General features: G+C 69.1%; 61 protein-coding genes (1 of these 61 only partly in view). 23 read left to right on the top strand and 38 right to left on the bottom strand.

The window, feature by feature from the left end; genetic code table 11:
- On the bottom strand, positions 1-624 hold the 5' portion of the coding sequence (locus BLT59_RS19170) for an alpha/beta fold hydrolase (protein WP_091783853.1). Its footprint begins 258 nt before the window's first position; the window shows 624 of its 882 coding nt (coding positions 1-624); it begins with the start codon at positions 622-624; the stop codon falls past the left edge of the window.
- A gap of 126 nt (positions 625-750) precedes the next feature.
- On the opposite strand from BLT59_RS19170, the gene BLT59_RS19165 reads away from it, so the two are divergent.
- Both BLT59_RS19165 and BLT59_RS19160 read left to right on the top strand, forming a co-directional pair.
- On the top strand, positions 751-1,143 hold the full coding sequence (locus BLT59_RS19165) for a YidB family protein (protein ID WP_091783850.1): 393 nt from the start codon (positions 751-753) through the stop codon (positions 1,141-1,143).
- Positions 1,144-1,573: 430 nt separating this feature from the next.
- Positions 1,574-1,915, top strand: a complete 342-nt coding sequence (locus BLT59_RS19160) for a YidB family protein (RefSeq protein WP_091783844.1) — start codon at positions 1,574-1,576, stop codon at positions 1,913-1,915.
- Positions 1,916-2,039: 124 nt separating this feature from the next.
- Here the strand turns inward: BLT59_RS19160 and BLT59_RS19155 are convergent, their stop codons facing one another.
- Complete coding sequence (locus tag BLT59_RS19155) at positions 2,040-3,509, bottom strand: peptidoglycan DD-metalloendopeptidase family protein (protein WP_091783841.1); 1,470 nt, start codon at positions 3,507-3,509, stop codon at positions 2,040-2,042.
- 191 nt (positions 3,510-3,700) lie between these two features.
- Here BLT59_RS19155 and BLT59_RS19150 point away from each other — a divergent pair, with 191 nt between their 5' ends.
- Positions 3,701-4,240, top strand: coding sequence for a GNAT family N-acetyltransferase (locus tag BLT59_RS19150; RefSeq protein WP_091783838.1), 540 nt, complete (start codon positions 3,701-3,703; stop codon positions 4,238-4,240).
- 45 nt (positions 4,241-4,285) lie between these two features.
- Here BLT59_RS19150 and BLT59_RS19145 read toward each other — a convergent pair whose 3' ends face one another.
- The 6 genes from BLT59_RS19145 to BLT59_RS19120 all read right to left on the bottom strand — a co-directional run bounded on the left by BLT59_RS19145 (position 4,286) and on the right by BLT59_RS19120 (position 9,711).
- Positions 4,286-4,555, bottom strand: a complete 270-nt coding sequence (locus BLT59_RS19145; RefSeq protein WP_091783835.1) for a hypothetical protein — start codon at positions 4,553-4,555, stop codon at positions 4,286-4,288.
- A 276-nt stretch (positions 4,556-4,831) separates the two neighbouring features.
- Positions 4,832-6,109, bottom strand: a complete 1,278-nt coding sequence (locus BLT59_RS19140; protein ID WP_091783832.1) for a porin — start codon at positions 6,107-6,109, stop codon at positions 4,832-4,834.
- Positions 6,110-6,332: 223 nt separating this feature from the next.
- Positions 6,333-7,181, bottom strand: coding sequence for a 23S rRNA (adenine(2030)-N(6))-methyltransferase RlmJ (gene rlmJ / locus BLT59_RS19135; protein WP_091783829.1), 849 nt, complete (start codon positions 7,179-7,181; stop codon positions 6,333-6,335).
- A 66-nt stretch (positions 7,182-7,247) separates the two neighbouring features.
- A complete protein-coding gene (locus tag BLT59_RS19130) occupies positions 7,248-7,922 on the bottom strand; it encodes a ribonuclease T2 family protein (RefSeq protein ID WP_091783826.1) in 675 nt (224 codons plus the stop codon).
- Positions 7,923-7,924: 2 nt separating this feature from the next.
- Positions 7,925-8,386 (bottom strand): hypothetical protein, encoded by a 462-nt coding sequence (locus tag BLT59_RS19125; protein ID WP_091783824.1) that lies wholly within the window; start codon positions 8,384-8,386, stop codon positions 7,925-7,927.
- 335 nt (positions 8,387-8,721) lie between these two features.
- The gene (locus BLT59_RS19120; protein ID WP_091783821.1) at positions 8,722-9,711 is read right to left on the bottom strand and encodes an extensin-like domain-containing protein; all 990 of its coding nucleotides are present in this window, start codon (positions 9,709-9,711) and stop codon (positions 8,722-8,724) included.
- A gap of 111 nt (positions 9,712-9,822) precedes the next feature.
- Between BLT59_RS19120 and BLT59_RS19115 the strand changes: the two genes are divergently transcribed.
- Positions 9,823-11,055, top strand: coding sequence for an amidase (locus BLT59_RS19115; RefSeq protein ID WP_091783818.1), 1,233 nt, complete (start codon positions 9,823-9,825; stop codon positions 11,053-11,055).
- 97 nt (positions 11,056-11,152) lie between these two features.
- On the opposite strand, the gene BLT59_RS19110 is transcribed toward BLT59_RS19115, so the two are convergent.
- Positions 11,153-12,298, bottom strand: coding sequence for an AI-2E family transporter (locus tag BLT59_RS19110; protein ID WP_175544062.1), 1,146 nt, complete (start codon positions 12,296-12,298; stop codon positions 11,153-11,155).
- A gap of 154 nt (positions 12,299-12,452) precedes the next feature.
- Between BLT59_RS19110 and BLT59_RS31365 the strand changes: the two genes are divergently transcribed.
- Positions 12,453-12,599 carry a hypothetical protein gene (locus tag BLT59_RS31365; RefSeq protein ID WP_175544061.1) on the top strand — a complete coding sequence of 49 codons (147 nt, stop codon included), beginning with the start codon at positions 12,453-12,455 and terminating at the stop codon, positions 12,597-12,599.
- An 18-nt stretch (positions 12,600-12,617) separates the two neighbouring features.
- On the opposite strand, the gene BLT59_RS19105 is transcribed toward BLT59_RS31365, so the two are convergent.
- On the bottom strand, positions 12,618-13,085 hold the full coding sequence (locus tag BLT59_RS19105; protein ID WP_091783811.1) for a molybdenum cofactor biosynthesis protein MoaE: 468 nt from the start codon (positions 13,083-13,085) through the stop codon (positions 12,618-12,620).
- A 167-nt stretch (positions 13,086-13,252) separates the two neighbouring features.
- On the opposite strand from BLT59_RS19105, the gene BLT59_RS19100 reads away from it, so the two are divergent.
- Positions 13,253-14,272, top strand: coding sequence for a gamma carbonic anhydrase family protein (locus tag BLT59_RS19100; protein ID WP_091784130.1), 1,020 nt, complete (start codon positions 13,253-13,255; stop codon positions 14,270-14,272).
- Between the two features lie 10 nt (positions 14,273-14,282).
- Here the strand turns inward: BLT59_RS19100 and BLT59_RS19095 are convergent, their stop codons facing one another.
- The 10 genes from BLT59_RS19095 to BLT59_RS19050 all read right to left on the bottom strand — a co-directional run bounded on the left by BLT59_RS19095 (position 14,283) and on the right by BLT59_RS19050 (position 23,592).
- Positions 14,283-15,011 (bottom strand): amino acid ABC transporter ATP-binding protein, encoded by a 729-nt coding sequence (locus BLT59_RS19095; RefSeq protein WP_091784127.1) that lies wholly within the window; start codon positions 15,009-15,011, stop codon positions 14,283-14,285.
- Positions 15,012-15,163: 152 nt separating this feature from the next.
- Positions 15,164-15,856, bottom strand: a complete 693-nt coding sequence (locus tag BLT59_RS19090; RefSeq protein ID WP_091783808.1) for an amino acid ABC transporter permease — start codon at positions 15,854-15,856, stop codon at positions 15,164-15,166.
- Positions 15,857-15,910: 54 nt separating this feature from the next.
- Complete coding sequence (locus tag BLT59_RS19085) at positions 15,911-16,633, bottom strand: amino acid ABC transporter permease (RefSeq protein WP_059409257.1); 723 nt, start codon at positions 16,631-16,633, stop codon at positions 15,911-15,913.
- Between the two features lie 89 nt (positions 16,634-16,722).
- A complete protein-coding gene (locus BLT59_RS19080; protein ID WP_091783805.1) occupies positions 16,723-17,646 on the bottom strand; it encodes an amino acid ABC transporter substrate-binding protein in 924 nt (307 codons plus the stop codon).
- A 391-nt stretch (positions 17,647-18,037) separates the two neighbouring features.
- On the bottom strand, positions 18,038-19,159 hold the full coding sequence (locus tag BLT59_RS19075) for a branched-chain amino acid ABC transporter substrate-binding protein (protein ID WP_091783802.1): 1,122 nt from the start codon (positions 19,157-19,159) through the stop codon (positions 18,038-18,040).
- A gap of 49 nt (positions 19,160-19,208) precedes the next feature.
- Positions 19,209-19,577, bottom strand: a complete 369-nt coding sequence (locus BLT59_RS19070) for a DUF6867 family protein (protein ID WP_091784124.1) — start codon at positions 19,575-19,577, stop codon at positions 19,209-19,211.
- A gap of 19 nt (positions 19,578-19,596) precedes the next feature.
- Complete coding sequence (locus BLT59_RS19065; protein WP_091783799.1) at positions 19,597-20,394, bottom strand: ABC transporter ATP-binding protein; 798 nt, start codon at positions 20,392-20,394, stop codon at positions 19,597-19,599.
- Entirely contained in the window at positions 20,391-21,281 is an 891-nt protein-coding gene (locus BLT59_RS19060; protein WP_091783796.1) for an ABC transporter ATP-binding protein, read from the bottom strand. Before BLT59_RS19060 ends, BLT59_RS19065 begins: the two co-directional genes overlap by 4 nt.
- Complete coding sequence (livM, locus tag BLT59_RS19055) at positions 21,281-22,675, bottom strand: high-affinity branched-chain amino acid ABC transporter permease LivM (RefSeq protein WP_091783794.1); 1,395 nt, start codon at positions 22,673-22,675, stop codon at positions 21,281-21,283. Before livM ends, BLT59_RS19060 begins: the two co-directional genes overlap by 1 nt.
- Positions 22,675-23,592 carry a branched-chain amino acid ABC transporter permease gene (locus tag BLT59_RS19050; RefSeq protein WP_012319217.1) on the bottom strand — a complete coding sequence of 306 codons (918 nt, stop codon included), beginning with the start codon at positions 23,590-23,592 and terminating at the stop codon, positions 22,675-22,677. Before BLT59_RS19050 ends, livM begins: the two co-directional genes overlap by 1 nt.
- Positions 23,593-23,835: 243 nt before the next feature.
- Between BLT59_RS19050 and BLT59_RS19045 the strand changes: the two genes are divergently transcribed.
- The 5 genes from BLT59_RS19045 (at position 23,836) to BLT59_RS19025 (ending at position 28,597) form a co-directional block, all read left to right on the top strand.
- Positions 23,836-25,116: a dicarboxylate/amino acid:cation symporter gene (locus tag BLT59_RS19045; protein ID WP_091783786.1), complete on the top strand. Its 1,281-nt coding sequence runs from the start codon at positions 23,836-23,838 to the stop codon at positions 25,114-25,116.
- Positions 25,117-25,144: 28 nt separating this feature from the next.
- Positions 25,145-26,053 carry an amino acid ABC transporter substrate-binding protein gene (locus BLT59_RS19040; RefSeq protein WP_091783782.1) on the top strand — a complete coding sequence of 303 codons (909 nt, stop codon included), beginning with the start codon at positions 25,145-25,147 and terminating at the stop codon, positions 26,051-26,053.
- A gap of 107 nt (positions 26,054-26,160) precedes the next feature.
- A complete protein-coding gene (locus BLT59_RS19035) occupies positions 26,161-26,835 on the top strand; it encodes a DUF1007 family protein (RefSeq protein WP_091783779.1) in 675 nt (224 codons plus the stop codon).
- Positions 26,826-27,818 (top strand): nickel/cobalt transporter, encoded by a 993-nt coding sequence (locus tag BLT59_RS19030; RefSeq protein ID WP_091783776.1) that lies wholly within the window; start codon positions 26,826-26,828, stop codon positions 27,816-27,818. The genes BLT59_RS19035 and BLT59_RS19030 overlap by 10 nt, the downstream gene beginning before the upstream one ends.
- Positions 27,819-27,880: 62 nt before the next feature.
- The gene (locus BLT59_RS19025) at positions 27,881-28,597 is read left to right on the top strand and encodes a hypothetical protein (RefSeq protein ID WP_091783772.1); all 717 of its coding nucleotides are present in this window, start codon (positions 27,881-27,883) and stop codon (positions 28,595-28,597) included.
- Here the strand turns inward: BLT59_RS19025 and BLT59_RS19020 are convergent, their stop codons facing one another.
- On the bottom strand, positions 28,598-29,185 hold the full coding sequence (locus BLT59_RS19020; RefSeq protein ID WP_091783769.1) for a histidine phosphatase family protein: 588 nt from the start codon (positions 29,183-29,185) through the stop codon (positions 28,598-28,600).
- Between the two features lie 44 nt (positions 29,186-29,229).
- Positions 29,230-29,625 (bottom strand): VOC family protein, encoded by a 396-nt coding sequence (locus BLT59_RS19015; RefSeq protein WP_091783766.1) that lies wholly within the window; start codon positions 29,623-29,625, stop codon positions 29,230-29,232.
- 412 nt (positions 29,626-30,037) lie between these two features.
- Between BLT59_RS19015 and BLT59_RS19010 the strand changes: the two genes are divergently transcribed.
- Positions 30,038-31,729, top strand: coding sequence for a methyl-accepting chemotaxis protein (locus tag BLT59_RS19010; RefSeq protein WP_091783762.1), 1,692 nt, complete (start codon positions 30,038-30,040; stop codon positions 31,727-31,729).
- 2 nt (positions 31,730-31,731) lie between these two features.
- On the opposite strand, the gene recF is transcribed toward BLT59_RS19010, so the two are convergent.
- Both recF and dnaN read right to left on the bottom strand, forming a co-directional pair.
- The gene (gene recF / locus BLT59_RS19005) at positions 31,732-32,886 is read right to left on the bottom strand and encodes a DNA replication/repair protein RecF (RefSeq protein WP_091783759.1); all 1,155 of its coding nucleotides are present in this window, start codon (positions 32,884-32,886) and stop codon (positions 31,732-31,734) included.
- Positions 32,887-33,094: 208 nt separating this feature from the next.
- Positions 33,095-34,216, bottom strand: coding sequence for a DNA polymerase III subunit beta (gene dnaN, locus BLT59_RS19000; RefSeq protein ID WP_091783756.1), 1,122 nt, complete (start codon positions 34,214-34,216; stop codon positions 33,095-33,097).
- A gap of 223 nt (positions 34,217-34,439) precedes the next feature.
- Here dnaN and BLT59_RS18995 point away from each other — a divergent pair, with 223 nt between their 5' ends.
- The gene (locus tag BLT59_RS18995) at positions 34,440-35,756 is read left to right on the top strand and encodes an MFS transporter (protein WP_091783753.1); all 1,317 of its coding nucleotides are present in this window, start codon (positions 34,440-34,442) and stop codon (positions 35,754-35,756) included.
- A gap of 75 nt (positions 35,757-35,831) precedes the next feature.
- On the opposite strand, the gene BLT59_RS18990 is transcribed toward BLT59_RS18995, so the two are convergent.
- The gene (locus BLT59_RS18990) at positions 35,832-36,068 is read right to left on the bottom strand and encodes a hypothetical protein (RefSeq protein ID WP_091783750.1); all 237 of its coding nucleotides are present in this window, start codon (positions 36,066-36,068) and stop codon (positions 35,832-35,834) included.
- 172 nt (positions 36,069-36,240) lie between these two features.
- Positions 36,241-37,455, bottom strand: coding sequence for a hypothetical protein (locus BLT59_RS18985; protein WP_244514053.1), 1,215 nt, complete (start codon positions 37,453-37,455; stop codon positions 36,241-36,243).
- A gap of 348 nt (positions 37,456-37,803) precedes the next feature.
- Here BLT59_RS18985 and BLT59_RS18980 point away from each other — a divergent pair, with 348 nt between their 5' ends.
- From BLT59_RS18980 to BLT59_RS18935, 10 genes are all read left to right on the top strand, one after another.
- Complete coding sequence (locus tag BLT59_RS18980; RefSeq protein ID WP_210185981.1) at positions 37,804-38,064, top strand: hypothetical protein; 261 nt, start codon at positions 37,804-37,806, stop codon at positions 38,062-38,064.
- 78 nt (positions 38,065-38,142) lie between these two features.
- Complete coding sequence (gene flgB / locus BLT59_RS18975; RefSeq protein ID WP_091783741.1) at positions 38,143-38,544, top strand: flagellar basal body rod protein FlgB; 402 nt, start codon at positions 38,143-38,145, stop codon at positions 38,542-38,544.
- 65 nt (positions 38,545-38,609) lie between these two features.
- Positions 38,610-39,017 carry a flagellar basal body rod protein FlgC gene (flgC, locus tag BLT59_RS18970; protein ID WP_020094248.1) on the top strand — a complete coding sequence of 136 codons (408 nt, stop codon included), beginning with the start codon at positions 38,610-38,612 and terminating at the stop codon, positions 39,015-39,017.
- Positions 39,018-39,061: 44 nt separating this feature from the next.
- Positions 39,062-39,376, top strand: a complete 315-nt coding sequence (gene fliE, locus BLT59_RS18965; protein WP_091784121.1) for a flagellar hook-basal body complex protein FliE — start codon at positions 39,062-39,064, stop codon at positions 39,374-39,376.
- 48 nt (positions 39,377-39,424) lie between these two features.
- On the top strand, positions 39,425-39,691 hold the full coding sequence (locus BLT59_RS18960) for a flagellar biosynthetic protein FliQ (RefSeq protein ID WP_091783738.1): 267 nt from the start codon (positions 39,425-39,427) through the stop codon (positions 39,689-39,691).
- Positions 39,692-39,742: 51 nt separating this feature from the next.
- Complete coding sequence (gene fliR / locus BLT59_RS18955) at positions 39,743-40,504, top strand: flagellar biosynthetic protein FliR (protein WP_091783735.1); 762 nt, start codon at positions 39,743-39,745, stop codon at positions 40,502-40,504.
- Positions 40,505-40,557: 53 nt separating this feature from the next.
- Positions 40,558-41,625 (top strand): flagellar biosynthesis protein FlhB, encoded by a 1,068-nt coding sequence (flhB, locus tag BLT59_RS18950; RefSeq protein ID WP_091783733.1) that lies wholly within the window; start codon positions 40,558-40,560, stop codon positions 41,623-41,625.
- Between the two features lie 163 nt (positions 41,626-41,788).
- Positions 41,789-44,560, top strand: coding sequence for a cell cycle histidine kinase CckA (locus BLT59_RS18945; RefSeq protein ID WP_091784118.1), 2,772 nt, complete (start codon positions 41,789-41,791; stop codon positions 44,558-44,560).
- A gap of 334 nt (positions 44,561-44,894) precedes the next feature.
- Complete coding sequence (gene recA / locus BLT59_RS18940) at positions 44,895-45,986, top strand: recombinase RecA (protein ID WP_026605101.1); 1,092 nt, start codon at positions 44,895-44,897, stop codon at positions 45,984-45,986.
- A 110-nt stretch (positions 45,987-46,096) separates the two neighbouring features.
- The gene (locus BLT59_RS18935; protein WP_091783729.1) at positions 46,097-46,321 is read left to right on the top strand and encodes a hypothetical protein; all 225 of its coding nucleotides are present in this window, start codon (positions 46,097-46,099) and stop codon (positions 46,319-46,321) included.
- 544 nt (positions 46,322-46,865) lie between these two features.
- Here BLT59_RS18935 and rpsQ read toward each other — a convergent pair.
- The 12 genes from rpsQ to tuf all read right to left on the bottom strand — a co-directional run bounded on the left by rpsQ (position 46,866) and on the right by tuf (position 53,364).
- Positions 46,866-47,129, bottom strand: a complete 264-nt coding sequence (rpsQ, locus tag BLT59_RS18925; RefSeq protein ID WP_091783721.1) for a 30S ribosomal protein S17 — start codon at positions 47,127-47,129, stop codon at positions 46,866-46,868.
- Positions 47,130-47,150: 21 nt separating this feature from the next.
- Complete coding sequence (gene rpmC / locus BLT59_RS18920) at positions 47,151-47,366, bottom strand: 50S ribosomal protein L29 (RefSeq protein WP_091719333.1); 216 nt, start codon at positions 47,364-47,366, stop codon at positions 47,151-47,153.
- 12 nt (positions 47,367-47,378) lie between these two features.
- Positions 47,379-47,792: a 50S ribosomal protein L16 gene (rplP, locus tag BLT59_RS18915; RefSeq protein WP_012319193.1), complete on the bottom strand. Its 414-nt coding sequence runs from the start codon at positions 47,790-47,792 to the stop codon at positions 47,379-47,381.
- A gap of 11 nt (positions 47,793-47,803) precedes the next feature.
- Positions 47,804-48,550 carry a 30S ribosomal protein S3 gene (gene rpsC / locus BLT59_RS18910; RefSeq protein ID WP_091783719.1) on the bottom strand — a complete coding sequence of 249 codons (747 nt, stop codon included), beginning with the start codon at positions 48,548-48,550 and terminating at the stop codon, positions 47,804-47,806.
- A 10-nt stretch (positions 48,551-48,560) separates the two neighbouring features.
- A complete protein-coding gene (gene rplV, locus BLT59_RS18905) occupies positions 48,561-48,947 on the bottom strand; it encodes a 50S ribosomal protein L22 (protein WP_012319191.1) in 387 nt (128 codons plus the stop codon).
- A 1-nt stretch (position 48,948) separates the two neighbouring features.
- Positions 48,949-49,227, bottom strand: a complete 279-nt coding sequence (rpsS, locus tag BLT59_RS18900) for a 30S ribosomal protein S19 (RefSeq protein ID WP_012319190.1) — start codon at positions 49,225-49,227, stop codon at positions 48,949-48,951.
- A gap of 5 nt (positions 49,228-49,232) precedes the next feature.
- The gene (rplB, locus tag BLT59_RS18895) at positions 49,233-50,069 is read right to left on the bottom strand and encodes a 50S ribosomal protein L2 (protein WP_091783717.1); all 837 of its coding nucleotides are present in this window, start codon (positions 50,067-50,069) and stop codon (positions 49,233-49,235) included.
- 25 nt (positions 50,070-50,094) lie between these two features.
- Positions 50,095-50,391, bottom strand: a complete 297-nt coding sequence (locus tag BLT59_RS18890; RefSeq protein ID WP_020094257.1) for a 50S ribosomal protein L23 — start codon at positions 50,389-50,391, stop codon at positions 50,095-50,097.
- A complete protein-coding gene (gene rplD / locus BLT59_RS18885; RefSeq protein ID WP_091783715.1) occupies positions 50,388-51,008 on the bottom strand; it encodes a 50S ribosomal protein L4 in 621 nt (206 codons plus the stop codon). The genes BLT59_RS18890 and rplD overlap by 4 nt, the downstream gene beginning before the upstream one ends.
- The gene (rplC, locus tag BLT59_RS18880; protein ID WP_043351246.1) at positions 51,008-51,733 is read right to left on the bottom strand and encodes a 50S ribosomal protein L3; all 726 of its coding nucleotides are present in this window, start codon (positions 51,731-51,733) and stop codon (positions 51,008-51,010) included. Before rplC ends, rplD begins: the two co-directional genes overlap by 1 nt.
- 51 nt (positions 51,734-51,784) lie before the next feature.
- Positions 51,785-52,093 carry a 30S ribosomal protein S10 gene (rpsJ, locus tag BLT59_RS18875; RefSeq protein ID WP_043351245.1) on the bottom strand — a complete coding sequence of 103 codons (309 nt, stop codon included), beginning with the start codon at positions 52,091-52,093 and terminating at the stop codon, positions 51,785-51,787.
- 80 nt (positions 52,094-52,173) lie between these two features.
- Complete coding sequence (tuf, locus tag BLT59_RS18870) at positions 52,174-53,364, bottom strand: elongation factor Tu (protein WP_091778141.1); 1,191 nt, start codon at positions 53,362-53,364, stop codon at positions 52,174-52,176.

The raw sequence follows: 53,364 nt of genomic DNA, 5'->3' as shown, positions 1-53,364 counted from the left end.
GTAGGAATGCACCACCACGTCGACGAAGTCGGGATTGTCGAAGGCGCCGGCGGTCCGCGCGAAGGTCTCCGCGTCGAACGCCCAGGTTGGCGACCAGAGCTGCCAGAGCAGGCGGCAGAAGGCGTCCCGGTTCTCGGCGAGGCCAGCGCGGCCGCGCGCACCGTGGAGGTAGTACTGGTACCAGAGACGGTGCTCGTTCTCCGGCGCGGCGGGCCGCCCCGCGGCCGGAATGTTCTGGATGTTGTAGCCGACGCCGCAGCTCACGAGCCCGCGGGCTCGTTCTGGCCAGAGCGCCGCCGCCACGCAGGCGGCCCGGCCGCCCCAATCGTAGCCGGCGAGCACGGCCCGCTCGACGCCAAGGGCATCAAGGAAGGCAAGAAGATCGGCGCCGAGCGCCGCCTGCTCTCCGGAGCGCGGCGTGGCGGGGTCCAGGAATCGCGTTGCGCCGTAGCCACGCAGGGACGGGACGAGGCAGCGGACCCCGTCGGCGGCGAGCTGCGCGGCCGCGGTTTCGCAGGCATGGACATCGTAGGGGAAGCCATGGAGCAGCACCGCGGGCGGCCCGTCGGGCGGCCCAATCTCCAGATAGGCAACCTCCAGGACGCCGGCCCGCACGCGCTTCATGAATGGCTCTCGGATTCGTGACGCTGCGAGCTTACCGGGTTTGCCGCGCAAATGCCGCATGCGCTTGCCGCCGCGGGTCCGCGCCCGACTTCATCGTGCGTCGAAGAGGCGCGACGGTGGAGAAACATGAATCTGCTCGACGGTGCGAAGAACCTGATCGGTGATGTGGTTGCGGCGGCCGATCGGGTCCTCGAAGAGACCGGCAGCGGCAAGCTCGCCCTATCCATGGCGAAGTTTCATCCCGGCGGCCTTGCTGCCTTTCTCGACAGCCTGCGCCAGGCCGGCCATGGCGCCGCGGTGGAGTCCTGGCTCTCGGGTGGCGAGCGGCAGGCGGTGCCGGCCGCCGCGCTCGCCGCCTGCCTGCCGGACGGCGTGACCGAGCGCCTCGCCTATGATCTGAGCGTTCCGGAGGGTCGGGTTCCCACGGTGCTCGCGGAATTTCTGCCGGCCGCGGTCGCGGACCAGAGCGAGAACGGGCGCCTGATGCCGCAGCCGAATTTCAGCACGCAGGTCCGCTGATCGGCCGAGCCCGACGGGCCGACGCGTCACATCAGGGTGGTACTGTTGCGCAGCTTAGACAGCAGACCTGCTTCGTAGAGCGGCATCACGCGGGTTGACCGTTTTTGGGGCAAATACCCCTACAATGCGGGCACCTGCAGCAGAGCGGCCGCAGGAACACGGCGGCCGCGAGGGGGCGCTCCGGCGAATGCGCCGCGCTGAAAGCCGGCAACGCCAGGGTCGCGCCGGCCGTGATCACGAGCACGAATGACTGAGCCAGGGACCTCATGACCGCCGGCCTTCGATCGATATCCGGGGTCGCTTGGCGCGCCAGAGCTCGCGGCTGTCGACCGAATTGCGGCTGGCGCGGTCGCGCAGCAGACCGCCGGCCCTCCTCCTTCCCGGACATCGCCCTCGAATCCCACCGGTCGACGATCCGACGGGGGATTTCATGAGCCTGCTCAACTCTCTCGGCGGCTCGCTGGGGCAGATCGCGCTCAAGGCGCTGCCGGGCGTGATCCAGCAGGTCCTGCCCGGCGGGCTCAACGCGCTGCTCGATCAGCTCCGGCGATCGGGCTACGAGAACCAGGTCAGTTCCTGGCTCGGTCGCGGGCCGAACGAGCCGATCACCGCCGAGGACCTGCGCAAGGTCCTCGACAACGAGCAGGTGCGCCAGATGGCGCAGAAGCTCGGCATCCCGATGGACCAGCTGTTCCCGACCCTGGCGCAGGCGCTGCCTGAGACCGTGGACCATCACAGCCCGGACGGGACGCTCCAGGAGCCGAAGGCCTAGACGGCGACGTTACGGCACTCGTGGTCTTGCACGCGGCGCGATCGGCAGGCTTCAACCTGCGGTCGCAACGCGAAAACGGCGGCCCCATCTAGGACCGCCGCTCACATCAGACTGGAAGTGCCGCTCAGTTGCTGGCGAGCTGCGACATCGGATCGACAGGCGAGCCGCCCTTGCGGATCTCGAAGTGCAACTGCGGCGAGGTCACGTTGCCGGAGGCTCCAGACTTCGCGATCGTCTGGCCGCGCTTGACCTTGTCGCCGGGCTTCACGTCGATCTCGCCGTTATGGGCGTAGGCCGAGACGTAGCCATTGGCGTGCCGCACCAGGACAAGCTTGCCGTAACCCTTCACGTCGGAGCCGGCATAGGCGACCGTGCCCTCCTCGGCCGCCTTGACGGGCGTGCCTTCCGGCACAGCGATGTTGATGCCCTCGTTGCCGGAACTGCCGTAACCGGAGATCACCCGGCCCTTGGCGGGCCAGCGGAAGCTCTCCGAAGCCTCGGCGACCGAGCCGGTCGCGGCCGGCTCGGATTTGGCCGGAGTGGCGGCCGCGACAGCAGCCGGCTTCGGTGTCTCCTTGGCGGCAACCTTCTCCACTTTCTCGGCAGCGGCGGCCTTCTGCGCGGCCTCCTTGGAGGCCTCCTTAGCGGCCTTCGCCTCGGCGAGCTTCTGGGCAGCCTCCGCCTTCGCGGCGGCCTTCGACTCAGCCCTGGCGTCCTGGGCCTTCGCTTCGGCCTTCGCTTTCGCCTCAGCCTTCGGATCCGCCTTCTTCTCGTCCGCCTTGGCAACCTGCCCGGGGCGCACGTGCTTCGGCTTCTCACCCTCCTTCAGGGCGGCCTCCTTGCGGGTCTTGGTGTCGGCGAGCTTGCGGGCGGCGGCGTCGCGGGCGAGGGCCTCCTTGCGCTCGGCCTCCTTCTCGGCAGCGGCAGCCTTCAGCGCAGATTCCTTGGCGGCCTTCGCCTCGGCGAGCTTCTGGGCGACCTCCTTGGCCTCCTCGCGCTTCGTCGCGATCTTGCTCTCGACCTGCTTGGCGTCCTCACGCTTCTCCTCGGCGGCCCGGGCGGGCCGGGCTGACATCGGGGCCGCGGCGGGATTCAGGCCGGAGGCGTTGTAGACCGGGATCACGATCTGACGGCCTGGCGTGATCTGGTTCGCGCTGGACAGGCCGTTGGCAGCCAGGATCGCCGAGGCGGGCACGCCGAAGCGGGTCGACATCTGGTTCAGGCTGTCATTGCGCGACACGGTGATCTGAGTCCCACCCTCGGCGCTCCAGCCGACCTTGCCGGTCGAGGCGACGCGGGCCGCGGGAGCGGCGGCGTTGGTCTGAACCGGCGTCGCGGCCGCGGCCGGGCGTGCGGCGCCGGGCGCGCCCAGCGCCTCCGACTGGATGCGGCCCGTCCGGACCGGCGGCACGGATTTCAGGCTTCCGTCCGGCAAGCTGCCGGTGGCGGAGGGCTCCGAATCGAACGGGTTCGAGAACGGGTTGGTCAGACGCGATGCGTCCGACGAACAGGCGGCGGCCGCCCCGCCGATGATGCCGATGAGCGCGACGCGCGACAGCGTCCGCAACATCTGACCCGTACCGCGCACCCGCATCGACGCACCCGTTTGCCTGACGCAACCTGATGCGCCAATGAAGACGGATTCAGGTTAAGCAACCGTTCCCGTTCAGCATGTCTGCGACCGTGAGGCGAAGGTATGCCGGCGGTTTTCGCGCCGCGTCGGGGATGAATCTCGCGGGCGGGTTCGTCCCTTTTCGTAATCGGCCGGCACACCACATCGAAGGCATGTTTACCATCCGCGGCGCGCGCGACACCCTTGCCGACCTTCCCCGGATCGAGACCGCGCGTCTCGCAATTGCCCCCCTCCAGGTCACGGATGCACCGGCCCTGCGCCAACTCACCGACGATCCGGCGATCACCGCGGCGGTGGATTTCCTGCCGACGCCGTTCACGCTGCAGGATGCAGAAGACCTGATTCGCAGTTGTGGGCGAGGCCGGGATTGCTTCCTCGGCGCATGGACCCGCGACGGCGTCCCCGATGCGGCCTCGCGCGCGCTCGCCGGGGTCGTCGGCACGCATCTGCGCGGCGCCGGGACGATCGAGATCGGATATTGGGTCGGCGGTGCCGCCCGCGGGCGTGGCTTCGCCTATGAGGCTGTTTCGGCGATCCTTGATCTTCTCGGCGAACGCTTCCCGGCGCGGCTTATCGTGGCGGAGTGTCGCCCCACCAACGTGGCGTCCTGGGGCTTGCTGGAGAAGCTAGGCTTTCGCGACACGGGCGAGGAGGGTCACCGGCCGGGCCGCCGCCTGCTCAGACGCGACTGAGTCTCGACGGGCGGCCGGACTCTGCGCTGCCTTCCTCATGCACCCCTAGCGGCGCGCCTTCGTGCGTCGTGGGCCGAATGCGAAGGACGTCTCGTCGTCGGGTAAGCGCTCCGCCAGCGCGAAACTGTGCAGCTCGTTGAGGCCGCCGCCGTCTCGGGGATGCGCCGCGAACAGGGCGCAGAAGGCTGCCCGCACCACGTCCTTCCTGGACGCGTCGGGATGCTTCTCCCTAAGGGCGGCACGCAACGCCTTCGGCGTCATTCCAGGCGCGGCGAGACTCCTCAGCGTCGCCGCCAGCGCCTCGATCGAAGCCATCCGAAAGATCCCCGTCGGCGGGCAAGCCCGGCGTCGCTTTATACGGCCCGAATCCCCGCAAGTGCAGGCCCTCGACATGAGGATCCGAATAGCGCCGAAGCTCATTCAAGCCATTCATCACAACAAATCACATGTTTATCACCATCAATACTGCAAATATCCGCCAGAAACGGCTCGCAAGGCCCGAATTTTCCGATCAAGCAATTAAAAAACCCCCGGACCTGAGGCCGGGGGCTTGCGGAAGTCCGGTTCTTCGAACCGGACTGATCGGTCTGATCAGAAGGTGATGCCGGTCTCGACCATGTAGCGATCCTGCGAGGTGCGGTTGCCGGTACGGCCGAAGCCGGTGCCAAGCGTGCCCTCCGCGAGATTGCCGCGGGTGATGCCGCCGAGTTCGACATGGGCGTATTCCACCCGGAAGAAGTAGCGGTCGAAGGTGAAGGTCGGCGTCACGGTGACCGAGAAGGCGTTGCTGCCCGCGCCGAAGCCCAGCAGGTTGGTTCCGCCCGAACCGCGGACGCCGGTCTGCTCGGTGTACTCGACGCGGCCGGCCAGGGAGAAATTGTCGGTGAACGAGTAGGCCGCCAGCAGCGCGCCGCCATAGGTCGAGGCCGAATTGGCGATGCCGACGCGCAGGTCACGCTCGACGTTGGTGAACTGGAAGTACGGCGAGATGATCCAGGGGCCGTTCGCGTAGGTGTAGTTGATGTTGAAGATGCCGCTGTTCTGCTGGAGATTCGGCGTGGCGAACTGGTAGCGCGGGCTGCGGTCGAGGGCGTTGGTCCGGCCGACGTTCAGGCCGCCGTTGACGCCGATCGTGTTGAAGTCGTCGAGCTTGTAGGCGACGTTGCCGGTGAACCACGTGATCTCGTTGGAGAAGAAGCCGTCCGTGCCCGCGAGCGACACCGAGAGCGGGCCGCTGCTGTAATTGACCTGCACGCCCTGGTTGATGAAGTTCTCCTGCACGAACAGGAGGCCGCGGTTGATGTTCAGGTTCTGGTAGGTGAACAGCAGCTCGGTGCCGATCAGGGTGAACATCCGGCCGCCCTGGACCGACCATTCATCGTTGATCTGGATCTTGCCGAAGGCGACCGGGACCGGACCGAACAGGAGATCGGTCTGGGTGAAGGTGCCGAGGGTGGGGAAGCCGAGCTGCGGGATCGAGTAGCCGCCGGCCTGGATGTAGAACTGGAACGCGCCCTCGGGCTTCTGGATGATGCCCTGGACGTTCGAGAAATCGAACCGGGCCGAGCGGTCGCGATCGTTGGGCGCCGCCGGAGTCGAGAACGACGCGAACGGGTTGGACTGCGTGTAGCCATAGCCCGTGATGGCGCCGCCCACGTAGAGGTCGCCCAGCGGCCCCGCGGAGAAACAGCTCGGGTTCGGGTTGGCCTTGATCACGCCGCTGTAGGCCGGACCGAGCAGCGTGGCCTTGCAGGGCTCGGCGGGGGGCGCGACCGGAACCGGCGCCGGGGCCGACAGATCGGCCGCGAGGATGCTGGTCGAGGACAGCAGCACGGTGGCCAAGCCGGCCAGGGTGGATCGCTTCAGCATGGTGTCGCAGCTCGTTCGGGTTCGTTCACGGCCAAGCTGACATCGCGACGCGATTGATACAAAATCAAACATAGAGCAATTGCATAATTTTTGGGCAGTTCGGTATCGCCGAACACGTTCGATGCGGAAATGTGACTTTGCCGCCACATTCTTCGTGGCGGACCGGCCTTTTCCTTGAACCGGAGCCTGAACAGCTTACCGGGTGCGGGCCAATTCTGTCGTGTCAGGCCACCGGGCCGATCGGATCGCAGCGAAACCCTCCGAACTCCTTCCGGGCCAAGCGTTCGGCGAGGGCCGGCAGGAACAGCGCCGCCTCCTCGGCGAGGCGCCAGGGCGGGTTGACCACGATCAGGCCGCTCCCGGTCAGCCGCGTCGGGTCGTCCGGCCGGTCGATCAGCAGGTCGAGCCGCAGGGCCGGGCGGGGCAGGGCGGCGTCGAGGGCGCGGACCATCCGGTCGAGCGCCGCGGCGTCCTTGATCGGGTACCATGCCAGGAACAGGCCCGTCGGCCATTTCGCCACCGCCCGGGCGAGATGGGTGCCGAGGCGCTCGATCTCGCCGGGTACCTCGTAGGGCGGGTCGATCAGCACGAGGCCGCGCCGCTCCGGCGGCGGGATCTGCGCATTGATCGCGGTCCAGCCGTCGAGGTTCATCACCTTGGTGCGGGAATCGCGGGCGTACCGGCCCTGCAGCGTCGCGGCGTCCGCCGGGTGCAGCTCGACGAACACGCCCTTGTCGCCGGGGCGCAGCGCCTCGCGAATCACGGCCGGCGAGCCCGGATAGGCGGTGGCGCCGTGGCGCGCCCGCACCGCGGCCACCGCGGCCCGGTAGGGCGCCAGCAGCGCCTCCACCTCTGGCGCGAAGGGCGCCTCCATCCGGCCCCAGCCGTCCCGCCACTCGCCGGTGCGGGCCGCCTCGTCAGCCTCGAGATCGTAGACGCCGAGCCCCGCGAAGGCGTCCAGCACCCGGAACGCCTTGTCCTTGAGGCGCAGGTGGTCGAGCACCCGCGCCAGAACGAGGTGCTTGAGGACGTCGGCGTGATTGCCGGCGTGGAAGGCGTGCCGATAGTTCATGGCAGCGCGCTCAAGCCGATCCCGCGCTCCGGGTCCAGCACCTGACGCGGAAAAGACCGAAAAAACTCAGCGGGCCGCGTCGAGACTCACCTCGGGCGCCCGGCAATTGCCCCGCGCGACTTCGGGGCAGGGAGTGAAGCCGCGCAGATCCTTGCCGAAGCAGATACGGACCTCCTGCAGCTGCCCGCGGGTGCAGGTGACTGCCATCATGTCGGGGCGCAGGCCGCGATTGGCCGCCACGAACTGCCGCGCGATCTCGATCGGCGCCAGGCTCTGCGGCGGCGAGCCGCCCTTGAGCCCGTCGGGGATCGTCACCGCGAGGCGCGCCGCGCGGGCGGCCGCGAAGTAAGCGGCGGGATCGAGGCCCGAGCAGGTGCCGTGCTTGCGCCACTCGTAGCGGGCGAGCCCCTCGCTCGGATAGACCTGCCCGGCAACCTCCATGGCCTGCCGCGTCGGCGCGCGGTTCACCGCCGAACAGTTCTGTGGGTAGCCGCTCGCATATTGCGGCCACAGGCCGTGGACGACGAAGCCGAGGCCGCGACCGGGAGCGCACTGAACGTCGTCCCGCCGGGCGCCAGACCCCGCGCAGTAGGTCGGCGACCACGACAGGGCGAGGACGTAGAAGTCGAAGTCGCCGGGTGCGCCGTGGCGGGCGAAGCCGCCGTAATCCTGGGCGGTGACCGGCGCGGCGGCCAATCCGGCGAGGAGGAGGCCCGCGAGGCCGGCGGCGCACCCGCGCATGGTCAGGGACGCGCCATCCGGCAGGCGGTGGCGTAGGCGTAGGCGAGGTCCCGGTCGAGCCCGTGGACGCAGAACTCGACACCCCAGGTTGCCCCGATGATGCCGAGGCTCTCACGCACCGAGTAATCGACCTTGCGGCGGACCCCGTCGGACGTGGTCACGGTCGCGGAGCAGAACCGGCGCGGATAGGTATCGAGGCCCCAGGGCCGCCAGGCGGTCCGCTCGATTCTGTCGAAGGACAGGATCGTCATCGACGAGTTCCAGAACTTCGCCTCCTTCTCGGCGAAGTTGGTCGAGACCCGCTCCAGCACCGACGGGTCCTGACAGCCGGGGATCTGCGCGTCGAACGGGAAGATCCGCTCCTCGGCGGGCTCGATGTCTTCCCGGGCCGAGCGGGCGAGCGCCGGCTGTACCAGGGCGAGAAGGGCCAGCCCGAGGGCGAGGCCGTGAAAGAGCGGGCGCATGGCGCGTGCCTCGACGGATGTGCGATCCTGCATCCGCGAACGATGGCCTCGCCGCGCCGCCAGTCAAGCTCCGGGAGCCCAGCCCCGGCGCTTTGGCGGCCTGTGCGGCGCGCCCGCTACAGTTGCTTCTCGAGGCGAGACGCCGGATCGGTGCTTAGCAGGGTGTCGCTTCGTCCTTCCGGTGCGCCGATGGCGAACACGGAATCCAGCATCTCCGACGGGGCCAGTCCGAGCACGCGGCGCGGTGCTGGAGTCCGGGCCCTGCTCCGCAGTCCCGGATCGACGGCACTGTCGGACCGGCGCCCGGTGCGACGCCGGCGAGGCGCGCCCGCCGCTCAGTAGATCGGCCCCGCGCCCGGCGGCGCGCCGAGCTGCAGCGGCTCGTCGTCTTGCGCGGGCTCCTCGGGGGCGGCGACCCGCGGCGCCGGCCGCACCGGCGGCGCTGCGGTGTAGGCCGAGGCCGCGGCCGGGCGGTCGGGCGTGCGGGAAGGCGCCCGGGCGACGTGCGTCGCGCTGCCGGCCTTCGACATCGGCGACACACCGTAGGGATCGTCCTCTTCCACATCCGCCGGCGCCTGCGGGGCGGCGGGCTGGCGCGGCGGCGGGACCGGACGGCTCAGCGGCCGCTCGACGCCGGTGCCGAGCTGCGGCGTGAACTTGATCATCGGCTGGCAGATCCGCCGCAGACCGCGCGGGTCATGCCGGGCGAGATCCACGTGGATGTGGTCGTAGTGGAACACGTTCGAGCCCGGCGCCAGCACCGTCGTGAAGCGCTGGCAGGCACCGAGGAAGATCTCGCGCAGGAAACCCTGTTCGGCCTCGGTGCCGCGCCAGCCGCCCTTCACGGTGATCACGTGGCCATCAGCGAGCTTGATCGACATCACATCGATCGCGTTGCCGAAACCGTGCTCGGAGAGCTTGGCGCCGGGCTGGTTGTTGCGACCGCGGCAGGAATAGGAGCCGGCGTTGATCTCGGCCACCGGGACGCCGAAATAGAGGTTGGCGGCCGGCTGGATCGTGTCGGCCAGCCACGCGTCGGCCTCGGCGAGCGCCGGGCAGCCCAGCGTCATCCGCTGCTTCAGTACGACCGAGCCGCCGCCAAGCCGCGTCACCCGGAAGGGCTGCTGCATGCCGCAGGGTCCCGGACCGTCCATCGCCGCGATGGGCGTGATGTATTCCGAAGGCTCGACCAGCTTCTTGGCCAGGCAGACCTGCTCCGCCTGATCGCGCCACGGTTCGCGTCGCTCGAAATGGTTGATCGAGCACGCGGTCAGGCCCGCACCGAACAGCGCCAGGGCCGAGAACAGGGATACGCCACGCCACATGACCCGGACGATGCGCACGGTCGCGTAAAGCGTTCGTCAACGGCGTTTCGGGAATGCCGCGGGCTGTGGCGTCTCGGTTGACAGCGCCGCTGTGCGCGGACTGAATGCATTATGCTTTCGCTCCTCGACCTCCGCGCCCGCATCTCCGCCGGCACCCTGACGCCCGCGGGCGCGATCGATCTGTGCCGCGCCGCGATCGCCGCGCGGGAGCCGGACCTGCACGCGCTGGTCACGCTCGATGCGGCGCCGGCGATCCCGGAGACGGGGCCGCTCGCCGGCATCGCGGTGGGCGTCAAGGACATCATCGACAGCGCCGGCCTGCCGAGCCAGATGGGATCGTCGATCTATGCGGGCTGGACGCCCCGGGGCGATGCCGCCGTGGTGAGCCGGCTGAAGCAGCTCGGCGCCGTCGCCCTCGCCAAGACCACCACCACGGCCTTCGCGAGCAGCGATCCGACCGAGACGGTCAACCCGCACGATCCCGGCCACACGCCGGGAGGCTCCTCGGCGGGCTCGGCCGCCGCCGTCGGCGCCGGGATGCTGCCGCTGGCGCTCGGCACGCAGACGGCGGGGTCGGTGATCCGGCCGGCGAGCTATTGCGGCTGCGCGGCGGTGAAGCCGTCGTTCCGGCTGATCCCCACGGTCGGTGTGAAGACCTATTCCTGGGCCCTCGATACGGTCGGGCTGTTCGCCGCCGGGGTGGCGGATGTCGCCCATGCCCTCGCGCTCGTCACAGGGCGTCCGGAGATCCAGACGGCAGCGGCGGGCTCGGCGCCGCGCATCGCATTGGTGCAGCAGGACTTCGCCGAGGCGCCCGAGCCGGAGGCCGAGGCGGCGCTGGCGCAAGCCCGGCAGGCGGCCGAGCGGGCCGGCGCGCGCGTGAGCGACCTCGCCCTGCCGCCGGAGCTGGCGCAGGCCTGGGAGCGGCAGCGCATCATCCAGAATTACGAGGGGCGGTTGGCGCTCGCCTGGGAATACGACACGCAAGCCGACGCGCTCCCGCCCCGCGTCCGGGAGCATCTGGAGGCCGGCGCGGCGATCAGCCCGGCCCAGTACGACGACGCCCGCCGCCACGGCCACCACGCCCGGCGAGTGCTGAAGGGCCTCTTCGCCGATTACGACGCGATCCTGACCTTCTCGGCGCCGGGTCCGGCGCCCGCGACCCTGGCCTCCACCGGGGATCCGCGCTTCAACCAGCTCTGGACGCTGATGGGCGTGCCCTGCGTGAACGTGCCGGTGCCCGGACACCGCCTGCCGGTGGGCGTCCAGGTGATCGGCCGCTTCGGCGACGACGGCCGGGCCCTGGCGGTGGCCCGGATGATCGAGGCCGCCCTGCGCGGCTGACCGGCCGGCCGCGCCCTTCGACGACGGGGCCCGTCCACACCGTCTCTTCGGGGCCGCGGCGTGGCGCCCGGACGGACGGCGCGGGAGCCCGGGACGCTCAGCTGCTCGGCTGCTCGTGGAGCGTATCCTCCACGTAGAGCTGCTCCAGCAGGACCTTGATCACCGCCATCAGCGGCAGGGCGAGGGCGATGCCCCATAGCCCGAAGATCACGCCGAGGATTAGCTGGCCGGCGAAAATCGTCGCCGGCGGGATGTCCAGCGCCCGCTTCTGGATGAACGGCGTCAGGCCGTAGCTCTCCAGGCACTGCACGGCGAGATACACGCCGATCGCGCCGATCACCGCCTTCGTGCCCGAGGCCAGGGCCGCCAGGATGATCACGAGGCCCGCCACCAGCGGCCCGACCGTGGGCACGAAGGCGAGGAGGCCCGCCTGAAGTCCCAGGATCAGCGCGCCGCCGATTCCCAGGAAGGCGAGGCCCGCCCAGGTGCACAGGAAGATCACCGCCATGATGATCAGCTGTCCGAACAGCCAGTGCCGCAGGGTCTCGCCGGCCCCGTCGAGGACCTGGGTCGCGCGCCAGCGCTTCGCCGGCGGCACGAAGCGGACTGCCCCGTCCCGGTAGGCCTTCGGATCGGCCGCGAAGGCGAGGCCCAGAAAGGCGATGACCAGGACATTGCCGAGGGCGTCGAACAGGCCCAGGATCACGGCGGCGGCGGGCCCGAGGACGCTGCCGGCATCCGAGACGATCGAGCCGCTGCCCTTCAGCAGGCCGTTGGCGAGGCCGCCAAGGCCGCCCTCTCTCTGGCCCGCATCCGTGGAGCCGTCCTTGCCGCCGCCCTGTGGGGCGAGGCTAGGGACATCAATCCCCCGCTCGGAGAGCCAACCCGAGACCGTGCCGGCCTGGTCCTTGATCGTCGTGCCGAGGTCCCGGCCCTGCTGCACGATGGTGGCGCCGCCGTAGCTGCCGAAGCCGATCACCGCGACCGCGACCGCAAGGCTGGCGATGGACAGCCGCAGCCCCCGGGGCAGGGGGAGGATGCGGCCGAGCCCGCGGGTCAGGCCGTCGAGGAAGACGCCGAGGAGCACCCCGGCGAAGATCAGCAGGAGCGTACCGGCCGACATCCAGGCCAGCGCCAGCGCCGCCACGAAGCACACCACGGCGATCCCGGAGGCCGCGAGCGGCGCCGTCTGGCGCCAGGACACGGCCGGGCCCTCCAATTCCTGAACCCTGCTGTCTGACATCATCGCTCCTGCACCGCGGGCTCACGAACGCCGCGGGCCCTCACGGGTCAAGTCCGCCAGCGCCGCTTCGGTGCGCGACCTGGGGACCGGATTGCTGTCCGCGTGTTGTCCGCTCACGGCGCAGATGCGGGCGCCGCCCGATCCAGGAGGCCCCATGAGCAGCTACGACAACACGCAGGTTCGATCCCTCGGCCCGGGCCGGACCGTCGATACGGGGGATCAGCTCAGCAGCGTGGTCCTTCTCGGGATCTCGATCGTGGGAGCCGCCGCCGCGGTGCTGCTCAACGCGCTGATCGTGTAGCGCGCGCCGATCAGAGGCTCAGCTCCAGCGCCCGGCCGCGGCATCGTCCTGGGTCGTCGCCGCGACCCAGCCGCCGGTCGTGCCATCGGCGAGGTGCTCGCGTTTCCAGAATGGGGCGCGGGTCTTGAGATAATCCATCAGGAAATCCGCGGCCTCGAAGGCGGCGACCCGGTGGCTCGCGGCGGTGACCACGAGCACGATGCCGTCGCCCGGCCGCACCAGACCGTGCCGGTGGATTACCCGCAGGGCCTGGAGCGGCCAGCGGGCGATCGCCTCTTCGGCGACCCTCTCGATCTCGGCCTCGGCCATGCCGGGATAATGCTCCAGCTCCAGGGCCGCCAGCCGCCCGCCCTCGTCGCGACAGAGGCCGGTGAAGGTGACGACGGCGCCCGCCCGGCCGCCCAGCTTGGCACTCAGGTCGGCGATCTCGGCCGCGGTGTCGAAGGGCTCGGCCTGGATGCCGATGCTCGGAACGGGGGCGCTCATGACCCGATCCATAGGAGCCCGCGGCTTTGCCGGCCAGTCCCGTCCCTGTCACACCCGGCCCCGCCTCTATATGAGACGGTCCGTCGCGCCCTGCCGGCCCGGCGCGCGGCCCGCGATCATCCGGATCACCCCGCGTGCTCCGGACGGCGCTGGAGAAGGATATCCGCGTGACCCCCGACCTGATCCTGCCCTACGACGGCGTGCAGCCGGATTTCGCGAGTCGCCCCGTCTGGTGCGGGCGCGGCAGCACGGTGATCGGCGCGGCCCGGATCGGCGCGCAGGCCTGGATCGGCGACGAGGCGGTGATCCGCGCGGACGGTCAGACGGTGACCCTCGGCGACCGCTTCTGGCTCGGCCACCGCTCGACGGTGCATATCGCCACCCGGACGCACGGCACCCGGGTCGGCGACCGCGTCACGGTCGGGCGCAACAGCGTCGTGCATGCCTGCACGCTCGGCTCCGACGTGGTCGTCGAAGACGACGTTGTGATCCTTGATGGGGCAGAGGTCGGCGACGGCGCGGTGATCGAGGCCGGCTCGACCGTCTTCCCCCGGGCGAATCTCCCCGGCGGCTATGCCTATGCCGGTAGCCCGGCTCGTCCGAGTCGTGCCATCGGATCCGACGAGATCGCCGAGCGCGCCGAGCGGGTGCGCGAGCGCATGGGCGACGGGCCAACCTTCCCGCCGGGAGAGGTGCCGGAGGTCGAGGCCAGCGTCTTTGTGGCGCGCACGGCCCGCCTGCGCGGACGGGTGAGCCTCGGTGCCGGCGCCAGCGTGCTGTTCTGCTGCGATCTCAACGCCGAGGTCGGCCCGATCGTGATCGGGGCCGATACCAATATTCAGGACAACACAATCATCCGCACTCGGGCGGACGGCGTGGTGATCGGGCGGGATACCACCGTCGCCCACAACGTCCGGATCGCCGATTGCCGGATCGGGGCGCGGGCGCTGATCGGCATCGGCGCCAGCATCGCGTCCGGAACCCTGATCGCCGACGACGTCATGCTGGCGGCGGGCGCGACCACCGATCCCGGCCAGATCCTGGAGGCCGGCTATCTCTGGGGCGGCCGCCCGGCCCGGATCCTGGCCCCCCTCGATGCGGAGAAGCGCGCTATGATGATCCGCATCGTCGAGGGCTATTGCCAGCACGGCCGGGAATACCGGGCCGCGCAGGAGGCGCTGGCTTAACGGCCCGCGGTCAGTGCTGGAGGATCTTCGACAGGAAGGTCTGCGCCCGCTCGGAGCGGGGACTGCCGAAGAACTCCTCCTTCTTGGCGTCCTCGACGATCTCACCGCGATCCATGAAGATCACCCGGTCGGCGACCTTGCGGGCGAAGCCCATCTCGTGGGTCACGACCATCATCGTCATGCCCTCCTTGGCAAGTTCCACCATCACGTCGAGCACCTCGCCGACCATCTCGGGGTCCAGCGCCGAGGTCGGCTCGTCGAACAGCATCACCACCGGGTTCATGGCGAGCGCCCGGGCGATCGCCACGCGCTGCTGCTGACCGCCGGAGAGCTGGCCCGGGAACTTGTTCGCATGGGCGCCGAGGCCGACGCGGGCGAGCAGGTCGAGACCGCGCTTCTTCGCGTCCTCGCCGCTGCGGCCCAGCACCTTGCGCTGGGCGATGGTGAGGTTCTCGGTGATCGACAGGTGCGGGAACAGCTCGAAATGCTGGAACACCATGCCGACCCGCGAGCGGAGCTTGGGCAGGTTGGTCGCCTTGTCGGCCACCTTGGTGCCGGCCACGGTGATCTGGCCCTTCTGGAAAGGCTCCAGGGCGTTGACGCATTTGATCAGGGTCGACTTGCCGGAGCCCGAAGGACCGCAGACGACCACGACCTCGCCCTTGGCGACCTTCGTGGTGCAATTCGTCAGCACTTGGAAATCGCCATACCATTTGCTGATGTTGTCGATGGCGATCATCGTCTCGCCGGGTGCCACGACGGGCGCGCCGGAGATCAGGCTGCCGGGCTGCAGGCCGGCATCCTTCGGCGCGTGGCTGGCATCGACAACGGGTTCGGCGGCGGTCGGGGCCGGCATCGGGGACGAGGTCATGACACAGTCTCCAGTGTCGGTCAGCGGATGATGGCCACGCGGCGCTGCAGACGGCGCACCAGGTACGAGGCCGAGAAGCAGATCGCGAAATAGACCACGGCTGCGAAGATATACATCTCGACGAGGCGGCCGTCGCGCTGGGCGACCTTCGAGGCGGCGCCCATGAAGTCTGTCAGCGACAGCACGTAGACGAGGGACGTATCCTGGAACAGGATGATCGTCTGGGTCAGCAGCAGCGGCAGCATGTTGCGGAAGGCCTGGGGCAGGATCACGTTGCCCATGGTCTGCCAGTAATTCATCCCGAGCGCCTGGGCGGCGGCCGTCTGTCCCTTCGGGATGGACTGGATCCCGGCCCGCATAATCTCCGAGAAGTAGGCCGCCTCGAAGGCCATGAAGGTGATCAGGGCCGACGGGAAGGCGCCGACCTGGATCGGCGTCGAGGCTCCGGTCAGATAGGCGCCGATATACGGCACCAGGAAGTAGAACCAGAAGATCACCAGGACCAGCGGCAGCGAGCGGCACAGCTCGACATAGCCCTTGGCGAGGTGCCACAGGCCGGGGATGCCCGACAGGCGCGCCATCGCCAGCAGCGTGCCGATGATCACGCCGCCCACGGCCGCCATGGCGGTGAGCGTCACGGTGAAGACCATGCCCTGCCCGAACAGGTAGGGCAGGGACGAGACGATGACGGAGAAGTCGAAATTCGAGAGCATCGGGGCCTGTTCGCGGTGGCCGTCGGACGGCGGAGGATCGGGGGCGGGCTGTCCTCAGCGCTGGCCGGGGATGGCGACCGCCTTCTCCAGGAAGGTCGCCGCCGTGACGACCACGAGGTTGATGATCACGTAGAGGATCGTCGCAGCCGTGAACGCCTCGAATACCTGGAACGAGAATTCCTGCATCGAGCGGGCTCGCGCGGTCAGCTCCAGCAGGCCGATGGTCAGCGCCACAGACGTGTTCTTCAGGTTGTTGAGGAATTCCGAGGTCATCGGCGGCAGGATGATCCGGTAGGCGTTGGGCAGCAGCACGTAGCGGTAGGTCTGGTAGGTCGTGAAGCCCATGGCGGTGCCGGCCATGCGCTGGCCCCGCGGCAGCGACTGGATGCCGGCACGGACCTGCTCGGCGACGCGCGAAGCGGTGAAGAAGCCGAGGCAGACCACCGCCGTGTAGAACGGCGCATCGGGTAGTTGCTTGATCGCGTCACCGATCCGGGTCGGGACCACTTCGGGCAGCACGAAGTACCAGAGGAACATCTGCACCAGCAGCGGCACGTTGCGGAACAGCTCGACATAGGCCGTGCCGATCGCGTTCGCGGGCTTCGACGGCAGGGTGCGCAGCACGCCGACCAGCGAGCCCAGGAAGAACGCGATCACCCAGGAGCAGAGCGCGGTCGTGATCGTCCACATGAGCCCCGAGAGCAGCATGTCGAGATACGTGCCGTTCCCCTCCGGCGAGGCGTCGAAGAAGATCCGCCAGTTCCAGTTGTAGTTCATCGCGCCGCTTCTACTGTGAACTTACAGAGACGCACCGCAGGCCGGAGCCCGCGGTGCGCATCATGGCATGAAACCGTACCGAACGGATCTCAGTACGCCGCCGGATCGGGGCTCGAGATCGGGGTCGTGAACTGCTTCTTCATCTCCGCGCTCATCGGCAGGTTGAGGTTGATGTTGCGCGGCGGGATCGGCTTGGTGAACCACTTGTCGTAGAGGGCCTTGCCCTCAGGGCTCGTGTAGAGCTTGGCGGTGGCGTCGTCCGCGACCTTCTTGAACTCCGTGTCGTCCTTGCGGAGCATGATGCCGTAGGGCTCGGGCTTCGACAGGGCTTCGGTGGAGATCTCGTAGGCGGACGGATCCTTCGAGGAGGCGGCGAGCGAGGCGAGCAGCACGTCGTCCATCACGAAGGCTGCGGCGCGGCCGGTCTCGACCATCAGGAACGCCTCGGCGTGGTCCTTGGCCGGCAGGATCGTCAGGCCGAGCTTACGCTCCGTGTTCGCCTCGTTGATCTGCTTGATGTTCGTGGTGCCCGAGGTCGACACGACGGTCTTGCCCTTCAGGTCCTCGATCGTGTGCAGGTTGGCCGACTTCTTCGAGACGTAGCGGGTCGCGGTCAGGAAGTGCGAGTTCGTAAACCACACCTGCTTCTCGCGCTCGGCGTTGTTGGTCGTCGAGCCGCATTCGAGGTCGATCGTGCCGTTCGCCATCAGCGGGATGCGGGTGGCGGAGGTGACCGGGTTGAGCTTCACCTCAAGGTTCGGGAGGTTGAGCTTGGCCTTCACGGCGTCGGCGATCTTGTAGCAGATGTCCATCGCGTAGCCGACCGGCTTCTGATCGCCGCCGAGATACGAGAACGGCACGGAGGCGTCGCGGTAGCCGATGACGATGGCGTTGGCGTCCTTCACCTTCTTGAGGGTGCCGGTCAGTTCCTGCGCCCGCAGGCTCATCGGAGCGAGGGCGAGAGACAGGCCCAGCGCCGCGGCTAGGCCACGGCGAGCGAAATCAGACTGCATCGGTACGGAACTCCTGGATCGGGCCGAACGGTGTCGGCTGGCGGCGGGGTACGCGGGCCCGCCCGCTCGGGCGACGCCTGTGCAATGATGGTGCCGGGAGACGGGTCGAAGGGCCGCGCGAGCCTGCGGCTGAGTACGGACAAGTTGCAGCCAAGCTCCTGCGCACGTCCGCAGACGCGGTCCCTGCCGTCCTCATGGCCTCCTCCCAAGCGCTGAGCCGGCCTCACGCTCGCGCCGGCGGCATCATGCACACTTCTTAGGCGTACGCACGCGGTGTGGAGGACGGATCCGCCCGGAAGGCTGACGAATCCACGGTATAGAAAACGACGACGCCGCCCCCCGCGGTATCGGGAGGCGGCGTCGGACTGAAAACCCGGTCTGTGGCTGCGGCTTACTTCGTCAGCTCATTGCCGCTGTAGTCGATCTTGCCGTCGGCGCCCTTCTTCCACTCGTACATGACATAGTCGGGCCGGGTGATGTCGCCCTTCTTGTCGTAGGCGATGGGTCCGACCACCGTATCGACCGGCTTGCCCTGATGCAGCCAGTCGGCCAGCTTCTTGCCATCGCTGGAGCCGGTCTCGGCCATCGCCTTCGCCAGGACCTGAACGGCGGCGTAGGAGTAGAGCGTGTAGCCCTCCGGATCGATGTTCTTGGCCTTGAAGGCGGCCAGCGCCGCCTTGGCGTTCGGGTTCTTGCGGGCATCCGGCGGGAAGGTGGTCAGCGTGCCCTCGGCCGCGGGACCGGCGATCGCCACGAGTTCGCGGTCGACCATGCCGTCGCCGCCCATCATCGGCGCCTTCAGGCCCTGGTCGCGCATCTGGCGCAGGATGAGGCCGGCCTCGGTATAGTAGCCGCCGAAATAGACGACATCGACATTGGCTGACTTGAGCTTGGAGACGAGCGCCGAGTAGTCCTTCTCGCCCGGGTTGATGCCCTCGTACATCGCCTCCTTGCCACCCTTGGCCTTCAGCGCCTTCAGGGTCTCGTCGGCCAGCCCCTTGCCGTAGGGCGTCTTGTCGTGGACGAAGGCGATCTTCTTGCCCTTGAAGTGCTCGGCCAGGTAGGTGCCGGCCACCGCGCCCTGCTGGTCGTCGCGGCCGCAGGTGCGGAACGTGTTCCACATGCCGCGCTCGGTGAACTTCACGTTCGTGGAGGCGGGGGTGACCTGGATGATGCCGGCGTCGAGATAGACGTCGGAGGCCGGGATCGACACGCCGGAATTGTAGTCGCCGACGACCATCTTCACGCCGTCGCTGGCGAACTTGTTGGCCACCGAGACGCCCTGCTTCGGGTCGGAGGCGTCGTCGCCGACCGTGACGGTGAGCGTCGTGCCCTTCAGCGTGCCGGCCTTGTTGAGGTCCTCGACCGCCTGGCTCGCGCCGTTCTTGAGCTGCGCGCCGATGGCGGCGCTGTTGCCGGTGATCGGCGCGGCGACGCCGAGCTTGACCTCGGCGGCCTGTGCGGCCGCCACCATCGCGCCGAGGGCGAGCCCGGCCAGCAGAATCGATCTCATCGCGTACTTCCCCTAAATGTCAGGACCGCACGTGCGGATCCGGCCGCACTCATCGGACCTCGCCCGCTTCGGGCGCCCGATCGCGCCATGTCAGCGGTGAGGTCTTCTCGTAGAGCCAGCGGTACTGGCTCGTCATCTGGCGCGTCCGCGTGTAGCGGAAGCCCGCCGCGCCGATGATCATGACGACGACCGCGTCGACCGCATAGTAGTGCAGCGACAGCAGCGTGCCCGAAAACAGGGCGTAGTGGATGAAGCGCACGGCGGCGGCCACCAGAAGCAGCGCCAGGGCGCAGTGCCAGAACGGCCGCCAGCCCCGGGCGATGCCGCGGGCCGCCATCCAGCCGGCCCAGCCGCCCATCACGACGGTGACGAGCAGGAACAGCCAGGCCGACGGCTCCTCGTACAGGATCCCCTGCAGCACGCTCATGGTTGCACGCTCATGCCCCGACCGGGCCGGCATGGCCCCCTTCCAGATAGGCGGCCTTGACGTTCGGATCGTCGAGCAGCGCCCGCCCGGTGCCGCTCATGGTCACCCGGCCGTTGACCAGCACGTAGCCGCGATGGGCGAGCTTCAGGGCGTGGTAGGCGTTCTGCTCCACAAGGAAGATCGTCATGCCGTCGGTCCGGTTCAGCTCGCGGATCGCGTCGAAGATGCCCTTCACCACCAGCGGCGCGAGGCCGAGTGACGGCTCGTCGAGGAGCAGCAGGCGCGGGCGGCTCATCAAGGCTCGGGCGATGGCCAGCATCTGCTGCTCGCCCCCTGACATGGTGCCGGCGCGCTGGTTCAGGCGCTCCTTCACCCGCGGGAACAGGGCGCAGACCTTCTCCAGATCCTCGGCGAAGAAGCGCCCGTCGTGGAGCGCGGCGCCCATCTGAAGATTCTCGTAAACGGTCATGCGCGGGAAGACCCGGCGGCCTTCCGGCGACTGGGCGATGCCGAGCCGGGCGATGGCGTGGGTCGGCAGCCGGGTGATGTCGCGCCCGTCATAGGTGATCGTCCCCGAGCGCGCCTGGGGGCTGCCGAAGATCGTCATCATCAGGGTCGACTTGCCGGCGCCGTTGGCACCGATCAGCGTGACGATCTCGCCCTCGGCCACGTCGAGGTCGACCCCGCGCAGGGCGGCGACGCTGCCGTAATAGGTCGAGACGTCGCGCACCGCGAGGAGCGGGGGCTTCTTCCCCGCCTGGATCGCCCGCGTCTCCTCGACCAGGACGTTGATGCCGGCGACGCTCATGCCCGCACTCCGGTTGGCGCGCCGTCGGCGTGGGGCACGGTGATCCCGACCTCCGCCTCCACGGCCTCGACCTCCTCGTCCTCGACGCCGAGATAGGCGGCGATCACCTTCGGGTCGGCCCGCACCTCGGCGGGGGATCCGTCGGCGATCTTCACGCCGTAATCGAGCACAACGACGTGGTCGGAAATCTCCATCACCACCGACATGTCGTGCTCGATCAGCAGCACCGAGGTGTCGTGCGCGTCGCGAATGTGGCGCAGGAGGCCGTTGAGCTCCGCCGATTCCCGCGGATTGAGACCGGCCGCCGGCTCGTCGAGGCAGAGCAGCACAGGGTCGGTGCACATCGCCCGGGCGATCTCCAGGCGCCGCTGAGCGCCGTAGGGCAGCGCGCCCGCCGGGTCATCTGCGCGCGCCGTGAGGTCGATGCGCTCGAGCCAGGCCTTGGCCCGCTCGATTGCCGCGCCCTGCGCGTCCCGGTAGGTCTTGAGACCGAGCAACCCGAGGATCGTGTAGCCCGAGGCCCGCATCAGCGGCGCGTGCTGGGCGACCAGCAGGTTCTCCAGCACGGTCATGCCCTGGAACAGGCGGATGTTCTGGAAGGTGCGCGCCACCCGCGCGGTGCGGTTAACCTTGTGATTGGGAAGCCGCTCCAGCAGGTGGGCCGTGCCGTCGGCATGGGCCAGCGTCAGCATCCCCTCGGTCGGCTTGTAGAAGCCGGTGATGCAGTTGAACACCGTGGTCTTGCCGGCCCCGTTCGGGCCGATCAGCGCGGTGATGTCGCCGCGGCGCGCCTCGAAGGACAGGTCGGAGACGGCGGTGAGACCGCCGAACCGCATGGTCAGGTGCTCGACCGTGAGCACCGGCGGGGGGAGCGGTGACGTCGCCATCAGCCGTGCCCCTCGCTGACGTGGGCGCCCGAGACCGCGCGCCGCTGGCCCAGCGACACCGACGGCATGCGCTCCGAGATCAGGCCGCGCGGGCGCCAGACCATCATGGCGACCATGGCCAGCCCGAACAGGAGCAGGCGGTACTCGCTCGGGTCGAAGCCCTCGCCGAACACGGCCTTCAGGAAGCCGAGGTTGCGCAGCATCTCCGGCCCGCCGACCATCGCCACCGCGGCGATCGCGACGCCGACCTGGCTGCCCATGCCGCCCAGCACCACGATCGCCAGGATGATGGCGCTCTCCAGGAAGTTGAAGCTCTCGGGGCTGATGAAGCCCTGGCGCACGGCGAAGAAAGAGCCTGCGACGCCCCCGAAGGCCGCACCCAGGGCAAAGGCCGTCAGCTTCGTGGCGGTCGTGTCGATGCCGAGCGACCGGCAGGCGATCTCGTCCTCGCGCAGGGCCTCCCAGGCCCGCCCGATCGGCAGGCGGCGCAGGCGCAGGGTGACGAAGTTGGTGATCAGGGCGAGGCCCAGGATCAGGTAATACAGGAAGACGAGCCGGTGCATCGAGTCGAAGGGGATGCCGAAGGTCGCCGCAAACCCGTCGTCGCCGGCCGTGAACGGGATCCCGAAGAAGGTCGCCCGCGGGATCGACGAGATGCCGGCGCCCCCGCCGGTCACGTCGGTCCAGTTGATCAGGACGAGACGGATGATCTCGCCGAAGGCGAGGGTGACGATGGCGAGGTAGTCGCCGCGCAGGCGCAGGACCGGGAAGCCGAGGATCATCCCCCACAGGCCGGCGAACAGGCCCGCCAGCGGCAGGCAGACCCAGAACGACAGGCCGAAGGTGGTCGAGAGCAGGGCGTAGGAATAGGCTCCGACCGCGTAGAAGGCGACGTAGCCGAGGTCGAGCAGGCCGGCGAGGCCGACGACGATGTTCAGCCCCCAGCCGAGCATCACGTAGGTGAGGATCAGGATGCCCAGGTCGATCCAGTAGCGGGCCGAGGACAGGCCCCCGGTGGCCAGGGCGGAGATCATCGGCAGGGTCAGCGCGACGAAGATGAACAGCCAGAGACCGACCTTCGAGGTTTTCTGGCCCGCGTCGGGCTCGCCGTGGACGGCCTCGGTCGCCTGGGCCGGGGAGGGGGTCAGCGCCCGCCGCGCGTCGCGGCGCAGCAGCACGAGGCGCTGGACGAGGCGCACCACGAAGATTGCCGCGCAGAGTGCCGCCACCAGCCCCCAGCGCGGCACGAGCACCAGCTCGGTTCCGGGTCCCGGATCCGTGCGGTAGGCGATGATCGGGACGCAGAGGCCGAAGGTGACGAGGGCGTAGAGGGCGGCGTCGCGCAGGATGCCGGCCATCGCGGAGCCCGGGAGAGCAGTCTGCGAGCCGGCCATCAGACTTTCTCGACCTCGGGCCGGCCCAGGATGCCCGACGGCATGAAGATCAGCACGATCGCCAGGATCGAGAAGGCGGCGACGTCCTTGTACTCGATGGAGAAGTAGGCGGACCAGAAGGTCTCGATCAGCCCGATGATCAGGCCGCCGAGCACCGCCCCTGGCAGGGAGCCGATGCCCCCGAGCACCGCCGCCGTGAACGCCTTCACGCCGGGCACGAACCCGTCCGAGAAGGACACGACGCCGTAATACATCAGGTAGAGGACGCCCGCGACGGCCGCGAGCGCGGCGCCGAGCACGAAGGTCAGCGAGATCGTGCGGTCGACGTCGATGCCGAGCAAAGCCGCCATCTTGCGGTCCTGCTCGCAGGCGCGCTGCGCCCGGCCGAAAGGCGTGCGCTGCACGAGATACCAGAAGCCGGTGAGCAGCACGGCGGTCACCGCCATGATCAGCACCTGCTTCCAGGCCAGGAACACCGCGTAGCCGTCCCGTTCGAACAGGGTGATGCCGCCCGACAGCATCGGCGGGGTCGGCTTGTTGCGCGCGCCCTGCACCACCTGCACGAAGTTCGACAGGAAGATCGACACGCCGATCGCCGAGATCAGCGGCGCGAGGCGGAACGAGCCGCGCAGCGGCCGGTAGGCCACCCTTTCGATCGCCCAGCCCCACAGGGCGGTCAGCGCCATGGCGACCACCAGCACCACCAGGAAGGCCAGCGCGATGGAGCTGACCCCGAGCCAGACAGTCAAAAGCAGGAAGGTGATCAGCGCGATGAAGCAGGAGACCATGAAGACGTCGCCGTGGGCGAAGTTCACCATGCCGATGATGCCGAACACCATCGTGTAGCCGATGGCGATCAGGCCGTAGATCGAGCCGAGCGTCAGCCCGTTGATCAACTGCTGTACGAAAACGTCCATGGACTCCCGCGCGCGCTCGTTTCTTGTGCCGCCCGCGTCTGGCGCGAGCGGATCGTCGCCGCAAGTCTCGTACCGCAAGCGTAGCCAACCGGCCACCGGTTTCATCGCCGGCCAAGCGTCGCGTGAAAACAGTCGACTGCGCCAGTAACCGGGCCTGGATGGGCTTGCGTCTGGCGTAGTTCGTGCTTCACGTTAACGAACTTTAATGCTCGATCATCCCGGCCTCAGGCGAGGAGCAGTCCGATGACAGGTTCGCGACTCACGACGATGATCTTCGTCGGGATGCTCCTCGGGATCGCGGTGGGCTACGCCTGCAGCATCACATGGCCGGATCCGCAGACCGCCAAGGAAATCGCCGGCTACATCGCGCTGATTTCCGACGTTTTCCTGCGGCTGATCAAGATGATCATCGCGCCGCTGGTGTTCTCGACGCTCGTCGTCGGCATCGCGCATCTCGGCGACACCGCTGCGGTCGGCCGCGTCGGCGGCAAGGCGCTGCTCTGGTTCGTCGGCGCCTCGTTCTGCTCGCTGATGCTGGGGCTGATCCTGGTCAACCTGATGCAGCCGGGCGTGAACCTGAACCTGCCGCTGCCCGATGTCGGCGCCGGCACCGGCTTGAAGACCGCCTCGCTCTCGCTCAAGGAATTCGTGACCCACTTGGTGCCCAAGAGCGCCGTGGAGGCCATGGCCAACAACGAGATCCTGCAGATCGTGGTCTTCTCGATCTTCTTCGGCGTGGCGCTCGCGGCCCTGGGCGAGAAGGGCCACTTCCTCGCTAAGGGGATCGAGGGCGTGGCCGACGTCATGCTGAAGGTGACGGGCTACGTGATGCTGTTCGCCCCCGTGGCGGTCTTCGCCGCCATCGCGGCGACCATCACAACGCAGGGCATCGGCGTGCTCATCACCTACGGCAAGTTCCTGATCGAGTTCTACATCGGCCTCGCGGTGCTCTGGGCGCTGCTGATGGGTGTCGGCTTCCTGTTGCTCGGCGGCGGCGGCATCATGCGGCTGATCAACCTGATCAAGGAGCCCTTCGTGCTCGCCTTCTCGACCGCGTCGAGCGAGGCGGCCTACCCGAAGATGCTCACGAACCTCGAACAGTTCGGCGTGCCCAACCGCATCACCTCCTTCGTGCTGCCGATGGGCTACTCGTTCAACCTCGACGGCTCGATGATGTACTGCACCTTCGCGGTGATGTTCATCGCCCAGGCCTACAACATCCCGCTGACCTGGGGTCAGCAGCTCACCATGCTGTTCCTGCTGATGGTGACCTCGAAGGGCATGGCGGGCGTGCCCCGCGCTTCGCTGGTGGTGATCTCGGCGACGCTGACGCAGTTCAACATCCCGGAGGCGGGGCTGCTGCTGATCATCGGCATCGACCAGTTTCTCGACATGGGACGCTCGGCCACCAACGTGCTGGGCAACAGCGTCGCCACCGTGGCGGTCGCCAAGTGGGAGGGGCAGCTCACCGCCACCGACCAGCGGCTCGACCATGTCGGCACCGTAGCCTCGCCGGCGGAGTAGGGGCGGGGCGAGAACGGGAGAACCGGTGATGGCGATGCGGCTCGTGGCGGCGATGGTCCTGGCGCTGGCTGGCGCGTCGCCGGCTTTCGCCATTGAGGTGCTCACCGGCACGCTCAAGAGCGTCGCCGCGCGCGGCGAGATCGTGCTCGGCTACCGGGAGAGCTCGGTGCCGTTCTCCTTCGTGGAGGGCAAGCTGCCGGACGGCAGCCCCCGGCCCATCGGCTACGCCATCGACCTCTGCGGCGAGATCGCCGACGACATCCAGGCGGCGATCGGCCGGCCGGTGAAGGTCCGCTACGCGCCGGTCACCGCCGAGACGCGCATCGAGGCGGTGACCTCCGGCAAGATCGACCTCGAATGCGGCTCGACCACGGCCAACGCCGAGCGCCGCAAGCAGGTCGCCTTCTCGCCGGTGGACTACATCAGCGCGACGCAGCTGCTGGTAAAGCGCGGAGCCGGCATTGCCTCCTACCGGGATCTCGGCGGCAAGACCGTTGTGGTCACCGCGGGCACCACCAACGAGAAGGCCGTGCGCGACCAGCTCGCCCGGCTGAAGATCGACGCGCAGGTGGTGACGGCCCCCGACCACGCCGCCTCCTACGCGATGGTGAAGGCCGGCAAGGCCGACGCCTTCGCCACCGACGACGTGCTGCTCTACGGGCTGATCGCCACCGACGCGAAGGACGGGGCGAACTACACGGTGCTGCCCGACAAGCTCTCCTACGAGCCCTACGGCATCATGTTCCGCAAGGACGATCCCGAACTCGCCGGCATCGTGCAGCAGACCTTCACGCGGCTCGCCGAGTCGCGGGCGCTGCGCTGGACCTACGAGCGCTGGTTCCTCAAGCGCCTGCCCAACGGCGAGCGCCTCGACATCCCGATGTCGAACGACCTGCGGGTGAGCTTCCAGCTGATGGGCCTCGACGGCGGCGAGTGACGGGGGCGAATGATCGGCGCAGGGTCGGGACGGCGCCTCGCTTTCGCCCAACCGGCGCGCGAGGAGATCCGGCCTGACCGCCTCCCTCCGCGAGCGTGCCTCCGCCCATGCCGATCGCCGCGCACCGCCCGAAACCGCCCGCCCTGCTGCTGGCCGCCGCCCTCGGCTGCGCCGCCTCGGCGGCCTCTGCCCACCCGCATGTCTGGGTGACCGCCAAGGCCCAGCTCGTCTACGAGGGTGGCAAGCTCGTCGGCGTCCGCGACACGTGGCGCTTCGACCCCGAATACACGGCCTTCGTCACGCAGGGCCTCGACACCAACAAGGACGGCACGCTCAGCCCGGAGGAGCTCGCCGGGCTCGCCACCGAGAACACCGCCAACCTCGCCGAGTTCGGCTATTTCACGAAGCTCAAGGTCGGCGGCAAGGAGCAGGCCTTCGGCGACCCGAAGGAGCCGGCCGCCCACATGGAGGACAAGGCGCTGGTCATGACCTTCCTGCTGCCGCTGAAGATTCCGGTCCAGCAGGGGCGGGGAGTCGCCGCGCTGGAGGTCTACGACCCGACCTACTTCGTCGCCTTCTCGTTCGCCGAGGGCGCCGACGCCGCGACCCTCGCGGGGGCGCCCCAGGGCTGCGCCGCCACGGTCACCCGGCCGAAGACCGAGCAGCCGAAGACGGCCGATGCCGGATCGCCGGGGATGACCGAGGCCTTCTTCGAGGCGCTCACCGCCGCCTCGACCTACGGCGTGCAGTTTGCCAGCCGGGTGCTCGTGGCATGTCCGTAGGCATCGGGTTCGTCGCCCCCGCCGGGGCGGGGCGGCTGGGCCTGCGGCTCGGCCTCATGGCCCTGGCCATCGGGCTGGCCGCGCTGCTGGCCGCCGCGATCGCGTGGCTCGTCGCGCCCGGCCTCGCCGCGCCGCCGCCGCGCTCGCCCTTCGGCATCGGCTTCCGGGAAGCCGCCCCGGCCACCACGGGACTCGGCGGCATCATCCTGGCGCTGCAGGCGAGCTTCTCCCGCAGCCTCAACGCCGCCGTGAGCGCGCTGCGGGGCGGCGGCAGCTGGACCCCGCTGATCGGCCTCGCCTTCGCGTACGGCGTGTTCCACGCCGCCGGCCCGGGCCATGGCAAGGCGGTGATCGCCGGCTACATCCTGGCGGGGGAGCGGGCACTCCGGCGCGGCGCCGCGCTGAGCGCCTGCGCCGCGCTGCTCCAGGCCTGCATGGCCGGGGCGATCGTCGGGCTCGGCACGCTGGTCCTCAACGCCACGGCGGCGAGCATCACCCGGGCCGGCACCCTGATCGAGACCGTGAGCTTCGCCCTCGTCGCCCTGATCGGGCTGGTCCTGACGTGGCGCAAGGCCGGACGCCTCGCCGATCTCGGCGCGGGCTGCGGCCCGGGCTGCAGCCACCTGCCGGGGCCACAGGCCCTCGATACCGGCGACACGTGGCGCGAGCGGGCCGGCGTGGTGCTGGCGGCGGGCACACGCCCCTGCGCGGGCGCGGTGCTGGTCCTGGTCTTCGCGGTGTCGCAGGGCGTGCCCGGGGCGGGCGTGCTGGCGGTCCTGGCGATGGCCCTCGGCACCGCGGTGACCACGACCGCGCTGGCCTGCCTCGCGGTCTTCGCCAAGCGGATGGCGCTGCGCCTCGCGGGCGGAAGAGGTCAGGCCGGGCTCCTGGCGCTCGGCGGCCTCGAACTCGTCGCCGCCGCCTTCGTGCTGGTCCTGGGCACCGCGATGCTCTCGGGCCTCGCGCCGGGCCTCGGCGGCTGAGGGGGCCTCGCCTTCCGGGGCGCGGCGTGCCACGCTGCGCGCCCGAGACGGAGAGCGCGCCGATGCATCCCGACTTCGCGACGATCCTGAACTGGCGTCTGCTCGCCGGATCGCATCCCTTTCCCGGCCCCGACGGTGGGACCTGCATCAACGAGGCGGCGATCGTGGCCGCGGGGCTGCCCTACCGGGCGATCCGCTCCAGCTCCGACTGCCCGCCCTGCTTCTCGCGGCCGGTCGCCGCCTACGCCCTCGGGCTCAATGACGCCATGCCGGACGAGGCACGGCCCCAGCTGATGGCCTTCGTCCTGCGCCTGTCGGGCAGTGCCGACACCCCGGAGATCGAGGCCGCCCGCACCCGGCAGCTGGCGCTGGAGAGCGTCCGCCGTATCCTGGCGCCGCTCTGCGCCGTCGCTGGCCTGACGGCGGACGCGCAAGCCTGCGCGGGAGCGCCGGACTGGCCCGCGGCCCTCGCGGCCGCGAACGCGGCCGCGTGGCGGGGCGGTGCCCGCGCGCAGGCCGCGGCCCAGGCGCGGCGCTGGCGCGAGGGCGCCCTCACCGCCGCGGCGTCCCGCACCGCGACGGCGGCGCAGCGGGCGGGCGAGGATGCGCGCTGCGCCGCGGAGGTGGCCGAGGGCGCGGCACCCTTCGTAGCCGGGACCTGGAGCGAGGCCTGCGCGATCCTCGCGGAAGTCCTCGCCATCGGCCGGCAGGCGCCGGAGATCGCCCTCATTGGCGCCCGTCAGCGCATGGACGCGGCGCGCGCCCGAGTGCCGGCCTGATCAGGCCTCCGCGGGCGCGGCGTCGAGGTCCAGCTCGACGGAGCCGCAATTCTCCAGGAACGTGCCGGTGAGGTGGTAGAAGAACGTGCCGTGCCCGACCACCGCGATGGTGGTCTCGGGCCGGGCCCGCAGCCAGTCCCGGAACGCCGCGACCCGAGCGTCGAACAGGGGCCGCGGCTCCACCGGGTAGCCGCCGACCTCGCAGCCCGGCTCCGCGTGCCACCAGACCTCGGGCAGGTGCCCGACATCGAGGTGCGGGAACTCCGCGGCGATCTCCGAGGTCGCCCGACCGACGTCGCAGCTGCTCTCCTGGCACTCGCGGTGCAGCACCTCGACGAGCACCCGCGGCCGGCTCGGATGCTCGCCGAACAGGATCGCGGCGGTCTCGATGGCGCGGGTCAGGGGCGAGACTACCACGAGGTCGAAGGGGACCGCTCGGAGCCGCTCGCGCGCGACCCGGGCCTGGGCGTGGCCCAGCTCTGTCAGGCGCGCGTCGGGCAGGCCGGGATCGCCGCGCCCGAGCTTGTGCGCGGCGTTGAAGGTCGACTGCCCGTGGCGGATGCAGACGATGCGGGTCTTGTCCGGCATGGATCTCGGAGGCGTTTCGGAGAGGGGATGGCGCGCCGGAACGGTCACGCGAAGCGGCCGCCGCGCTGGATGACCTCGATCTTGTAGCCGTCCGGGTCGGTGGCGAAGAAGAACCGTGCCAGCACGTCGTCCCCGTGCTTGAGCGTCTTGATATCGGTGGCCGTGAAGCCCTCCCGCCGGTGCCGGGTGTGCTCGGCCTCGACATCGTCGACCACGAAGGCGATGTGCCCGTAGCCGTCGCCGAGATCGTAGGGCTTGTCGCGGCCCTTGTTCACCGTGAGCTCCAGCTCGAACGGCGAGGCCGGGTCCCGCATGTAGACGAGGGTGAAATCCGGGAAGTCGTATCGGCCGGAGACTTCAAGGCCGAAGGCCCGGGCGTAGTAGTCGCGCGCGCGTTCCTCCTCGAGGACGCGGATCATGGCGTGGACGGGCTTGGACATGCGCTCGCGATTCCGTGGGCACGCGGCCAGCGTGCAGGGCCCTCTATGTGGCGCCGCGCGCGGCGGTGGAAAGGTCGCCGGGCGCGGCTGCAGAGGCTCCAGCCTCGCCTGCTGCACCTGCGGCGGAACGACACAGGCAATACATGCGGAGAAATCCGTTCAAGAAAATTCAATTTTCTAGACTTGATTTCATTCTTTTAAGCGTTCCAATCATGATATTCAGTTCATTTCAGTTTTATTCGAATTGATATTCTGGATTTTCTATAAGTCTTACTGATCTATTTCTGATCACTATCAAATCAACGCTGGACTCAACAATTTCTTTAACATCTTTTTTACACACCGGATCGAGATTGCCACTTTCATAAATCGGAATGCCGGTCGTCGATTTGTGTCAAGGAGCCTGAAAGTCGTGTTGCGTCTGTCGAACGTCAATATATTGCCGAAGCTGGCAGCGGTCATTGCCATGATCAGCATGATCGTCGGTGGATGCATCTGGTATGCGCAGTCGCGGATGACGACGATCGACGACGGCTACAGCCAGTTCATCGTCAACGAGGCGGCGGCCGTCGCCGAGGCTCGTCGGCTGAATCGCCTGATGATCGAGCTGAACTACTGGGTCTACCGCATCATCGCGGAGACCGAGCAGAGCCAGATGCAGGACGCCAACAAGGGCTTCGAGGCCGTTCTACCGAAGGTGCGGGAGCTGCTCCCGGTCTTCCGTTCACACGCACTGACCTTCGCTGCACGCATCGATGAGCAGGCGGCGCGCATCGAGCGCTATCTGCGGGACGTGAACGAGGTCCGCCGGCTCGGGACCGCCAACCAGAACGATCAAGCCATCGCGTTGGTCCATTCGGCGATCGATCCGACGTTTTCCAGCATGCTCGCCGAAGGCAACACGATCGCCGAGGACATCAATGCATACATGCAGAAAGGTTCGGACGACCTGACGGATCAGACCAATGCCACCCGCCGGACCTTGATGACCGTGAGCGCCCTCGGGATGCTGGCGGGCCTGCTGGCGGCGGTATTCATCGCCACGGTCGGGATCACGCGCCCGCTGGACCGGCTGGTCAAGGTCCTGGAGCGCATGGCGCAGGGCGAGATCGACGCCGACATCGAGGAGGCGGCGCGCCGGGACGAGATCGGCGCGGTCGGTCGCGCGGTGGAGGGCATCAAGGCCATGGTCGCCCGCAAGGCCGCCGAAGAAGCCGAGGTGAAGCGCCGCGCCGACGAGGCCGCGGCCGCAGAGCGCCGACGCACCATGATCGAACTCGCCGACGGATTCGAGCGCGCGGTCGGCGGCATCGTCGGGATGGTGTCGTCCTCGGCGACCGAGCTGCAGGCCACTGCCCAGACCATGACGTCGAGCGCCACCGAGACGGCGAGCCAGTCCACCACCGTGGCGGCAGCCGCCGAGGAGGCCGCCGCCAATGTGCAGACCGTAGCGGCGGCCGCCGAGGAGCTGGGCACATCCGTGCAGGAGATCGGCCGGCAGGTCCTCGGCTCGGCCAGTCTCGCCCAGACGGCCGTCGGCGAGGCGGACGAGACCCAGCACCTCGTCCAGGCCCTGAGCCAGGCGGCGACCCGCATCGGCGACATGGTCGGGCTGATCTCGAACATCGCCGGACAGACCAACCTGCTGGCCTTGAACGCCACGATCGAAGCGGCGCGCGCCGGCGAGGCCGGTCGTGGCTTCGCCGTCGTCGCGGCCGAGGTGAAGGACCTCGCGGCGCAGACGGCCCGGGCCACCGAGGAGATCAGCCAGCAGATCGGCCAGATCCAGGGCGTGACCGGTCAGGCGGTCTCGGCCATCGACACGATCGCCGCACGCATCCGCGAGATCGACGCGGTTGCCACGACCATCGCGGCGGCGGTGGAGCAGCAGGGCGCCGCCACGCAGGAGATCGTCCGAAACGTGTCCCAGGCGGCGGCCGGCACCGATGAGGTCACCAGTAACATCACGGGGGTGGCCAAGGCTTCCGAGGAGACCGGCGCGGCGGCAGCCCAGGTGCTGGGAGCGGCCGGCGAGCTGTCGCGCCAATCCGAGTATCTCGGCACCGAAGTCTCGCGCTTCCTCGGGACAGTCCGAGCCGCCTGACGTCAGGCCCCGATCCGCAGCACCTCGGTCCGAGCGCCGGCCTGTGCGAAGGCGTCCGGGTCGGCGCCGGTCATCCAGACCTGACCCGGGAGCGCCGCCAGGGCCTCGAACAGGCCGGCCCGGCGGCGGGGGTCCAGATGGGCCGCCACCTCGTCGAGGAGGATCAGCGGCGCGATGCCGCTCATGGCGCGCACCAGCCGCGCATGGGCGAGGACGAGCCCGATCAGCAGCGCCTTCTGCTCCCCGGTGGATGCCGTCCCCGCCGGCACGTCCTTGGGGCCGTGGCGGACAACGAGGTCGCTGCTCTGCGGCCCGATCAAGGTGCGACCGGCGGCCCGGTCCCGTTGGCGGCCGTTGCGGAGAGCCAGGCGGTAGCGGTCCTCCGCCTCGATCGCCGGCCAGACCGCCACGAGATCGTCCAGGTCGCCTTCAAGGCGGATGGAGGCCCAGGGGAAGGGCTGCGCGTCGTCCCGGGTCTCGGCGATCAGCCTGTCGAGGCGCTCGGCGGTCTCGCGCCGGGCGAGCGCCACGGCGACGCCCAGCTCGGCGACCTCCCGCTCCACCGCGTCGAGCCAGCGGTTATCGTCGGGCCGCTCCTCCAGCAGGCGGTTGCGCGAGCGCAGGGCCCGCTCCATCGCGGAGACTCGAGCACCGTGCGCGGCATCGACCGCCAGCACGAGACGGTCGAGGAACCGCCGCCGGTCCCCTGCCGCGCCGCGGAACAGCCCGTCGAGGTCGGGGGTCAGCCAGACCACCCGCAGGAACTCGCTGAACGCCACCGGTGAGGCGGCGGTGGCGCCGTCGATCCGGCAGAGCCGGCTCGTCCGCCCGTCGGGGCCCGGCGGCTCCAGCCCCGTGCCGAGCCGATGCTCGGCCCCCTCGCGATCGAGGGTGAGCGAGACCGCGAAGCCCCCCGGGCCGCCTGCGCGCGCCATGGCGGCGAACTCTGCCCGTCGCAGGCCCCGGCCCGGCACGAACAGCGACAGCGCCTCGAGCAGGTTGGTCTTGCCGGCGCCGTTCTCCCCGACCAGCGCCACGAACCGGGCCTCGGGCGTCAGTTCGAGGTCTGCGTGGTTGCGGAAATCGCGGGCGATCAGGCGGGTGACGCGCAGATCCGACCCGTTGGGCTCGATCCGCGGATCGAGGATGTCGCTCATCGGTGAACCGAGGGGCCGAGACGCGGCGCGCTCAACCGTCCCTTGTTGTCTGACATCCCATCCCATCACCTCATCCTGAGGTGCCCGCATCAGCGGGCCTCGAAGGAGGGCTCCAGAAACCACATCGCCATGTGGAGCCCTCCTTCGAGGCCTCCGCTACCCTCCGGCACCTCAGGATGAGGGCGGGACCGGGATTTGCGTGGCAGCCTCACACCCGCATCGGCATCAGGACATACAGCGCCGGGGCGCCCTCGCGATCCTGGATCAGGGTCGGCGAGCCCGGGTCGGCGAGCTTGAACAGGGCGGTGTCGCCCTCGAGCTGCGCGGTGATGTCCAGCAGGTAGCGGGCGTTGAAGCCGATATCGAGGTTGGCCGCCTCGTAGTCGACGTCGAGCTCTTCGGTGGCACTGCCCGAATCCGGGTTGTTCACCGACAGCGCGAGGCGCCCCTCGGCGAGGCCGAGCTTCACCGCGCGTCCGCGCTCCGACGAGATCGTCGAGACCCGGTCCACCGCCTTCGCGAACGCGTCGCGCTCGACGGTCAGCCGCTTGTCGTTGTTGGCCGGGATCACGCGCTGGTAATCCGGGAAGGTGCCGTCGATCAGCTTGGAGATCAGCGTCAGGCCACCGGCGAAGCGCAGGCGGATCTTGGCGGGCGACAGGTCGACCGCGACGCTCTCGCCGCCATCGTCGAGGAGCTTCTGGATCTCGGCGACGGCCTTCCGGGGCACGATCACGCCCGGCATGCCGACACTGCCCTGCGGGGCCGGGATCTCGACGCGGGCGAGCCGGTGCCCGTCTGTGGCCACCGCCCGCATCACCGGGCCGCCCTCGGTCTCCAGCGTGTGCAGGTAGATGCCGTTGAGGTAGTACCGGGTCTCCTCGGTGGAGATCGCGAACTGGGTCTTCTCGATCAGCCGCTTCAGGTCGGCGGCGGCGATCTCGAAGCCGTGCGGCATCTCGCCGGCAGCGAGGTCCGGAAAGTCGCCCTCGGGAAGGGCGCCCAGGGCGAAGCGCGAGCGGCCGGACCGGATCGTCATCTGGCCGGATTCACCGCCGGTCTCCAGCGAGACCTGCGCGCCGTCGGGGAGCTTGCGCACGATGTCGTAGATCACGTGCGCCGGGACCGTGGTGGCGCCCGGATCCGGCACATCGGCCGGCACGCTCTCGGTCACCTCGATGTCGAGATCCGTCGCCCGCAGCTGGAGACCCGACCCTTCCGCGCGCAGGAGAACGTTCGACAGGATCGGGATCGTGTTGCGGCGCTCGACGACCCGGTGCACGTGGCCGAGCGACCTGAGCAGGGCCGCGCGCTCGACAGTGACTCTCATCGCAATACTCAAGTGGTGGGGACGGCGCCGCGGCCGTCATCCGTCGCGGAATATGGCCGTTCAGCTTGGCGAAGGGGGCCCGGGAACGCAAGACCGCCGCGGGTGCACCGCACAGCGACCTCCGCGCCCAGGTCGGATGCCCATGCCGAAACCGGGGTATCGGCATAGGCTGGCCCGTGCGAAAGCGCCGCGACAAGCCCGATCCCTGCTCCCCCGACCGATCATGTTGCAGACCATCGACACCGCTGGCCCGTCCCAGACCGCCGCGAGCGTCACGCCGAGCGCCGGCCGGATCCTCGCCGCGAGCTTCGTCGGGACGGCGATCGAGTTCTTCGACTTCTACATCTACGCAACCGCCACCGCCCTGGTGATCGGCCCGGTCTTCTTCCCCGCCGGCGCGCCCGGTGTACAGCAGCTCAGCGCCTTCGCGACCTTCGCCATCGCGTTCATCGCGCGACCCGTCGGCGCGGCCCTGTTCGGGCATTTCGGCGACCGGGTCGGCCGCAAGGCGACGCTGGTGGCGTCCCTGCTGATCATGGGTCTCTCCACCGTCCTGATCGGCTGCCTGCCGACCTACGCGTCGGTCGGCTGGTGGGCGCCGGCGGCGCTCTGCCTCCTGCGCTGCGGGCAGGGGATCGGGTTCGGCGGGGAGTGGGGCGGCGCGGCCCTGCTGGCGGTGGAGAACGCACCGCCGGGCCGGCGTGCGTGGTACGGCATCTTTCCGCAGCTCGGCGCGCCGGTCGGCTTCATCCTGGCCAATCTCGGCTTCCTCGCCCTGAGCTTCGGCCTGTCGCCCGAGAGCTTCCAGGCCTGGGGCTGGCGCCTGCCGTTCCTGGCCTCGGCGGCGCTCGTCGGGGTCGGGCTCTACGTGCGCCTCAGGCTCACCGAGACACCGGCCTTCAAGGCCGCGCTCACCGAGGCGCGGCCTGAGCGGGTGCCCTTCGCCACCATGCTGACCCAACACGGACGTGCGGTCCTGGTCGGCACCTTCGCGATGGTGGCGGTCTATGCGGTATTCTATCTCTCCACCGTCTTCGCCCTGGGGTACGGCACCGCCACCCTCGGCTACAGCCGACCGACCTTTCTGATGTTCGAGTGCATCGCGGTCTGCTTCATGGCGCTGGGCACCGTCGTGTCGGGTGCCGCGGCCGACCGCTTCGGCCGCCGGCCGGTGCTGCTGTCCGGCATGGCCGTGACGTTCCTGCTGGGCTTCCTCATGGGGCCGATGCTGGGCCACGCCGCCGGTACCGGCACCTGGCCCCCGGTCCTTGGCTTCCTGTGCGTCAGCCTCCTGACCATGGGCTGGGTGTTCGGCCCGATGGGCGCCGTCCTGCCCGAGCTGTTCCCGACACGGGTGCGCTACACGGGCGCATCGGTCACCTACAATCTGGCCGGCATCCTGGGTGCCTCGGGCGCGCCCTACATCGCGCAGGAACTGGCGGCCTATGGCGGGATCGGCTTCGTCGGGTTCTATCTGGCGGGAGCCGCGATCCTCAGCTTCCTCGCCGTGCTCGCCATGCCGGAAACGGGCAACCGCTGACGGGATGCGCAGTCCGCGTGCGAGCACACGCGAGCGGAGCGAGGCGGGCGCTACGCGGGAACGACGGCTCCGGCCTCAGCGCGCCGGGTGATCCTGACTCGCCGGTACGATCGGCTCGAAACGGCCGAGGAACCGGGTCCGCTCCCAAAGCTCGATCGCGTCGCGCTCGACCATCGCACGGGCACGACGGCGCGCCTGCGTGTCGTCCTCGGCGGACAGGATCTCGGCCGCGCAGACGCGACCGGCCCGGTCGAGCCTGAAGGTCCTGTAAGCGCGGCTCCGGTGAGCCGATCCAGCATCCAGCGCGAGCATTGCGAAATCCTCCGAGACAAAGCGTCCCGGAAGAGGGTTAACCAATGGTAAATGACAGCTCTGGATGACCTCAGGAGCCGGCCGGCCTCCCTCTTGGCACCTCTGTCCCCCGAAGCCGATCGATCCTGCGCCGATCTGGAGGCGCCGCTTGGCAGCGGACCTGACGGAGCCTTCAGCTCCGCTTGTCGAGGGGACGACCCAGCAGGCGGGCGAACTCGGCTTCGATCTCTTCCACAGAGAATGGATTGCCAGAGGTCTTCGCCTCCGGCCGCTGGACGGGGGGCGCGGCGGGCGGGGGCGGGGGCGGGGGCGGGGGCGGAAGGGGGTCGGTCTTCGGAGGTGCCGGCGGCACGGGCTTGGGCGGGGTCGGCTCCGGTGGCGGAGGAGCCTCCGGCGCAGCCGCGGGCGGAGGCACCGGATTGACCGGGGCACTGGCCATCGCAGCCGCGAGCGGATCGACGCCCTCGGGCGCGGCCGGAGTCGGCGCGGGCGGCGGCGTCACGGCCGAGGACGAGCGCGACAGGGCGGCCTGGAGCTGCCGGGCCATGTCGGACAGCACCACCGGATCGACGGACTTGCGCTCGGACGGAACTGCGAGGCTCGGCGCCGGACGCACCGGCTCCGGCTCGGCCGGTGCGGCTTCGGGCTTGCGCTCGGAGGCGGAAGTGGGCCGGGGCTCGATCAGCGGTGGCGCGGTCCGGCTCAGGATCCGCCGCGGCGTGATCGGCTCCCGGGCCGGTGGCGCGGGCGGTTCCGCCGCCGGTGCTGGTGCCGACGGGCCGGGCGAGGGCAGCGGGGGCGGAACGGGGGTCAGGGGCGCCGAGATATCCTGGCCGGGCTCGTCGCCGCCGAACAACGCGGCGTCGAGGGGCAGCGTGACGGGCGGGGCCGATGCGGAGCGCGGAACCGGCGGCGGCACCACGATGGGCATCTCGAAGCCCGGATCGAACAGCGGCTCCGCGCGTCGCCCGCCGGATTCGGGCAGGCCCCGAGGGGGCTCGGGCAGCCGGCCGCCCTGGACGAGGGGATCGGGCAGCGGCTCGTCCAGGGGCTCCGGCGTGAGGTCCGGCCGGATGGCCGCCTCCGGCAAAGGCCGCTGGCCGCGCTGGATGTTGCGCTCGACCACGACATCGTTGGGACCGCCCACGAGCAGCAGGTGCTCGACATTGTCCCGGCGCAGCAGGATCAGCTGCCGGGCGCGGTCGAGCTCGTACACGTCGACGATCCCGAGCCGCGGCTGGCGGCCGCGGCTCCCGGACCGCCCCGGCAGGGCGAGGCTCCGGCCGGTCAGCCGGCGCACCGTGAACACGATCGCCGCGAGCGCCGTGAAGATGACGGCGAAGATGACGATATACTGGACGATGGGGGAGCCGTCAGAGCCGAACACGGATTGCAGCCATCGCAAGATTACGCACTCGCACGTTCCGACCGCCGCGGGTGCGCGTCGGCACGGGCTTGTCCATACCATGCGCGGGGGGAGGCAAGGCAAACGACGTTAAGAGTTCGTTAACAGACCTTTTAATTGAGCGCGAACAAGAGAATAGGTCGGGACTGCGCCGCCGGCCCGGCTGAACCGACATTCGGCGGCCCTTCGGCAGCCGCGATGGCCGCGCGATGGGAAGCCCGCGGGCGCCCCTACGAGTAGAGCGCCGGGCCGGACGGGGCGCCGTCGCGCTGCCTGCAGCACCGCCGCGGGACCGAACGCGCTGGGAACGCGCGCTGGTCGGTGTTCCAGGTGTTCAACGATCACGGCCGGCCCGTCTGGGCGGTGTGCGACATCGCCTACACGCCGCTCTGCGATTACGGCCAGGATGTCACGATCGCGGCGCATCTGGATTCACCGGCCGAGCTACAGGGCGAGTCCCCGCCGTTCGGGCACGCCGCGACGCCGGCCGACGGTGGCGTGCCGGGCTGCTTCTTCGCCCGCTGCACGGAGGAACCCCAATCCGTAGCCGCATCCGGCGCCAGAACCGGCCATCCCTGCGACCAAGCTTAACGCGCTGTTAACCATGCAGGCGGCAGATTTTGCCGAGCCCGCTCGTCCCGGCGCGGCCACGCCATCCCGGAGGCGACCATGGCCCTCACCGATCTGCCCGTGCTGAGCATGCTGCGCACACGGATGCAATGGGCGCAGGCGCGCCAGGGCGTGATCGCCGAGAACGTCGCCAATGCCGACATGCCGGGGTTCAAGCCCCGCGACCTCGTGGAGCCGCGCTTCGACCGGGCGACCGGTGCCCTCGCCACCACCGCCTCCAGCCTGACGCTCACGAGCGCAGGCCACATGGCCCCGCGCGGCCAGACGGTCGGAGCCGATTCCAAGCGCGCCAAGGGCTTCGAGATCCGCCCGAGCGGAAACGGCGTCAACCTCGAGGACGAGATGATGAAGGCGGGCGAGAACCAGTCGGACTACCAACTCGCCGCCTCGCTGTATCAGCACAGCCTGACCACCCTGAAGATCGCGATCGGCAAGAGCTGATGCGCGACCGCCGACGGTGGAGCGCTGACGGCCGCAGGGTCGCGGCAGCAGGAGGGTCCTGAGCCATGGAATTCACGAAGTCACTGGCGGTGGCGGCAGCGGGCCTCAAGGCCCAGTCGGGCCGGATGCGCATCATCGCCGAGAACATCGCCAACGCCGATTCCGCACCGGCCTCCGCCGGCGCTCAGCCCTACCGCCGCAAGATCCCGACTTTTACCAGTCACCTCGACGACGAGACCGGCGCCAAGCTCGTCGAGGCCGGTCGTGTCCGGCGGGATCCGTCGGCCTTCCGGACCAAGTACGAGCCGGGCAACCCCGCGGCCGATGCCCAGGGCGTGGTGCAGATGCCCAACGTCAACGCGCTGATCGAGAACATGGATCTGCGCGAGGCTCAGCGCTCCTACGAGGCGAACCTCAACATGATCAGCGCCACCCGCAAGATGCTGGCGCAGACCCTCGGCATCCTGAAGTGAGCCCCGGGGCCCGCGGCAGGACCGCATAGCAAGGACGCATGGCGATGGCTTCGAGCAACTTCGCGGCGGGTGCCTACGCGGCCGTCCAGGGCCTCGCCGGCGGCCGGCCCGCACCCCGGGTGCAGCCGACGACCGGCACCGGCACCGACTTCATGCAGATGCTCGGGCAGACCCTGGACAGCGTCGGCGATGCCGGCCGTCGGGCCGACACACAGGCCGTCTCGGCCGCCGCCGGCAAGGCCAACGTCGTGGACGTGGTCACCGCGGTGGCCGAGAGCGAGACCGCCCTCCAGACCATGGTGGCGGTACGCGACCGCATGATCTCCGCCTACGAGGAGATCATGCGCATGCAGATCTGACCGGCCGACCGTTTCCCCGCCCACTCCGCCCGCACAGATCGCATTCCCATGACCGGCCTCGCCATCCTCGATGTCGCCCGCGACGGCATCTTCGTGTTCCTCAAATGCGCCGGGCCGCTGATGCTGGTCGCCCTCGCGGTCGGGCTCGCGGTCTCCCTGGTCCAGGCCCTGACCCAGGTCCAGGAGCAGACGCTGATCTACGTGCCCAAGATCGTGGCAGTCTTCGCCGTGCTCCTGCTGATGCTGCCCTTCATCGGCGACGCCATGGCCGGCTACATGACCCGCATCGCCGCCCACATCGCGGCCGGCGGCTGATGCGCGCGCCGGCCGGGACAGGCGCGGTCCACGCGTGCCATAGGGGCCGCGATGAACCTGCTCCTGCCCGGCATCGCCTCGGCCTACCTGATCACCTTCGCGCGCATCGGCACGCTGATCATGCTGATGCCGGGGATCGGCGAGCAGACGGTGTCGCCGCGGCTGCGCCTCGCCTTCGCGCTGCTCACCAGCCTGGTGCTGTTCCCGACCGTTCGCCCGCTGCTCGGCGGGACGGAGGGCGTGCCCGGCCCGCGGCTGATCGGCCTCCTGTTCGGCGAGACGATCATCGGGCTGGTGCTCGGCCTGACGGTGCGGATGATCCTCGCCGCTCTCCAGACCGCCGGCGTGATCATCGCGGCGCAGCTCGGCCTGTCCTACGCCATGACGGTGGATCCGAGCCAGGGCGGTCAGCAGGTGGCGATCGGCAACTTCCTGTCGCTGCTCGGGATCACGCTGATCTTCGCGGCGGACCTGCACCACCTCGCCATCGAGGGTGTGGCCCGCAGCTACGTGGTGCTGCCGCCCGACGGCGTGCCGTCCTTCTCGGACGCGCTGATGCTGGCCACCAAGGCGCTCGCCCGGGGCTTCGCCCTGGCGGTGCAGATCTCCGGTCCGTTCATCGCCTTCGGGATCCTGTTCAACCTGGGGCTCGGCGTGCTCTCCCGGCTGATGCCGCAATTGCAGGTGTTCTTCCTGGCGGTCCCGGCCTCGATGCTGATCGGCATGCTGCTGCTGATGGGCTGCCTCGGCGTGATGATGGGCGTCTTCCTGGACGATCTGGGCCGGTATCTCGGGGATTACGTCGGCCGCTGAGTGGCCGGCTCGCCCGTGTCCCGACGATGTTCCCGCTCTGAGCGCGACGCGAGATGGCCGACGATACCGACGACGAGGACAAGACCGAGGAGCCGTCCCAACGACGGCTCGATCAGGCGATCGAGCGCGGCGACGTCGCGACCAGCACCGAGATCAACACCTTCGCAATGCTGGGCGCGTTCACCCTGACCCTGCTGGTCGCGGCCCCGAGCATCGCCACGAACCTGCTGCACGGCCTCAAGGCCTATCTCGCCAACGCCCATACCCTGCCGGACGACGCCACGGCGATGAAGGAGGCCATGACGCGGGGCCTGTGGCTGTGGGTCCAGGCGGTCGCCGTGCCGGTGGGCCTCGCGGTCGTGGCCGGGCTGGCCGCAGGGCTCCTGCAGCACCCGCTGGTCTTCTCCGCCGAGACACTGATGCCGAAATTCTCGCGCCTCTCGCCGATGGCAGGCGTGAAGCGGCTCCTCGGCGTCGAGGCCCTGTTCCAGTTCGGCAAGGGGCTGGCCAAGATCGGCGCCGTAGGCGTCGTCGGCGCGGTGATGCTGTGGAACGACCGCGACCGGCTGGAGGTGTTCGCCCGCCTGGACCCGGCCACCTCCATGCCGGCGATCCTGTCCCTCAGCCTGAAGCTCCTCGCCGGCATGCTGTGCATGCACCTCGCGATCACCCTGGCTGACGCCCTCTACGCGCGGTTCCGCTGGCGCAAACGCCACCGGATGTCGAAGGAGGAACTCAAGCAGGAGATGAAGGAGTCCGAGGGCAACCCGGAGGTCAAGGGTCGCCTCAGGCAATTGCGGATGGCCCGGGTGAAGAAGCGCATGATGGCGGCGGTCCCCACCGCCACCGTGGTGGTCACGAACCCGACCCACTACGCGGTGGCGCTGCGCTACGAGACCGGCATGGCCGCGCCGATCTGCGTCGCCAAGGGCGTCGACGCCCTGGCCCTGCGCATCCGCGCGGTGGCGGCCGAGCACGGCGTCGCCGTGATCGAGAACCCGCCGCTCGCCCGCGCGCTCCACGCCACCGTGGAGATCGACCGGGAGATCCCGGCCGAGCATTACCGCGCGGTGGCGGAGGTCATCGGGTTCGTGCTGCGGCTGCGGAGACGGGCAGCCTAGGAACCGCGTCACGCCGCGGCGCCGCAGCCGACCGAAAGCCACGCTTCCTCCACCTTTTTTCGCGAGGCTGTATCAAGGCTTGGCGCGACGAGAGTGGTGCCGCGCTCCGCATGTCCTGATATGGCCGGCTGACCAACCGGGTGACTGTTCTGGAATGAAGCCGATGGCCGACGTCACTGGACCTCCGGCGCCTGCCGCGGGCCCGCAGAATTCGGGGCCTCCGGTCTCACAGGCGTCCGCCCTGCTGGGGACGGGCTCGATCGACCGGTCGGAGCAGCCGGGCCGGGTCGGCCTGCTCCTCGTGCTGGCCGGGCTTCTGGTCGGCGCCGCCATCGGCCTGTCCTTCGTGGCCAACGAGCAGGCCCAGTCGCTGATCGTCTGGCTCCTGGCCCTGCTGGCCATGGCGGGCGTGTTCTTCCTGTTCGCCCTCGCCATCGGGGCGCTCCAGCTCAGCGGCAGTGCCGCCCGGGACGACATCACCAAGGGGATCGTCGATGCCTCGCCGGACGGCAAGCTGGTTGTCGAGGAGGGGGGCCGGCTGATCTACGCCAACGAGGCCTATCTGCGGATCGCCAGTGGCGACACCTTCTCGAATCTCGTGCCGGTTGAGCGCATCCTGGTTGGCTCTCCGGAGGTCTCCGAGGCGGTCTACCGGCTGTCGCAGGCCTCGCGCGATGCCAGGGCCCACACCGAAGAGGTCCGCATGTCGCCGCCGCTCGGCCCTACGGCCGGCGAGCGCGGCTTCGGATGGTACCGGGTCTCGGTGCGGCCGCTCGCGCGCCCGCGCCGGGCGGCCTCCCTCTGGACGGTCGCCGACATCACTGCCGAGCGCGAGCGGCAGGAGAACGTCTTCCAGGAACTGCAGCACGCCATCGACTATCTCGACCACGCCCCGGCGGGCTTCCTGTCGATCGATCCGGCCGGCGCCATCGTCTACATGAACGCGACGCTCGCCGCCTGGCTGGGCTACGATCTCGCCAGCGTCGGCCCCGGCGGGCCGCATCTCACCGAGATCGCGCCGGAGGCGGACGTCCTCGTGCGCACCGCCGGCCTCCCCGGCGAGGTCCGCACCGACCGCTTCGACCTCGACCTGCGCCGCCGCAACGGCCACACGCTGCCGGTGCGGCTCTACCACCGGGTCGCCTTCGGCAAGGACGGCAAGCCCGGCTCCTCGCGGACCTTCGTGATCAACCGCTCCGCCGGGGCCGAGACCGACGAGCCGCAGCGCGCCGCCGAGGTGCGGCTCGCCCGCTTCCTCAACAACTCGCCGATCGCCATCGCCACCCTCGACAGTACCGGCCGGATCGCCCGGGCCAACGCCTCCTTCACCCGGCTGTTCGGCACGGTGCCGCGCCAGGCGGAGGACGGCGCCCTCGACGGGGACAGCGGGTCCCGGATCGAGCCCAACGTCGCCGATTCGGTGGCCGACCGGACCGCGCTGGAAGCCGGGCTCGCCCGTGCGGCCAGCGGCCGGACCGATCCGGAGCCGATCGAGGTTCAGCTGAACGGGCCCGGCGGTCGCTCCGCCCGGGTCTGGCTCAGCCCGGCCGATGGCGGCGATCCCGGCCAGCAGACCGACGAGGCCGAGCGGGTGATCCTGTACGCCCTCGACACGACGGCGCAGCGTCAGCTGGAGCAGCAGGTCGCCCAGGCCCAGAAGATGAACGCGGTGGGTCAGCTTGCCGGCGGCATCGCGCACGACTTCAACAACGTGCTGCAGGCGATCATCGGTTACTCCGACCTGCTGCTCGCGAGCCACCGGCCGACCGACCCGGCTTTCCAAGACATCATGCAGATCAAGCAGAACGCCAATCGGGCAGCGGGCCTCGTCCGCCAGCTCCTGGCGTTCTCCCGCAGGCAGACTCTGCGTCCCGAGGTGATGAATGTCGGGGAGGCTCTCTCCGAATTGACGCTCCTGCTCAAGCGGCTCCTCGGCGAGCGCGTCGCCCTGGAGCTGAAGCACGGCCGCGAGGTCTGGCCGGTGAAGGCCGACGTCAACCAGTTCGAGCAGGTGATCGTCAATCTGGCAGTCAACGCCCGCGATGCCATGCCGGAGGGCGGCAAGCTGATGATCCGCACCGAGAACGTCACCGATCCGGGGACGGCCGTCGACGCGGAGGGACGTGGCGGGGCGCCGGCGGGCGACCATGTGCTGATCGAGGTGCGCGACACCGGCCAGGGCATTCCGCCCGAGCTGATGGAGAAGATCTTCGAGCCGTTCTTCACCACCAAGGAGATCGGCAAGGGCACGGGCCTCGGCCTCTCGACGGTGTTCGGTATCGTCAAGCAGTCCGGCGGCACGATCGACGTCCAGTCGAAGATCGGGGAGGGGACCGCCTTCCGCATCTACCTGCCGCGGCACGTGCCCGTCGCCGAGCCGGAGGAGATCCCGGCCCCGACCGCGGATCCATCCCTCCCGCGCGCGGAGCCGCTCGCGGCGATCGCCGCCTCGCCGAAGCCCGATGCCAAGCCCGGCGAGGGCGGCGACACCCTGGCGCCGCAAGGTGGGCCGGTCTTGGCCAAGGCCGACAAGCCGGCGCCGCGCAAGCCCGCCGCGGACCATACGGGGCAGGGGACAATCCTGCTCGTCGAGGACGAGGATCCGGTGCGGGCAGTCAACAGCCGGGCGCTCTCGGCCCGCGGCTACACGGTCCTGGAGGCGGCCTCGGGTCTCGAGGCGCTGGCGATCGTCCGCGAGGGCGCCCAGACGATCGACCTCGTGGTCTCCGATGTGGTCATGCCCGAGATGGACGGCCCGACCCTCCTGCGGGAGGTGCGCAAGCATCAGCCCGACCTGAAGGTGATCTTCGTCTCCGGCTATGCCGAGGATGCGTTCCGCAAGAACCTGCCGGAAGGGGAGACCTTCAACTTCCTGCCGAAGCCCTTCAGCCTCAAGCAGCTCGTCGAGACCGTGAAGAAGACGATGGCGGATTGAGGCGCGACCGCGCCTCCGCGTGCGAGCGGGAGATCCTCCGCCTTCCGTGCAGGCACGGGATCTCCGGCCAAGACAGCCCGGAGCACGGTCGTTCCGGGCTCCGCTGCGCGGGCCGGGATGACGATGCCGCGGTGGCTCGGAAGGATCTCGGCCCGTCTTCGGACCCGATCCCTCCGCTCACGGCGACGATGCGGTCGCCGGCTCATCAACCCTGGATCGATCGCAGCCGAAAACGGCCACCCGCTCTTGCCGGATGAGAACAAAACAGGTACACCGAGGCGGTGGCGACGCGCGTTGTGAACTGCGTCCAACCCCTTCATAAGGAGCCCGCCAGATGGCCCAGCCCGCATTGAAAGTGGTCGATATGCCCCCGGTGGACAAGGACAAGTCCAAGGCCATTGATGCCGCCCTGGCTCAGATCGAGCGTGCCTTCGGCAAGGGCTCGATCATGCGGCTCGGCAAGAACGACAAGGTTCAGGAGGTCGAGACGGTCTCGACCGGATCGCTGGGCCTCGACATCGCCCTCGGCGTCGGCGGCCTGCCCCGCGGCCGGGTGATCGAGATCTACGGCCCCGAATCCTCCGGCAAGACGACGCTGGCGCTCCACACCATCGCGGAGGCCCAGAAGAAGGGCGGCGTCTGCGCCTTCGTGGATGCCGAGCACGCCCTCGACCCGGTCTACGCCCGCAAGCTCGGCGTGAACCTCGACGACCTGCTGATCTCGCAACCCGATACGGGTGAGCAGGCCCTGGAGATCACCGACACGCTGGTGCGCTCGGGCGCCATCGACGTGCTGGTGGTCGATTCGGTCGCCGCGCTGACCCCGCGGGCCGAGATCGAGGGCGAGATGGGCGAGAGCCAGCCCGGCCTTCAGGCCCGCCTGATGAGCCAGGCCCTGCGCAAGCTGACCGGCTCGATCTCGCGCTCGAACTGCATGGTCATCTTCATCAACCAGATCCGGATGAAGATCGGCGTGATGTACGGCAGCCCGGAGACGACCACGGGCGGCAACGCCTTGAAGTTCTACGCCTCGGTGCGCCTCGACATCCGCCGCATCTCCACGCTGAAGGACCGCGACGAGGCGATCGGCAACCAGGTCCGCGTGAAGGTGGTGAAGAACAAGGTCGCCCCGCCGTTCAAGCAGGTCGAGTTCGACATCATGTTCGGCGAGGGCGTGTCGAAGGTCGGCGAGTTGATCGACCTCGGCGTGAAGGCCGGGATCGTCGAGAAGTCCGGGGCCTGGTTCTCGTATAACAGCCAGCGCCTCGGCCAGGGTCGCGAGAACTCGAAGGGCTTCCTGCGCGACAACCCCAAGATCGCCGCCGAGATCGAGGGTTCGATCCGGCAGAATTCCGGTCTCGTCGCCGAGAAGATCCTGGAGAATGCCGCACCGACGGCGGACGATCTGGACGAGGGCGAGGCGTAAGCCTCGCCGCCGCAGCCGGAACGAGCCTGCGGCTAGCTCATCGACGCGAGAGACTTGGCGGCCTCGGAGCTTCTCCGGGGCCGTCTGCCGTTCCGGGATTGCCGCACGCCATGACCGATCTACGCGACAAGGCCGTCGAAGCCGTCCGCCGCATGCCGCTGGACACACAGGAGACAATCGCCCAGGCGATGCTTGATCTCATCAGCCTCGGCGCGACCGTCGAGATCGATTCCGAGGACCCTCAAGACGTCCTCGATGGCCTCGATGAGATTGGCCGTGGCGATATCGCGACGGACGAAGAGGTAAAGGCTGCCTTCCGGCGGTTTGAGCCGTGAAGTTTCGCCTTTCGCGCCGGGCGGCCCACCGCTTGACCGACATTGCCGCTTATCTTCAAGCCAGAAACCCCAGCGCGGCTCGGGACGCCCAGAACGCAACACGAGATTGCTTCGATCTGCTCGCCCGATACCCAGACATCGGACGACGTGTCGAGTTGCCCGAACGAGCCGCGGCGCTGCGCGTCATAACTGTGCCGAGACGGCCCTCTCTCAGCGACTATCAGGCTACTCCACAGGGGAGGTTCTGACAGTGGTCACGAACCGGCAGGCAGCAACAGCGCCTGACTTGACTCGATGACGATTGGGACCGCTTCAGCGCACTGGCCATGTGAACGGAGCGAAGCAACCCTCACGGCAGCACGCTGATTGAGGCGCGCACATATCCGATGAACCTCGTGCCTCATGGCGGAGGGAGCGAGATTCAAACGATCTGAGCCGCGAAAACGCGAAAGCCCCGCGTTGCCGCGAGGCTCCCACCAATCGCACGTGACCCGTCGCCGGCCCAGAACGCGCCCGGGACCCTTCGACCCCGACCGCCGTTCGATCAAGCCGCCTCGCCGGCTTCGGCCTGGGCGGCCTCGCCCTCGACCAGCTTCCAGGTCTTGGTCTTCGAGAACGGACGGCACTCTTCGATGAACACCGTCTGCCCGACCTTGGCGGCATTCGCCTCGTCGTGCGCGTGGTAGTTCTTCGAGCGACGCACGGTCTTCTTCATCACCGGGTGCGTGAAGCGGCGCTCCACCTTCACCACGATGGTCTTCTCACCCTTGTCGCTGACGACGGTGCCCTGCAGGATGCGCTTCGGCATGGTTGTCTCCTAAAACCCGCCTCAGCCCTTGGCCTGCTGCAGCGTCTTGGAACGCTGCAGAGTCCGGACACGGGCGATGTCGCGGCGGACCTCACGGACGCGGGCGACGTTCTCGAGCTGGCCGGTGGCCCCCTGGAAGCGCAGGTTGAACTGCTCCTTCTTGAGGTTGATCAACTCGTCATTCAGCTGATCCGGCGACAGGGCCTTGAGATCAGACACTCGTTGGGTCGACTTCACGATATCCTCCGTTCAGTCGGCGATGCGCTGGACGACCCGCGTGCGGATCGGGAGCTTCGCGGCGCCGAGGCGGAGCGCCTCTTTGGCGATGTTCTCGGCAACGCCGTCGACCTCGAACATGATCCGTCCGGGATGCACGCGGGCGGCCCAATAATCCGGAGCGCCCTTACCGGAGCCCATGCGGACCTCGGTCGGCTTCGAGGAAACCGGCACGTCCGGGAAGACCCGGATCCAGACGCGGCCCTGACGCTTCATCTCGCGGGTGATCGCGCGGCGGGCCGCCTCGATCTGCCGGGCGGTGACGCGCTCAGGCTCCACCGCCTTCAGGCCGAACTGGCCGAAGTTCAGCTCGAAGCCGCCCTTGGCCGCACCGTGGATGCGGCCCTTGAACTGCTTGCGGAAGCGGGTCTTTTTCGGTTGCAGCATGGCTTCCTACCTTACGCGTGCTCGCGATCGCGGCGTCCGCGCTCACGGCCGCCCTCGCCATCGCGCTCACGGCGTCCGCCGGAGCGGCCGCCCTCTTCCTGGGCCTTCTTGTCCTGGGCCATCGGGTCGTGCTCGAGGATCTCGCCCTTGAACACCCACACCTTGATGCCGCAGGTGCCGTAGGTCGTGAACGCCGTAGCGGTCCCGTAATCGACATCGGCGCGCAGCGTGTGCAGCGGAACGCGGCCCTCGCGGTACCATTCCTGGCGGGCGATCTCGGCGCCGCCGAGACGGCCCGAGCAGTTGATCCGGATGCCCTCGGCGCCCAGACGCATGGCCGACTGAACCGCCCGCTTCATGGCACGACGGAAGGCGACGCGGCGCTCGAGCTGCTGGGCGATCGAGTCGGCCACCAGGGTGGCGTCGATCTCGGGCTTGCGCACCTCGACGATGTTGATGGTCACGTCGGCCTTGGTCATGGTGCCGACGAGCTTGCGCAGCTTCTCGATGTCGGCGCCCTTCTTGCCGATCACCACGCCCGGACGACCCGAGTGGATGGTGACGCGGCACTTCCGGTGCGGACGCTCGATGACGATCTTGGAGACCGCCGCCTGCTTGAGCTGCTTCATGAGGGCGGCGCGGATCGCGACGTCCTCGTGCATGAGCTTCGCGTAGTCGCCCTTGTTGGCGAACCAGCGGGAATCCCAGGTCCGGTTGATGCCGAGCCGGAGACCGATCGGATTGACTTTCTGGCCCATCAGATCCTCCTCAGGCCGCTTCGGCCTGGCGGACTTCGCGAACCACGATGGTGAGGTTCGAGAAGGGCTTCAGGATGCGCGCGCCGCGACCGCGGGCGCGGGCGTGGAAACGCTTGAGAACCAGCGCCTTGCCCACGAAGGCCTGAGAGACGACGAGGTCGTCCACGTCCAGGTCGTGGTTGTTCTCGGCGTTGGCGATGGCGCTCTCGAGGCACTTCTTGACCTCGGTCGAAATCCGCTTGCGCGAGAACTGCAACTCGGCGAGCGCCGTGTCGACCTTCTTGCCGCGGATCATCTGCGCCACGAGGTTGAGCTTCTGCGGGCTGACGCGCAGCATGCGCGCGACGGCCTTCGCCTCGTTCTCGGGGAGCGCGCGGGGGGTGGCTTGCTTGCCCATCTCAGCGCCTCTTCGCCTTCTTGTCGGCCGCGTGGCCCGGGAAGGTGCGGGTCGGCGAGAACTCGCCGAACTTGTGACCGACCATCTCCTCGGTGACGTAGACCGGGATGTGCTTCTGCCCGTTGTGCACACCGAAGGTGAGCCCGACGAACTGCGGGAGGATCGTGGAGCGGCGGCTCCAGATCTTGATGACCTCGGAGCGCGAGGAGCCCCGCGCCGCCTCGGCCTTCTTGAAGAGGTAGCCGTCGACGAACGGCCCCTTCCAGAGAGAGCGTGCCATAGCGATTACTTCTTGCGGTTGTGGCGGCTGGACAGGATGAACACGTCGGTCCGCTTGTTGGACCGGGTCTTCTTCCCCTTGGTGGGCACGCCCCAGGGCGTGACCGGGTTGCGGCCGCCCGAGGTGCGACCCTCGCCGCCGCCGTGCGGATGGTCGACCGGGTTCATCGCCACGCCGCGGTTGTGCGGGCGCTTGCCGAGCCAACGGTTGCGCCCGGCCTTGCCGAGCGAGATGTTCATGTGGTCCGGGTTCGAGACCGCGCCGACGCTGGCGAAGCACTGACCGTGGACCAGGCGCTGCTCGCCGGAGTTCAGGCGGAGCGTCACGTAGCCCTGGTCGCGGCCCACGATCTGCGCGTAGTTGCCGGCCGAGCGGGCGATCGCGCCGCCCTTGCCGATCTTCAGCTCGACATTGTGGACGATCGTGCCCACCGGCATCGAGCCGACCGGACCGGCATTGCCCGGCTTGATGTCGACGTTCTCGCCGGCCACCACCTTGTCGCCCGGCTGCAGGCGCTGCGGGGCCAGGATGTAGCTCTGCTTCCCGTCGGGGAAGTTGATCAGCGCGATGAACGCCGTCCGGTTCGGATCGTACTCGATCCGCTCCACGGTGGCGGCGACGCCGAGCTGTTCGCGACGCTTGAAGTCGACGTTGCGCAGCACGCGCTTGTGGCCGCCGCCGCGGAAGCGGACGGTGATGCGGCCGAGATTGTTGCGGCCGCCGGAGGACGACTTGCCCTCCGTCAGCGCCTTCACCGGCTTGCCCTTGTAGAGCTCACGGCGGTCGACGAGCACGAGCTGGCGCAGGCTCGGCGTGACCGGTTTGAATGTCTTCAAGGCCATCGGCTTGGATCCCTAAAACCCGTCCTCAGAGCCCGGTCGTGACGTCGATCGAGTGGCCCTCGGCAAGGGTCACGATCGCCTTCTTCACGTCGGAGCGCTGTCCGCGGAGGCCGCGGAAAATCTTCTTCTTTCCCTTGGTGACAAGGGTGTTCACGGCCGTGACCTTCACGTCGAACAGTTTCTCCACCGCCTCCTTGATCTGAGGCTTCGTCGCCTTGGGGGCGACGCGGAAGACGACCTTGTTCTGCTCGGTCAGGTTCGTCGCCTTCTCGGTGATGACCGGGGAGACGACGATGTCGTAGTGGCGCGGATCGGCACTCATTTGAAACGCTCCTCCAGCGCGTCGACGGCAGCCTTCGTCAGGACGAGCGTGTCGCGGCGCAGGATGTCGTAGACGTTGATGCCCTGCACGGGCAGCACGTCGATCTGCGGGATGGCGCGGGCGGCCCGGCCGAAATTCACGTCGACCTCGGCACCGCCGATGATCAGCGCGTTCGAGAGGCCCATCTTGCCGAAGCGCTCGACGAGACCCTTGGTCTTGTGATCCTCGATCTTGATGTCGTCGACGACGATCAGGGTCGAGGCCTTGGCCTTGGCCGATAGGGCATGGCGCAGCGCCAGAGCCCGGACCTTCTTGGGCAGGTCGTGGCTGTGGTCGCGCACGACCGGACCGAAGGCCCGGCCACCGCCGCGGAACTGCGGCGCCGAGGCCGCACCGTGACGGGCGTTACCGGTGCCCTTCTGCTTGTACAGCTTCTTGCGGGTCCGGTTCACGTCCGAGCGGTTCTGCACGGCGTGGGTTCCGGCACGGCGCTTGGCGAGCTGCCAGCGAACCATGCGCTGCAGCAGGTCGGCGCGGGGCTCGAGGCCGAAGATCGCCTCGTTCAGCTCGACCGAGCCGGCGCCGGCGCCGTCGAGAGTGGTGATATCGAGCTTCATCACGCGGTCTCCTCAGCCGCAGCGGCCTCGGGAGCCGGGGCGGATGCGCCGTTCTCACGGAACTTGCCCGGCAGCGGAACATCGGCGGGGAGCTTGCGCTTCACCGCATCGCGGATCTGAATCCAGCCGCCGGCGACGCCCGGAACCGCGCCCTCGACGAGGATCAGGCCGCGCTCGGGATCGGTGCGCACGACGCGCAGGTTCTGGGTGGTGACCCGCTCGACGCCGAGGTGACCCGGCATCTTCTTGTTCTTGAAGGTCTTGCCCGGGTCCTGACGGCCGCCGGTGGAACCGATCGAACGGTGCGAGATCGACACGCCGTGGGTGGCGCGCAGGCCGCCGAAGTTCCAGCGCTTGATACCGCCCGCGAAACCCTTACCGGTGGTGGTGCCGGTGACATCCACGAACTGGCCGGGGATGAAGTGGTCCGCGGTGATCTCGGCGCCGACCGGGATCAGCGCGTCCTCGGACACGCGGAACTCGGCGAGCTTCTTCTTCGGCTCAACCTTGGCGACCGCGAAGCGGCCCCGCTCGGCGGCCGAGACGTTCTTGACCTTGGCCTTGCCGACGCCGACCTGCAGCGCAACGTAGCCGTTCTTCTCGACGGTGCGGTGGGCAACCACCTGGCACTGGTCGATCTTGAGCACCGTGACGGGGACATGCTCCCCCGCGTCCGTAAAGACGCGGGTCATGCCGACCTTCTGTGCGATGACGCCTGAGCGCATAGGTTCTCTCCCTCGCGCGATGAAACGGTAAGCTCTAAGTCCTCAGCGGACTCAGAGCTTGATCTCCACGTCCACGCCGGCGGCGAGGTCGAGCTTCATCAGCGCGTCCACGGTCTGCGGCGTCGGATCGACGATATCGAGCACCCGCTTGTGGGTGCGCATCTCGAACTGCTCGCGCGACTTCTTGTCGATGTGCGGCGAGCGGTTCACGGTGAACTTCTCGATATGCGTCGGGAGCGGGATCGGACCCCGGATGGTCGCGCCGGTGCGCCGGGCCGTGGAGACGATCTCCTTGGTCGACGCATCGAGGATGCGGTGATCGAACGCCTTCAGGCGAATACGGATGTTCTGACCGTTCATGATCCTGGAACCTTGAGAGGGACGGCGGGGTGTGCGGGGCTTTCACCCCGCCGCGCCCTGCTAAGGATGCTTGCTTGAGCTCAGTCGTTGATGGCGGCGACGACGCCGGCGCCGACGGTGCGGCCGCCCTCGCGGATGGCGAAGCGCAGCTTCTCCTCCATGGCCACCGGCACGATCAGCGCCACGTCCATGGTCACGTTGTCGCCCGGCATCACCATCTCGGTGCCTTCGGGAAGCGTGCAGATCCCGGTCACGTCCGTCGTGCGGAAGTAGAACTGCGGCCGGTAGTTGGTGAAGAACGGCGTGTGACGGCCACCCTCCTCCTTGGTCAGGATGTAGGCCTCGGCCTTGAACTTCGAGTGCGGCTTCACCGAACCCGGCTTGCACACGACCTGGCCGCGCTCCACGTCCTCGCGCTTCGTGCCGCGCAGCAGCACCCCGACGTTGTCGCCCGCCTGGCCCTGGTCGAGCAGCTTGCGGAACATCTCCACGCCCGTGACCGTCGTGGTCTGCGTGTCGCGGATGCCGACGATCTCCACCGTCTCGCCGACCTTCACGATCCCGCGCTCGACCCGGCCCGTCACGACCGTGCCGCGGCCCGAGATCGAGAACACGTCCTCGATCGGCATCAGGAACGGCAGGTCGATCGGACGCTCCGGCTGCGGGATGTAGGCATCCACCGTCGCCATCAGCGCCAGAACGGCCTCCTTGCCGATCTTCGGCTCCTTGTCCTCCAGCGCCATCAGCGCCGAGCCCTTGGTGATCGGGATGTCGTCGCCGGGGAAGTCGTACTTCGAGAGAAGCTCGCGCACCTCCAGCTCGACCAGCTCCAGAAGCTCCTCGTCGTCGACCATGTCGACCTTGTTGAGGAACACCACCAGCGCCGGAACGCCGACCTGGCGCGCCAGAAGGATGTGCTCGCGGGTCTGCGGCATCGGGCCGTCGGCCGCCGACACCACCAGGATCGCGCCGTCCATCTGCGCCGCGCCCGTGATCATGTTCTTCACGTAGTCGGCGTGGCCGGGGCAATCCACGTGCGCGTAGTGACGGTTCTGCGTCTCGTACTCCACGTGCGCCGTCGAGATCGTGATCCCGCGCGCCTTCTCCTCCGGAGCCTTGTCGATCTGGTCGTAGGCCGTGAACGTCGCCCCGCCCGTCTCAGCCAGAACCTTCGTGATCGCCGCCGTCAGAGACGTCTTGCCGTGGTCAACGTGACCAATCGTGCCAATGTTGCAGTGCGGCTTGGTGCGGGAGAACTTTTCCTTGCCCAT

Origin of the sequence: Methylobacterium sp. UNC378MF (assembly GCF_900103195.1) — a bacterium.
In the GTDB taxonomy this organism is placed as follows: Bacteria; Pseudomonadota; Alphaproteobacteria; order Rhizobiales; family Beijerinckiaceae; genus Methylobacterium.
This window is presented reverse-complemented; position numbering and strand designations above follow the sequence as displayed.

Bases quoted from the DNA above. Each gene is read 5' to 3' on its own strand.
- rlmJ (WP_091783829.1), bottom strand. From the start codon at position 7,181: ATGAACTATCGGCACGCCTTCCACGCCGGCAATCACGCCGACGTCCTC.
- BLT59_RS19030 (WP_091783776.1), top strand. From the start codon at position 26,826: ATGTCCGTAGGCATCGGGTTCGTCGCCCCCGCCGGGGCGGGGCGGCTG.
- livM (WP_091783794.1), bottom strand. From the start codon at position 22,675: ATGGCCGGCTCGCAGACTGCTCTCCCGGGCTCCGCGATGGCCGGCATC.
- rpsC (WP_091783719.1), bottom strand. From the start codon at position 48,550: ATGGGCCAGAAAGTCAATCCGATCGGTCTCCGGCTCGGCATCAACCGG.
- rplD (WP_091783715.1), bottom strand. From the start codon at position 51,008: ATGAAGCTCGATATCACCACTCTCGACGGCGCCGGCGCCGGCTCGGTC.
- fliE (WP_091784121.1), top strand. From the start codon at position 39,062: ATGGCTTCGAGCAACTTCGCGGCGGGTGCCTACGCGGCCGTCCAGGGC.
- BLT59_RS19045 (WP_091783786.1), top strand. From the start codon at position 23,836: ATGACAGGTTCGCGACTCACGACGATGATCTTCGTCGGGATGCTCCTC.
- rplB (WP_091783717.1), bottom strand. From the start codon at position 50,069: ATGGCCTTGAAGACATTCAAACCGGTCACGCCGAGCCTGCGCCAGCTC.
- BLT59_RS19025 (WP_091783772.1), top strand. From the start codon at position 27,881: ATGCATCCCGACTTCGCGACGATCCTGAACTGGCGTCTGCTCGCCGGA.
- BLT59_RS19020 (WP_091783769.1), bottom strand. From the start codon at position 29,185: ATGCCGGACAAGACCCGCATCGTCTGCATCCGCCACGGGCAGTCGACC.
- BLT59_RS19150 (WP_091783838.1), top strand. From the start codon at position 3,701: ATGTTTACCATCCGCGGCGCGCGCGACACCCTTGCCGACCTTCCCCGG.
- BLT59_RS19165 (WP_091783850.1), top strand. From the start codon at position 751: ATGAATCTGCTCGACGGTGCGAAGAACCTGATCGGTGATGTGGTTGCG.
- BLT59_RS18935 (WP_091783729.1), top strand. From the start codon at position 46,097: ATGACCGATCTACGCGACAAGGCCGTCGAAGCCGTCCGCCGCATGCCG.
- BLT59_RS19130 (WP_091783826.1), bottom strand. From the start codon at position 7,922: ATGCGCGGGTGCGCCGCCGGCCTCGCGGGCCTCCTCCTCGCCGGATTG.
- BLT59_RS19125 (WP_091783824.1), bottom strand. From the start codon at position 8,386: ATGCGCCCGCTCTTTCACGGCCTCGCCCTCGGGCTGGCCCTTCTCGCC.
- BLT59_RS19160 (WP_091783844.1), top strand. From the start codon at position 1,574: ATGAGCCTGCTCAACTCTCTCGGCGGCTCGCTGGGGCAGATCGCGCTC.
- BLT59_RS18890 (WP_020094257.1), bottom strand. From the start codon at position 50,391: ATGAGTGCCGATCCGCGCCACTACGACATCGTCGTCTCCCCGGTCATC.
- rpsQ (WP_091783721.1), bottom strand. From the start codon at position 47,129: ATGCCGAAGCGCATCCTGCAGGGCACCGTCGTCAGCGACAAGGGTGAG.
- BLT59_RS19115 (WP_091783818.1), top strand. From the start codon at position 9,823: ATGCTTTCGCTCCTCGACCTCCGCGCCCGCATCTCCGCCGGCACCCTG.
- BLT59_RS19140 (WP_091783832.1), bottom strand. From the start codon at position 6,109: ATGCTGAAGCGATCCACCCTGGCCGGCTTGGCCACCGTGCTGCTGTCC.
- BLT59_RS19120 (WP_091783821.1), bottom strand. From the start codon at position 9,711: ATGTGGCGTGGCGTATCCCTGTTCTCGGCCCTGGCGCTGTTCGGTGCG.
- BLT59_RS18995 (WP_091783753.1), top strand. From the start codon at position 34,440: ATGTTGCAGACCATCGACACCGCTGGCCCGTCCCAGACCGCCGCGAGC.
- rplC (WP_043351246.1), bottom strand. From the start codon at position 51,733: ATGCGCTCAGGCGTCATCGCACAGAAGGTCGGCATGACCCGCGTCTTT.
- BLT59_RS31365 (WP_175544061.1), top strand. From the start codon at position 12,453: ATGAGCAGCTACGACAACACGCAGGTTCGATCCCTCGGCCCGGGCCGG.
- BLT59_RS19015 (WP_091783766.1), bottom strand. From the start codon at position 29,625: ATGTCCAAGCCCGTCCACGCCATGATCCGCGTCCTCGAGGAGGAACGC.
- BLT59_RS19060 (WP_091783796.1), bottom strand. From the start codon at position 21,281: ATGGCGACGTCACCGCTCCCCCCGCCGGTGCTCACGGTCGAGCACCTG.
- BLT59_RS18990 (WP_091783750.1), bottom strand. From the start codon at position 36,068: ATGCTCGCGCTGGATGCTGGATCGGCTCACCGGAGCCGCGCTTACAGG.
- flgC (WP_020094248.1), top strand. From the start codon at position 38,610: ATGGAATTCACGAAGTCACTGGCGGTGGCGGCAGCGGGCCTCAAGGCC.
- BLT59_RS19145 (WP_091783835.1), bottom strand. From the start codon at position 4,555: ATGGCTTCGATCGAGGCGCTGGCGGCGACGCTGAGGAGTCTCGCCGCG.
- flhB (WP_091783733.1), top strand. From the start codon at position 40,558: ATGGCCGACGATACCGACGACGAGGACAAGACCGAGGAGCCGTCCCAA.
- BLT59_RS19110 (WP_175544062.1), bottom strand. From the start codon at position 12,298: ATGTCAGACAGCAGGGTTCAGGAATTGGAGGGCCCGGCCGTGTCCTGG.
- BLT59_RS18960 (WP_091783738.1), top strand. From the start codon at position 39,425: ATGACCGGCCTCGCCATCCTCGATGTCGCCCGCGACGGCATCTTCGTG.
- BLT59_RS19105 (WP_091783811.1), bottom strand. From the start codon at position 13,085: ATGAGCGCCCCCGTTCCGAGCATCGGCATCCAGGCCGAGCCCTTCGAC.
- BLT59_RS19080 (WP_091783805.1), bottom strand. From the start codon at position 17,646: ATGCAGTCTGATTTCGCTCGCCGTGGCCTAGCCGCGGCGCTGGGCCTG.
- BLT59_RS19040 (WP_091783782.1), top strand. From the start codon at position 25,145: ATGGCGATGCGGCTCGTGGCGGCGATGGTCCTGGCGCTGGCTGGCGCG.
- flgB (WP_091783741.1), top strand. From the start codon at position 38,143: ATGGCCCTCACCGATCTGCCCGTGCTGAGCATGCTGCGCACACGGATG.
- BLT59_RS19155 (WP_091783841.1), bottom strand. From the start codon at position 3,509: ATGCGGGTGCGCGGTACGGGTCAGATGTTGCGGACGCTGTCGCGCGTC.
- recF (WP_091783759.1), bottom strand. From the start codon at position 32,886: ATGAGCGACATCCTCGATCCGCGGATCGAGCCCAACGGGTCGGATCTG.
- rplV (WP_012319191.1), bottom strand. From the start codon at position 48,947: ATGGGCAAGCAAGCCACCCCCCGCGCGCTCCCCGAGAACGAGGCGAAG.
- BLT59_RS19035 (WP_091783779.1), top strand. From the start codon at position 26,161: ATGCCGATCGCCGCGCACCGCCCGAAACCGCCCGCCCTGCTGCTGGCC.
- tuf (WP_091778141.1), bottom strand. From the start codon at position 53,364: ATGGGCAAGGAAAAGTTCTCCCGCACCAAGCCGCACTGCAACATTGGC.
- rpsS (WP_012319190.1), bottom strand. From the start codon at position 49,227: ATGGCACGCTCTCTCTGGAAGGGGCCGTTCGTCGACGGCTACCTCTTC.
- BLT59_RS19075 (WP_091783802.1), bottom strand. From the start codon at position 19,159: ATGAGATCGATTCTGCTGGCCGGGCTCGCCCTCGGCGCGATGGTGGCG.
- rplP (WP_012319193.1), bottom strand. From the start codon at position 47,792: ATGCTGCAACCGAAAAAGACCCGCTTCCGCAAGCAGTTCAAGGGCCGC.
- rpsJ (WP_043351245.1), bottom strand. From the start codon at position 52,093: ATGAACGGTCAGAACATCCGTATTCGCCTGAAGGCGTTCGATCACCGC.
- recA (WP_026605101.1), top strand. From the start codon at position 44,895: ATGGCCCAGCCCGCATTGAAAGTGGTCGATATGCCCCCGGTGGACAAG.
- BLT59_RS19090 (WP_091783808.1), bottom strand. From the start codon at position 15,856: ATGCTCTCGAATTTCGACTTCTCCGTCATCGTCTCGTCCCTGCCCTAC.
- BLT59_RS18945 (WP_091784118.1), top strand. From the start codon at position 41,789: ATGGCCGACGTCACTGGACCTCCGGCGCCTGCCGCGGGCCCGCAGAAT.
- dnaN (WP_091783756.1), bottom strand. From the start codon at position 34,216: ATGAGAGTCACTGTCGAGCGCGCGGCCCTGCTCAGGTCGCTCGGCCAC.
- BLT59_RS19065 (WP_091783799.1), bottom strand. From the start codon at position 20,394: ATGAGCGTCGCCGGCATCAACGTCCTGGTCGAGGAGACGCGGGCGATC.
- BLT59_RS19095 (WP_091784127.1), bottom strand. From the start codon at position 15,011: ATGATCGCCATCGACAACATCAGCAAATGGTATGGCGATTTCCAAGTG.
- BLT59_RS19085 (WP_059409257.1), bottom strand. From the start codon at position 16,633: ATGAACTACAACTGGAACTGGCGGATCTTCTTCGACGCCTCGCCGGAG.
- BLT59_RS19050 (WP_012319217.1), bottom strand. From the start codon at position 23,592: ATGGACGTTTTCGTACAGCAGTTGATCAACGGGCTGACGCTCGGCTCG.
- fliR (WP_091783735.1), top strand. From the start codon at position 39,743: ATGAACCTGCTCCTGCCCGGCATCGCCTCGGCCTACCTGATCACCTTC.